Origin of the sequence: Duganella hordei (assembly GCF_040369125.1) — a bacterium.
GTDB classification, from domain to species: Bacteria; Pseudomonadota; Gammaproteobacteria; order Burkholderiales; family Burkholderiaceae_D; genus Rugamonas; species Rugamonas hordei.
Window position 1 is genome coordinate 396,456 of the sequence record NZ_BPWI01000004.1, and the last position, 55,050, is coordinate 451,505.

Annotated in this window: 54 protein-coding genes and 1 tRNA gene (2 of these 55 running past the window's edge); 28 read left to right on the forward strand and 27 right to left on the reverse strand. The window is 63.7% G+C overall.

Annotated features, from left to right (window positions below; all coding sequences use genetic code 11):
• Window positions 1-68 carry the final stretch of a DUF1428 domain-containing protein gene (locus tag ABWW33_RS12425; protein ID WP_353401863.1) on the forward strand. It extends 292 nt beyond the left edge of the window, so only the last 68 of its 360 coding nucleotides appear in the window; the start codon falls outside the window, past its left edge; the stop codon is at window positions 66-68.
• 9 nt (window positions 69-77) lie between these two features.
• Here the strand turns inward: ABWW33_RS12425 and pabB are convergent, their stop codons facing one another.
• The 3 genes from pabB to ABWW33_RS12440 are packed head-to-tail and all read right to left on the reverse strand — an operon-like array spanning window position 78 to window position 3,275.
• Entirely contained in the window at window positions 78-1,928 is a 1,851-nt protein-coding gene (pabB, locus tag ABWW33_RS12430) for an aminodeoxychorismate synthase component I (protein WP_353401865.1), read from the reverse strand.
• A gap of 7 nt (window positions 1,929-1,935) precedes the next feature.
• A complete protein-coding gene (gene slmA / locus ABWW33_RS12435) occupies window positions 1,936-2,511 on the reverse strand; it encodes a nucleoid occlusion factor SlmA (protein ID WP_176653181.1) in 576 nt (191 codons plus the stop codon).
• 29 nt (window positions 2,512-2,540) lie between these two features.
• Complete coding sequence (locus tag ABWW33_RS12440; RefSeq protein WP_353401867.1) at window positions 2,541-3,275, reverse strand: pyrimidine 5'-nucleotidase; 735 nt, start codon at window positions 3,273-3,275, stop codon at window positions 2,541-2,543.
• Between the two features lie 25 nt (window positions 3,276-3,300).
• Here ABWW33_RS12440 and ABWW33_RS12445 point away from each other — a divergent pair, with 25 nt between their 5' ends.
• On the forward strand, window positions 3,301-4,194 hold the full coding sequence (locus ABWW33_RS12445; protein ID WP_353401869.1) for a TraB/GumN family protein: 894 nt from the start codon (window positions 3,301-3,303) through the stop codon (window positions 4,192-4,194).
• Window positions 4,195-4,228: 34 nt separating this feature from the next.
• Here the strand turns inward: ABWW33_RS12445 and ABWW33_RS12450 are convergent.
• Window positions 4,229-4,303: transfer RNA gene (locus ABWW33_RS12450), tRNA-Thr, on the reverse strand.
• A 54-nt stretch (window positions 4,304-4,357) separates the two neighbouring features.
• A complete protein-coding gene (gene argB, locus ABWW33_RS12455) occupies window positions 4,358-5,251 on the reverse strand; it encodes an acetylglutamate kinase (RefSeq protein WP_176653178.1) in 894 nt (297 codons plus the stop codon).
• A gap of 144 nt (window positions 5,252-5,395) precedes the next feature.
• Between argB and ABWW33_RS12460 the strand changes: the two genes are divergently transcribed.
• From ABWW33_RS12460 to ABWW33_RS12490, 7 genes are all read left to right on the forward strand, one after another.
• Window positions 5,396-5,971: a sigma-70 family RNA polymerase sigma factor gene (locus ABWW33_RS12460; protein ID WP_176653177.1), complete on the forward strand. Its 576-nt coding sequence runs from the start codon at window positions 5,396-5,398 to the stop codon at window positions 5,969-5,971.
• 24 nt (window positions 5,972-5,995) lie between these two features.
• Window positions 5,996-6,250 (forward strand): zf-HC2 domain-containing protein, encoded by a 255-nt coding sequence (locus tag ABWW33_RS12465; protein WP_176653176.1) that lies wholly within the window; start codon window positions 5,996-5,998, stop codon window positions 6,248-6,250.
• A 6-nt stretch (window positions 6,251-6,256) separates the two neighbouring features.
• Entirely contained in the window at window positions 6,257-6,451 is a 195-nt protein-coding gene (locus ABWW33_RS12470; protein WP_353401871.1) for a cysteine-rich CWC family protein, read from the forward strand.
• A 16-nt stretch (window positions 6,452-6,467) separates the two neighbouring features.
• The gene (locus ABWW33_RS12475) at window positions 6,468-9,533 is read left to right on the forward strand and encodes a hybrid sensor histidine kinase/response regulator (protein WP_353401873.1); all 3,066 of its coding nucleotides are present in this window, start codon (window positions 6,468-6,470) and stop codon (window positions 9,531-9,533) included.
• A gap of 13 nt (window positions 9,534-9,546) precedes the next feature.
• Window positions 9,547-10,680, forward strand: a complete 1,134-nt coding sequence (locus ABWW33_RS12480) for a response regulator (protein WP_353401875.1) — start codon at window positions 9,547-9,549, stop codon at window positions 10,678-10,680.
• A gap of 119 nt (window positions 10,681-10,799) precedes the next feature.
• Window positions 10,800-10,982: a hypothetical protein gene (locus ABWW33_RS12485; RefSeq protein WP_176653172.1), complete on the forward strand. Its 183-nt coding sequence runs from the start codon at window positions 10,800-10,802 to the stop codon at window positions 10,980-10,982.
• 415 nt (window positions 10,983-11,397) lie between these two features.
• A complete protein-coding gene (locus tag ABWW33_RS12490) occupies window positions 11,398-11,682 on the forward strand; it encodes a hypothetical protein (protein WP_176653170.1) in 285 nt (94 codons plus the stop codon).
• Between the two features lie 79 nt (window positions 11,683-11,761).
• Here ABWW33_RS12490 and ABWW33_RS12495 read toward each other — a convergent pair whose 3' ends face one another.
• Together ABWW33_RS12495 and ABWW33_RS12500 are read right to left on the reverse strand one after the other, a co-directional pair.
• Window positions 11,762-12,976, reverse strand: a complete 1,215-nt coding sequence (locus tag ABWW33_RS12495) for an extracellular catalytic domain type 1 short-chain-length polyhydroxyalkanoate depolymerase (RefSeq protein ID WP_353401878.1) — start codon at window positions 12,974-12,976, stop codon at window positions 11,762-11,764.
• Window positions 12,977-12,987: 11 nt separating this feature from the next.
• Window positions 12,988-13,401: a ribbon-helix-helix domain-containing protein gene (locus ABWW33_RS12500; protein ID WP_176653169.1), complete on the reverse strand. Its 414-nt coding sequence runs from the start codon at window positions 13,399-13,401 to the stop codon at window positions 12,988-12,990.
• Window positions 13,402-13,486: 85 nt separating this feature from the next.
• On the opposite strand from ABWW33_RS12500, the gene ABWW33_RS12505 reads away from it, so the two are divergent.
• The 3 genes from ABWW33_RS12505 (at window position 13,487) to ABWW33_RS12515 (ending at window position 15,687) form a co-directional block, all read left to right on the forward strand.
• A complete protein-coding gene (locus ABWW33_RS12505; RefSeq protein ID WP_176653168.1) occupies window positions 13,487-13,729 on the forward strand; it encodes a DUF1289 domain-containing protein in 243 nt (80 codons plus the stop codon).
• The gene (locus ABWW33_RS12510; RefSeq protein ID WP_353401881.1) at window positions 13,726-14,634 is read left to right on the forward strand and encodes an MBL fold metallo-hydrolase; all 909 of its coding nucleotides are present in this window, start codon (window positions 13,726-13,728) and stop codon (window positions 14,632-14,634) included. The genes ABWW33_RS12505 and ABWW33_RS12510 overlap by 4 nt, the downstream gene beginning before the upstream one ends.
• 99 nt (window positions 14,635-14,733) lie before the next feature.
• The gene (locus ABWW33_RS12515; protein WP_176653166.1) at window positions 14,734-15,687 is read left to right on the forward strand and encodes an NAD(P)H-dependent flavin oxidoreductase; all 954 of its coding nucleotides are present in this window, start codon (window positions 14,734-14,736) and stop codon (window positions 15,685-15,687) included.
• On the opposite strand, the gene ABWW33_RS12520 is transcribed toward ABWW33_RS12515, so the two are convergent.
• Together ABWW33_RS12520 and ABWW33_RS12525 are read right to left on the reverse strand one after the other, a co-directional pair.
• A complete protein-coding gene (locus ABWW33_RS12520) occupies window positions 15,688-17,157 on the reverse strand; it encodes an amidohydrolase family protein (protein ID WP_353401883.1) in 1,470 nt (489 codons plus the stop codon).
• Between the two features lie 78 nt (window positions 17,158-17,235).
• Complete coding sequence (locus ABWW33_RS12525) at window positions 17,236-18,336, reverse strand: helix-turn-helix transcriptional regulator (RefSeq protein WP_353401885.1); 1,101 nt, start codon at window positions 18,334-18,336, stop codon at window positions 17,236-17,238.
• A 136-nt stretch (window positions 18,337-18,472) separates the two neighbouring features.
• On the opposite strand from ABWW33_RS12525, the gene ABWW33_RS12530 reads away from it, so the two are divergent.
• On the forward strand, window positions 18,473-20,230 hold the full coding sequence (locus tag ABWW33_RS12530; protein ID WP_353401887.1) for an SAM-dependent methyltransferase: 1,758 nt from the start codon (window positions 18,473-18,475) through the stop codon (window positions 20,228-20,230).
• Window positions 20,231-20,255: 25 nt separating this feature from the next.
• Complete coding sequence (locus ABWW33_RS12535; protein ID WP_353401889.1) at window positions 20,256-21,326, forward strand: hypothetical protein; 1,071 nt, start codon at window positions 20,256-20,258, stop codon at window positions 21,324-21,326.
• A gap of 17 nt (window positions 21,327-21,343) precedes the next feature.
• Here ABWW33_RS12535 and ABWW33_RS12540 read toward each other — a convergent pair whose 3' ends face one another.
• The 9 genes from ABWW33_RS12540 to ABWW33_RS12580 form a co-directional block, all read right to left on the reverse strand.
• A complete protein-coding gene (locus ABWW33_RS12540) occupies window positions 21,344-21,913 on the reverse strand; it encodes a hypoxanthine-guanine phosphoribosyltransferase (protein WP_353401891.1) in 570 nt (189 codons plus the stop codon).
• Window positions 21,914-22,021: 108 nt separating this feature from the next.
• The gene (locus tag ABWW33_RS12545) at window positions 22,022-23,275 is read right to left on the reverse strand and encodes a phenylacetate--CoA ligase family protein (RefSeq protein WP_353401893.1); all 1,254 of its coding nucleotides are present in this window, start codon (window positions 23,273-23,275) and stop codon (window positions 22,022-22,024) included.
• 4 nt (window positions 23,276-23,279) lie between these two features.
• The gene (locus ABWW33_RS12550) at window positions 23,280-23,627 is read right to left on the reverse strand and encodes an MmcQ/YjbR family DNA-binding protein (RefSeq protein WP_353401894.1); all 348 of its coding nucleotides are present in this window, start codon (window positions 23,625-23,627) and stop codon (window positions 23,280-23,282) included.
• Window positions 23,628-23,646: 19 nt separating this feature from the next.
• Window positions 23,647-24,453 carry an ABC transporter ATP-binding protein gene (locus tag ABWW33_RS12555; protein ID WP_176653159.1) on the reverse strand — a complete coding sequence of 269 codons (807 nt, stop codon included), beginning with the start codon at window positions 24,451-24,453 and terminating at the stop codon, window positions 23,647-23,649.
• Window positions 24,450-25,751, reverse strand: a complete 1,302-nt coding sequence (locus ABWW33_RS12560) for an ABC transporter substrate-binding protein (protein WP_353401896.1) — start codon at window positions 25,749-25,751, stop codon at window positions 24,450-24,452. The genes ABWW33_RS12555 and ABWW33_RS12560 overlap by 4 nt, the downstream gene beginning before the upstream one ends.
• Before the next feature lie 31 nt (window positions 25,752-25,782).
• Complete coding sequence (locus tag ABWW33_RS12565) at window positions 25,783-26,841, reverse strand: branched-chain amino acid ABC transporter permease (protein ID WP_176653157.1); 1,059 nt, start codon at window positions 26,839-26,841, stop codon at window positions 25,783-25,785.
• Between the two features lie 9 nt (window positions 26,842-26,850).
• A complete protein-coding gene (locus tag ABWW33_RS12570) occupies window positions 26,851-27,747 on the reverse strand; it encodes a branched-chain amino acid ABC transporter permease (RefSeq protein WP_353402019.1) in 897 nt (298 codons plus the stop codon).
• A gap of 45 nt (window positions 27,748-27,792) precedes the next feature.
• A complete protein-coding gene (locus tag ABWW33_RS12575; RefSeq protein ID WP_176653156.1) occupies window positions 27,793-28,662 on the reverse strand; it encodes an ABC transporter ATP-binding protein in 870 nt (289 codons plus the stop codon).
• Window positions 28,663-28,683: 21 nt separating this feature from the next.
• On the reverse strand, window positions 28,684-30,630 hold the full coding sequence (locus ABWW33_RS12580) for an AMP-dependent synthetase/ligase (RefSeq protein ID WP_444550993.1): 1,947 nt from the start codon (window positions 30,628-30,630) through the stop codon (window positions 28,684-28,686).
• Between the two features lie 124 nt (window positions 30,631-30,754).
• On the opposite strand from ABWW33_RS12580, the gene ABWW33_RS12585 reads away from it, so the two are divergent.
• On the forward strand, window positions 30,755-31,444 hold the full coding sequence (locus ABWW33_RS12585) for a Crp/Fnr family transcriptional regulator (protein ID WP_176653484.1): 690 nt from the start codon (window positions 30,755-30,757) through the stop codon (window positions 31,442-31,444).
• A 188-nt stretch (window positions 31,445-31,632) separates the two neighbouring features.
• On the opposite strand, the gene ABWW33_RS12590 is transcribed toward ABWW33_RS12585, so the two are convergent.
• Together ABWW33_RS12590 and ABWW33_RS12595 are read right to left on the reverse strand one after the other, a co-directional pair.
• Window positions 31,633-31,893 (reverse strand): HigA family addiction module antitoxin, encoded by a 261-nt coding sequence (locus tag ABWW33_RS12590; protein ID WP_353401900.1) that lies wholly within the window; start codon window positions 31,891-31,893, stop codon window positions 31,633-31,635.
• Window positions 31,893-32,171: a type II toxin-antitoxin system RelE/ParE family toxin gene (locus ABWW33_RS12595; protein ID WP_176653483.1), complete on the reverse strand. Its 279-nt coding sequence runs from the start codon at window positions 32,169-32,171 to the stop codon at window positions 31,893-31,895. The genes ABWW33_RS12590 and ABWW33_RS12595 overlap by 1 nt, the downstream gene beginning before the upstream one ends.
• Before the next feature lie 165 nt (window positions 32,172-32,336).
• Here ABWW33_RS12595 and ABWW33_RS12600 point away from each other — a divergent pair, with 165 nt between their 5' ends.
• The 6 genes from ABWW33_RS12600 to ABWW33_RS12625 all read left to right on the forward strand — a co-directional run bounded on the left by ABWW33_RS12600 (window position 32,337) and on the right by ABWW33_RS12625 (window position 37,162).
• Window positions 32,337-34,151: an aminopeptidase P family protein gene (locus ABWW33_RS12600; RefSeq protein WP_353401902.1), complete on the forward strand. Its 1,815-nt coding sequence runs from the start codon at window positions 32,337-32,339 to the stop codon at window positions 34,149-34,151.
• Window positions 34,148-34,405: a hypothetical protein gene (locus tag ABWW33_RS12605; protein ID WP_176653152.1), complete on the forward strand. Its 258-nt coding sequence runs from the start codon at window positions 34,148-34,150 to the stop codon at window positions 34,403-34,405. Before ABWW33_RS12600 ends, ABWW33_RS12605 begins: the two co-directional genes overlap by 4 nt.
• A 30-nt stretch (window positions 34,406-34,435) precedes the next feature.
• A complete protein-coding gene (locus ABWW33_RS12610) occupies window positions 34,436-35,182 on the forward strand; it encodes an MgtC/SapB family protein (protein ID WP_176653151.1) in 747 nt (248 codons plus the stop codon).
• 4 nt (window positions 35,183-35,186) lie between these two features.
• A complete protein-coding gene (locus ABWW33_RS12615) occupies window positions 35,187-35,768 on the forward strand; it encodes a DUF924 family protein (protein WP_353401903.1) in 582 nt (193 codons plus the stop codon).
• Window positions 35,768-36,586 carry a Rossmann-like and DUF2520 domain-containing protein gene (locus tag ABWW33_RS12620; RefSeq protein ID WP_353401904.1) on the forward strand — a complete coding sequence of 273 codons (819 nt, stop codon included), beginning with the start codon at window positions 35,768-35,770 and terminating at the stop codon, window positions 36,584-36,586. The genes ABWW33_RS12615 and ABWW33_RS12620 overlap by 1 nt, the downstream gene beginning before the upstream one ends.
• 213 nt (window positions 36,587-36,799) lie before the next feature.
• On the forward strand, window positions 36,800-37,162 hold the full coding sequence (locus ABWW33_RS12625; RefSeq protein ID WP_176653148.1) for a hypothetical protein: 363 nt from the start codon (window positions 36,800-36,802) through the stop codon (window positions 37,160-37,162).
• Here ABWW33_RS12625 and ABWW33_RS12630 read toward each other — a convergent pair.
• Window positions 37,159-37,737, reverse strand: coding sequence for a putative pterin-binding protein (locus tag ABWW33_RS12630; RefSeq protein WP_353401905.1), 579 nt, complete (start codon window positions 37,735-37,737; stop codon window positions 37,159-37,161). The two genes, ABWW33_RS12625 and ABWW33_RS12630, sit on opposite strands and share 4 nt — an antisense overlap.
• Window positions 37,738-37,780: 43 nt before the next feature.
• Between ABWW33_RS12630 and ABWW33_RS12635 the strand changes: the two genes are divergently transcribed.
• The 3 genes from ABWW33_RS12635 to ABWW33_RS12645 all read left to right on the forward strand — a co-directional run bounded on the left by ABWW33_RS12635 (window position 37,781) and on the right by ABWW33_RS12645 (window position 40,012).
• Window positions 37,781-38,380 carry an alpha-ketoglutarate-dependent dioxygenase AlkB family protein gene (locus ABWW33_RS12635; RefSeq protein ID WP_353401907.1) on the forward strand — a complete coding sequence of 200 codons (600 nt, stop codon included), beginning with the start codon at window positions 37,781-37,783 and terminating at the stop codon, window positions 38,378-38,380.
• Window positions 38,381-38,566: 186 nt separating this feature from the next.
• Window positions 38,567-39,157, forward strand: coding sequence for an outer membrane beta-barrel protein (locus ABWW33_RS12640; protein WP_176653145.1), 591 nt, complete (start codon window positions 38,567-38,569; stop codon window positions 39,155-39,157).
• Window positions 39,158-39,358: 201 nt separating this feature from the next.
• A complete protein-coding gene (locus tag ABWW33_RS12645; protein WP_176653144.1) occupies window positions 39,359-40,012 on the forward strand; it encodes a hydrolase in 654 nt (217 codons plus the stop codon).
• Window positions 40,013-40,072: 60 nt separating this feature from the next.
• On the opposite strand, the gene ettA is transcribed toward ABWW33_RS12645, so the two are convergent.
• Window positions 40,073-41,740 (reverse strand): energy-dependent translational throttle protein EttA, encoded by a 1,668-nt coding sequence (gene ettA / locus ABWW33_RS12650; protein ID WP_176653143.1) that lies wholly within the window; start codon window positions 41,738-41,740, stop codon window positions 40,073-40,075.
• Between the two features lie 81 nt (window positions 41,741-41,821).
• A complete protein-coding gene (rarD, locus tag ABWW33_RS12655) occupies window positions 41,822-42,697 on the reverse strand; it encodes an EamA family transporter RarD (RefSeq protein ID WP_176653142.1) in 876 nt (291 codons plus the stop codon).
• A gap of 223 nt (window positions 42,698-42,920) precedes the next feature.
• On the opposite strand from rarD, the gene ABWW33_RS12660 reads away from it, so the two are divergent.
• Together ABWW33_RS12660 and ABWW33_RS12665 are read left to right on the forward strand one after the other, a co-directional pair.
• A complete protein-coding gene (locus tag ABWW33_RS12660) occupies window positions 42,921-44,798 on the forward strand; it encodes a potassium transporter Kup (protein WP_353401908.1) in 1,878 nt (625 codons plus the stop codon).
• Window positions 44,799-44,937: 139 nt separating this feature from the next.
• On the forward strand, window positions 44,938-45,789 hold the full coding sequence (locus tag ABWW33_RS12665) for an FKBP-type peptidyl-prolyl cis-trans isomerase (protein WP_353401910.1): 852 nt from the start codon (window positions 44,938-44,940) through the stop codon (window positions 45,787-45,789).
• A 52-nt stretch (window positions 45,790-45,841) separates the two neighbouring features.
• Here ABWW33_RS12665 and ABWW33_RS12670 read toward each other — a convergent pair whose 3' ends face one another.
• Genes ABWW33_RS12670 through ABWW33_RS12685 form a run of 4 tightly spaced genes read right to left on the reverse strand, consistent with a single transcriptional unit; the run spans window position 45,842 to window position 52,698 of the window.
• Complete coding sequence (locus ABWW33_RS12670) at window positions 45,842-48,256, reverse strand: FtsX-like permease family protein (protein WP_353401912.1); 2,415 nt, start codon at window positions 48,254-48,256, stop codon at window positions 45,842-45,844.
• A gap of 13 nt (window positions 48,257-48,269) precedes the next feature.
• Entirely contained in the window at window positions 48,270-50,663 is a 2,394-nt protein-coding gene (locus tag ABWW33_RS12675) for an ABC transporter permease (protein WP_353401913.1), read from the reverse strand.
• 17 nt (window positions 50,664-50,680) lie between these two features.
• The gene (locus ABWW33_RS12680; protein WP_353401914.1) at window positions 50,681-51,361 is read right to left on the reverse strand and encodes an ABC transporter ATP-binding protein; all 681 of its coding nucleotides are present in this window, start codon (window positions 51,359-51,361) and stop codon (window positions 50,681-50,683) included.
• A 32-nt stretch (window positions 51,362-51,393) separates the two neighbouring features.
• Entirely contained in the window at window positions 51,394-52,698 is a 1,305-nt protein-coding gene (locus ABWW33_RS12685; protein ID WP_353401915.1) for an efflux RND transporter periplasmic adaptor subunit, read from the reverse strand.
• 181 nt (window positions 52,699-52,879) lie between these two features.
• On the opposite strand from ABWW33_RS12685, the gene ABWW33_RS12690 reads away from it, so the two are divergent.
• Window positions 52,880-54,223 (forward strand): sigma-54-dependent transcriptional regulator, encoded by a 1,344-nt coding sequence (locus ABWW33_RS12690; RefSeq protein ID WP_353401917.1) that lies wholly within the window; start codon window positions 52,880-52,882, stop codon window positions 54,221-54,223.
• Window positions 54,213-55,050 carry the 5' portion of a sensor histidine kinase gene (locus ABWW33_RS12695; RefSeq protein ID WP_353401918.1) on the forward strand. The gene runs 398 nt beyond the window's last position, so 838 of the gene's 1,236 nt are visible here — the first part of the coding sequence; the start codon lies at window positions 54,213-54,215; its stop codon lies beyond the right edge, outside the window. Before ABWW33_RS12690 ends, ABWW33_RS12695 begins: the two co-directional genes overlap by 11 nt.

Genomic DNA, 55,050 nt, shown 5'->3' on the forward strand with positions numbered 1-55,050 from the left:
CGAAGAACATGCCCTTCGACGGCAAGCGCATGATCTTTGGCGGCTTCGAGATGATGATCGACATGTGAGGCCGGGCCTCAGGCCAGCGTCGCCCTCATCGCACCGCGCAACGCGTTGCAGACGACGATCTCGTCGGCCGTTTCCAGCATCGCGCGGGTGATGACCGCCTCGCTGGCGTTCGATTGCGGATCGTCCAGCATCACGGCGCGCATCACGCCGGGCAGGATGCCGCTGCTTAAAGGCGGCGTGAGCCAGCGGCCGGCTACGCGCACGAACACATTGCTGCGGCCGCCCTCCGTCAATTCTCCGCGTTCGTTGAAGAACAGCGTATCGAACGCGCCCTTCGCTTCGGCCTCGCGCCAGGCGGCGTCGTAGCGGGTGCGGATGCTGGTCTTATGGCGCAGGAACAGGTCGCCCGAATGCGTCGTGTCCGGTGCCAGCAGCACGCGCACCGGTTCGGCCAACGGCGCCAGCGGCGCGTGCTGCACCGAGAATGCGCCCGATGGGCTCAGCGCCAGGCGCAAGCGGTAGTCGATGCCGGCGTCCAGCATCGCGCAGGCGGTGTCGAGGTAGGCATCGGCCGCCGCCGCATCCCAGGAAAAACCGAAGTACTTCGCCGATGCGGCCAGCCGCGCCAGATGACGTTGGCGATGGCGCGCGCCATCGCGGGTGGCGCGCATGGTTTCGAAAATCTCGAAGTCGTTTTTCAGGCCGGTGAGGAAGCGCGCCTTCAGCTGGCATTCGGCGTATTCCTCCAGCGGGTCGCTGTCGAAGACGATGCCGGCGCCGACGCCCATCTCGCCTTTGCGCAAGCCGTTCGGGCTGTCCGGCGCCCGCAGCGTCAGCGTGCGGATCGGCACCGACATGCAGAAGTCGCCGACCTTGCCGTCCGCGCGCGGATCGAACCAGCCGATGGCGCCGGTGTAGACGCCGCGCGGGTCCGGCTCCAGTTCGCGGATGATCTCCATCGTGCGCCGCTTCGGTGCGCCGGTGATCGAGCCGCACGGGTAGAGCGCGTTGAAGATATCGGCCAGCGTGGCATCCTCGCGCAGCCTGGCGGTGATGGTCGAGGTCATCTGCAGCACGCTGCTGTAGCGGTGCACTTCGAACAGTGCCGGCACTTCCACCGAGCCGGTTTGCGCGATGCGGGCGATGTCGTTGCGCAGCAGGTCGACGATCATCAGGTTCTCGGCGCGGTTCTTCGGATCGGCAGCCAGCACGGTGGCGCGCTGGATGTTGTCGGCGGCCTGCGCAGACGGCGCGGCGGGCGCCGTGCCTTTCATCGGCCGCGCGGTGATCACGCCGTTCTCGTGGCGCGCAAACAGCTCGGGCGACAGCGACAGGATGGCAGTGCCGTCGTCCAGCCGCACCAGAGCGCCGTAAGGAACCGGCTGGCGGCCGCGCAGGCGGGCGTACAGCGCGTGGATGCTGCCAAACGCGTCAAAACGCAGCCTGTAGGTGTAATTGACCTGGTAGGTGTCGCCGGCCTCGATGTAGTCGCGGATGCGCGCCAGCGCGCCGGTGAAGGCTTCCTGGTCGATGTTGGCGCGGATGTTGGCGATGCCGGCCGGTCGCTCGATCGGGAAGGAGCGCGCCGCCAGCCAATCGCCGACTTCGGATGCGGACAGCTGCGTGCAATCCTTGAACAGCAGGACTTGCGCCAGCGGCAATGGCAAGGCCGGATCGGCAGGCGCCGGCGCCGCGCCGAGTTCGAGCAGCTCGGCACCCAGTTCGTAGCTGCACACGGTGACCGCGTATTCGCCGCGCGTCAGCGCCGCTTGCATTTGCGTCAGCAGTTGCGGCCACTGGCCGATGTCGTCGCAGCGCAGCGTGGCGGTATGGCCGGTGTACAGGCGCGAGCGCGCGTCCGGGGCTTGTGTGCCTTCGGGGCTGGCGTCGTCGAGCAGTGCGAAAACTTCGTCGTTCATGTTCAACTTACGAAAGCAGCAGGGCGATTTGCAGCGGTGCGTCCTGCGACGGGTTGTTCTTGAAGCCGCTCTTGGCGTAGCGGTGCCAGCGGCCGATGACGAAGCTGGCCAGCATGCCGGCGCGCGCGTTCACGTCCGCTTCATGTCCATGGCCTTCGGTGACGGCCAGCCGCAAGGCCTGCTTCAGCGCCAGCTCGACGCGGTCGTAAAACTGGTTCATGCGCGCCTGCAGCCGCTCGTCCTCGTTGACCAGCGCATCGCCGATCAGCACCCGCGTCATGCCCGGGTTCTGGCTGGCGAAATGCAGCAGCATGCCGACGATATCACGCGCCTGGGCGGCGCCGTCGCTCTGGCGGTCGGCGATCTGGTTGATCAGGCCGAACACCGTCGACTCGATGAACTCGATCAGCCCCTCGAACATCTGCGCCTTGCTGGCGAAGTGCCGGTACAGCGCGGCTTCGGAAAACTCCAGCTTGCGCGCCAGCGCGGCGGTGGTGATCTTGTCGCCCTTGGGCTGTTCCAGCATCTCCGCCAGCGCCTGCAGGATTTGCATGCGGCGCTGGCCCGGCGGTGTGCTTGCCATGTGATCTCGCGAGTAAATGGATGGGTTGGTTAATGCAGGTGACGCAGGTAATGCAGGCGTGCCGGTAAATTCCTGACAGATTTTACTTTGACATCGACATAAGCGGGGCGATTTAGCCTTTTTTGCGGATGGGCCAGGCCGATGGCGTCGCCCACCTCCAGGTATTGCGTGACCCACGCCGTGCGCATGCCCAGCTCGTGCGCGCTGCGCAGGTTGGCCAGCGTGTCCTCGACCAGGATGCAGCGGCCGGGCGCCAGCCTGTGGCGGCGCATCAGTTTGCGCAGCAGCAGCTTCGACGGCTTGGGCCGCATCTGCCGGTGCACCGTCATCGCCTCCACCGATATGTGGTGGCTGAATTCGCGCTGCAGTCCCAGGTGGCGCAGCACCTGCGTCGAGTAGCGGTGCGGCGCGTTGGTCAGCAGGATCTTGCGGCCGGGCAGGCGGCGCAGCAGCTGGCGCAGGCCGCGCTCGGCGCGGATCATCGCCGTCAGGCCGGCGATCGCATGGGTTTCGTGCAGAAAGTGCTCGGCCCGCACGCCGTGGTGCTTGACCAGTCCCAGCATGGTGGCGCCGTAGCGCCGCCAGTACATGGTGCGCGCCGCGTTGACGGCGTCCTCGCCGGCCGGCGTCACGCCGTCGCCCAGCACATTGGCGATGTAGACGTTCATGTTGGCCATGATCGTCGGGAAGATCGCGTGCGAGGCGTTGTGCAGGGTGTTATCGAGATCGAACAGCCACACCGGGGAGTTGCGAGTAATATTCACTTCAGAGCCATCTTTAAAGGAAACCATGCTGCGCCAGATTATAGTGATGTTCTGCGGTTTGTTCTGGTTTGTCCTCAGTCCGGCCTGGGCGGTCGACAAGCACGGCGCGCTGTTCAAGGTGGAGCACGGCGGACACACGCTGTACCTGTTCGGCACCATCCACGTCGGCGCCGCGGATTTCTATCCGCTGGAGCCGCGCGTGGCGGACGTGATAGCCAGGGCGCCGGTGCTGGCGCTGGAGATCGATCCGCTGGGCGACCAGCAGCAGCTGACGCGCGCCGTGCAACGGCACGGCATGGTGATGCGCGGCGGGCCGGCGGGGCCGGCGCTGTCGGCGTCGTGGCGGCTGCGGCTGGAGCGCTTGCTGAAGCAGTACGGCATCGAGCCGGAGACGGTGGCGCCGATGAAGCCGTGGCTGCTGGCCAGCCTGCTGACGGTGAGCGAATTCTCGGCGCAGGGCTACGATGCGGCGCTGGCGGTGGACGGCTACCTGTCCAAACAGGCGCATGCGCGCGGCCAGAAAATCGTCGAGCTGGAATCGGCGGACAGCCAGATGGCGCTGTTCGACAAGATGAGCGCCGCCGACCAGCTGAAGTTCTTGGAGGAGGCCATCGCCGGCATCGAGGACAAGGAGCAGGCCAACCAGGCACGCGAGATCGCCGACGCCTGGCGCAGGGCCGATATCGCCGGGCTGGACGCGCTGGCGGCCAAGGCGGCGAGGGACGACAGCTTCTCCGGCCGCTTCGTGCAGAAGGTCCTGCTGGACGGGCGCAATCCGGCGCTGGCCGACGGCATGGTCAAGCTGATGGCGCGCGAAAACAACAGCCTGGCGGCGATCGGCATTTTGCACCTGATCGGAAACGGAAGCGTGCCGGAACTGCTGCGCAAGCGCGGGCTCAAGGTGGAGCGGATTTACTAGTCGGGGAGGGTACTGCAGAGGTGAAGCCGAAAGATGGTGCCCTTTACGTGGATTGAACACGTGGCCTCTCCCTTACCAAGGGAGTGCTCTACCACTGAGCTAAAAGGGCGTACTGGTATGGCGATGCACTTGAAATCGCGGCAAAATGTGCATCGCCGTTTTTTCAGTGAGACCGGATCATAGTGCCAAAAGCCTGTTCGGTCAACACCTCGAGCAATAAACTGTGTTCAATTCGCCCGTCGATGATGTGAACGGTGTTGACGCCGGACTTCGCCGCATCCAGTGCTGATGAAATTTTAGGCAGCATGCCGCCCGAAATCGTACCGTCGGCGAACATCTCGTCGATCTCGCGCGCCGACAGGTCGGTCACCAGATTGCCCTGCTTGTCCTGCACGCCGGCGATGTTGGTCATCATGATCAGCTTTTCAGCCTTCAGGATTTCCGCGATCTTGCCGGCGACGACGTCGGCGTTGATGTTGTAGGCCTGGCCATCCTGGCCGAAGCCGATCGGCGAAATGATCGGGATGAAGGCGTCGTCCTGCAGCGCCTTGACCACGGCCGGGTTGATCGCGTCGATCTCGCCGACGAAGCCGATGTCGAGGAACTGGCCCGGATTGTCCTTGTCCGGCATGGACATCTTCTTGGCGCGTATCAGGCCGCCGTCCTTGCCGGTCAGGCCCACCGCCTGGCCGCCGTAGTGATTGATCAGCATGACGATGTCCTGCTGGACTTCGCCGCCCAGCACCCACTCCACCACTTCCATGGTTTCTTCGTCGGTGATCCGCATGCCCTGCACGAAGGTGCCCTGCTTGCCGATTTTCTTCAGCGCGTTGTCGATCTGCGGACCGCCGCCGTGCACCACGACCGGGTTCATGCCCACCAGCTTGAGCAAAATGACATCGCGGGCGAAGCCGTGTTTCAGGCGCTCGTCGGTCATGGCATTGCCGCCGTATTTGATGACAATCGTCTTGCCGTGGAAGTTACGGATATAGGGCAGGGCCTCGGCCAGGATCTGCGCCTTGATCTGCGGTGCCACCGCGGTCAAGTCGTCAGTCATGCCTAAGTTAAGGTTAGCAAGTTGGGTCATGGCGAGTCCGGTTTGGAAAATTGGTGCAATTTTACAGCCTGATGCTGCAATCAACCATGCATTATAGGGCCATCCGGTTGTATTTTCCCGGAACCTCCGATACGCTGCCCGACTATGACCGCCACCGACACTCTCCACCGCCAGCTAGAAGTCATGCGTCCACTGCTTGTCCGTTTTGCACAATTGCAAATTCGGAATCAGGCATTGGCGGAGGACGCCGTGCAGGATGCGCTGATCGCGGTGCTGGAAAAGCCCGAGCGCTTTGCCGGCCAATCGTCGCTGCGCACCTATGTGACGGGCATCCTGAAGTACAAGATCATCGACTGCCTGCGCGCCAGCTCGCGCGAGCGCCAGATCGACACCCACGACGACCAGTCCGAGGACGACGCCATCGACGCCTTGTTCATCGCCGACGGCCACACGCGCGAGCAGCCGATGGCCTGGGGCGACCCCGACGCCACGCTGGAGCAGAAGGATTTCTTCAAGGTGCTGGAGATCTGCCTGGAGAAGCTGCCGGCCAAGACCGCCCGGATTTTCATGATGCGGGAGTGGCTGGAGCTGGAAACCGACGAAATTTGTAAGGAATTGGCGATTACCACGTCTAATGCATGGGTGCTCCTGTACCGGGCGCGCATGCGCTTGCGTGAATGCCTGGACTTGAACTGGTTTGGCAACCGCCAGGCCACGTGACCGCATCATTGATTGTCTGCGACTATGGAATCTCATAAAACCGGCTTGAAGCCGACCTGCCGGGAAGTCCACCGGCTGGTGTCGGAAGGGATGGACCGCGATTTGTCATTCGTCGAGCGCACCCGCATGCGGCTGCACTTGATGGTGTGCGACGCCTGCACCCGGTTCAACGGCCAGATGTCGATGCTGCGTTCGGCCATGCGCCGCTTTCCGCTTGATTTTGAGCCCGACAGCCCGCCGCCGCTGGACGACGACGAAGCGGAACATCGCCACACGTAGCCCGCCATGAGCACCTGCTCGCGCTGCGGCGCCGAATTCAGTTGCGCGATGGCGGACTCCGATCCGTCGGCCCCGCCGCAGCCCTGCTGGTGCACCTATTTGCCGGCCTCGCTGCCGGTACCGTCCACGCCGGGCGCCAGCTGCTGGTGCCCGGACTGTTTGAAGAAACACATCGCCGACCATCCGAAGCCGGCCGGCTAGCCACAAGGAAGCAAGCATGCGTCGTTTTAGCGACATGGGTATCCGCGCGCGTATCAGCAGCGGCTACATCATCCTGATCCTGCTGCTGATCGGCGTGATACTGGTCGGCGTCAGCCGCATCTACGCCATCCGCGCCGAGAGCGACCATATCCTGCACCAGGACTGGGCCGCCAGCGCCGCCATCAACACCATCGACACGCAGTCGCGCGAGGCCGCGACCCGCATCGTCACGCTGATCATCCAGAAGGAAAAGCACCGCCGCATCGACAGCTACAGCCGCATCGACAAGATCAAGATCGACATCGACGCGCAACTGGAGCTGCTGGCCAGGCTGGACGCGGCGCCGGAGGCGCGGGCGCAGATCGAAAAGGTCAAGCAGGCGCGCGCCGCCTACTACGACAGCTTCATCGCCGTGGCCGACATGGTCGAAGGCGAGGACCGCGAGGCCGCCGAGGAGAAGATGAACTCGATGGCCTTGCCGGCGCTGGAGCGCCTGCAGGAAGAGATCAAGAAACTGGGCCAGCTGCAGCAGGCGCAGGTGATGACCAGCGCCGAACAGGCGCGCGCCGACATCAATATGTCGCTGATGGAGATTTCCGCAATGGGCGCGCTGGCGGTGATCGTCGGCATAGGCTTCGGCTTCTCGGCGCGCTCGATCACGCGTCCGCTGGAGGAAGCGATCGCGATCGCCAAGCGGGTCGGGCAGGGCGACCTGAGCTCCGTCATCGAGGTGACGTCGCAGGACGAGACGGGCGAGCTGCTGCATGCGCTGAAGCTGATGACGGCCAGCCTGGCCGCCGAGCAGGAGTTGCGCAAGGCGGTGACGGTGGCCGAGGATGCGACCAAGATGAAGTCCGACTTCCTGGCCAATATGTCGCACGAAATCCGCACGCCGATGAACGGCATCATCGGCATGACGCACCTGGCGCTGCAAACAGACCTGACGCCTAAGCAGCGCAACTACCTGGAGAAGGTCGAAGGCGCGGCCAAGAACCTGCTGGGAATCATCAACGACATCCTGGACTTCTCGAAGATCGAGGCCGGCAAGCTGGCCTTCGAGCAGGTTGATTTTTATGTGGAAGACGTGATGGCGAATATCGCCGACCTCTCCATCATGCGCGCGCAGGACAAGGGGCTGGAGCTGCTGTTCGATATCGCGCCGGAGGTGCCGCAGGCGCTGGTCGGCGATCCGCTGCGCTTCGGCCAGGTGATGATCAACCTGACCAACAACGCCATCAAGTTCACCCAGCACGGCGAGATCGTCGTGACGATACGCGTGGCCGAGCGCCTGGCGGACCAGCGCGTGCGCCTGCGCGTCGATGTGCGCGATACCGGTCCGGGCATGACGCCGGAGCAGCAATCGCGCCTGTTCCAGGCCTTCTCGCAGGCGGACACCTCGACCACGCGCCATCACGGCGGCACCGGCCTGGGCCTGACCATCAGCAAACGCCTGGTCGAATTGATGAACGGCGAGATCGGCCTGGAAAGCCAGCCCGGCGTCGGCAGCACCTTCCACTTCACCGCCGAATTCGGCGTGGCCGCCATCGAGGCGCCGCAGCCTATGCCCGACATCTCCGGCCTGCGCGTGCTGGTGGTGGACGACAACGCCAGCGCCCGCGAAATCTTCATGGGCATGCTGTCGGCCATGCAGTTTGCCGCGGCCTCGGCCGACAGCGGCCGGCGCGCCGTCGACATGGTGGCACAGGCGCGCGGCGAAGGCCGTCCGTTCAACATCGTGCTGCTGGACTGGCAGATGCCCGGAATGAACGGCGTCGAAACGCTGCAGGCGATGCGCGAGCAGGCCGCCGCAGCCGGCGCCGAGGCGCCCGCCGTCATCATGGTCACCGCCTACAACCGCGACGTACTGCTCGACGAAACGCGCGGCATCGCCATCGACGCCATGCTGAACAAGCCGGTCAGCTCGTCGACGTTGCTCGATTCGATTTCCACGGTCTTCGGCAAGGACTTGAGCAGCTGCCGCCGCACGCGCCGGCGCGCCGACTACATGGCGGCCGAGGAATCGGTGCGCGGCGCGTATCTGCTGCTGGTGGAGGACAATGAAGTCAACCAGGAAGTGGCGCAGCAGATCCTCAGCGACGCCGGCATCCGCGTCGACATCGCCAGCAACGGCGCCATGGCGCTGGCCAAGATCGCCGTGGCCGATTACGACGGCGTGCTGATGGACTGCCAGATGCCGGTGATGGATGGCTACGACGCCACCCGCAAGCTGCGGGAGGATCCGCGCCACGCGAGCCTGCCGGTGATCGCCATGACCGCCAACGCCATGGTCGGTGACAAGGAAAAATGCCTCGCCGCCGGTATGAACGATTTCATTGCCAAGCCGATCGACGTGGCGCAGCTGTTCACGACGCTGTCGCGCTGGGTCAAGGTGAAGAACCCTGTGGCGCTCGACGCGGCAGAAGCCCATCCGGCCGGCGACAGCCGCGACGAAGCGCTGCCCATCATCGCCGGCCTGCGCATGGAGGCGGCGCTGCAGCGTGTCGGCGGCAACGTCAAGTTGATGCGCAAGCTGTTGTCGCGCTTTGTGGAAACCCAGATCGACGCCATGACGCGCATCGCCAACGCCATCGAAAACAACGACCTGGCCGGCGCCACGCGCGAGGCGCATACTGTGAAAGGCCTGGCCGGAAATATCGGCGCAACCGGCATGGCCGATGCCGCCGGCAAGGTCGAACAGATGCTGGCCATGGGCGCCACCAAAGGCCGCGACGAAGCCATCGCCGCCATGGCGCAGGAGCTGGGCGACCTGGTGGCCCGCATCGCCATGGCGATGAACGACAAGCCGGGCGCGGTTGCGGTCGCGGTGGCTGGCGCGCCGCAGCAGGTCGACATGGGCGAACTGGCGGCGATGGCGAAGGAACTCGCGTTGTTGCTGGCGCAGGACGACAGCGCCGCCGTCAAGCTGCTGGACCGTATCTGTCCGCTGTTGACCGCGGCAGGGCAGGCCGAGCATGGCCGCCAGCTGCGTCGCCTGCTGGGGCAGTATGATTTCGAAGGCGCGCTGGATGAATTGAAGTCCGCCGCCGCAGCATTGAATATCTCGCTGAATACCGATTTATAAGAAGGAAAAGCCGATGAACGCCAAGCCAACCATCCTCGTCGTCGACGACACGCCCGATAACATCGACCTGCTGTGCGCGGTGCTGGAAGAGGAGTACCGCACCAAGATCGCCGTCAACGGCGAGCGCGCGCTGAAAATCGCCAACGGCGACGCCAAGCCGGACCTGATCCTGCTGGACGTGATGATGCCGGGCATGAGCGGCTACGACGTCTGCAAGGCGCTCAAGGCCAATCCCGATACGCGCGACATTCCGGTCATCTTTGTCACCGCGATGAGCGAGACGGTGGACGAGCAGCTGGGCCTGGGCCTCGGCGCGGCGGACTACATCACCAAGCCGATCTCCGCGCCCATCGTCCTGGCACGCATCAAGACCCAGCTGTCGATGAAGCGCGTGCACGACTTCCTGCGCGACCAGAACAACTTCCTCGAAACGGAAATCGAGAAGCGCACGCGCGAGATCGTCGCGCTGCAGGACGTCACCATCCACACCATGGCCTCGCTGGCCGAAACGCGCGACAGCGAAACCGGCAACCATATCCGCCGCACCGCGCACTACGTCAAGACGCTGGCCGAAAAGCTGCGCGCCAATCCGCGCTTCAGCGAATTTTTGACCGACAAGACGATTGAACTGCTGTTCAAGTCCGCGCCGTTGCACGACATCGGCAAGGTCGGCATCCCCGACCGCATCCTGCTCAAGCCTGGCCGCTTCGAGGGCAACGAATTCGAGATCATGAAGACCCACACCACGCTGGGCCGCGACGCGATCCGCCAGGCCGAGCGCGAGCTGGGCCTGGAAGTGGAGTTCCTCAAGTACGCCAAGGAGATCGCCTACGGCCACCAGGAGAAGTGGGATGGCAGCGGCTATCCCGAGGGACTGGCCGGCGACGATATTCCGATCTCGGCACGGCTGATGGCGGTGGCCGACGTGTACGACGCACTGATCAGCCGCCGCGTCTACAAGGACGGCATGTTGCACGAGGCGGCGGTGGCGATCATGGTCGAGGGCCGCGGCTCGCATTTCGATCCCGACATGCTGGACGCCTTCCTCGAACTGCAGCCGGAGTTCATCGAGATCGCCAAACGCTACGCGGACTCCGATCACGACATGGAGCACACACGCGCGAAGATCGAGCGCTTTACCAGCTGATGCTTTGCCAGTGGATCCTTGAACTGACGTGAGTCGTCAGATGGATTAGAGTTCTCATGCGTCTGTTACCGACCAGTAGCAGATGGACACCGTACTTTCTATACACTATAGGAAATCAAATGGAAAACTTTCGAGGACTAGTCCCCATAATCTCCTGCGCTATCGTCCTCGGCATCCACTGGTACCGCGCTATTGATGTTGATACTAAGATTTATCAGGTTAAAAAGAAACATTGGTACGCAGGCTTCGAATCCATCATGCTGATGGCTGGCATAGCGGTGATACTCAAAGGAATTCAATGATTCCGAAAGTGGTGGCGAATTGCTCCATTTGAAGAATTCAGGTTAATTTCGGCTTACGGCCAGGAACGGACTGCTAAAGATAGTCGGAAAACATGAGTAAACGTTCATAATCGAAGCCTGGAGAGAGATATGGGACTAGCCTTCTTGCCATGGGAGCGGCTGCCAGCGTGGTTACTTGGGGCCACTATTGGTCGCCGCTGGCGTGTTTCTTCTGTTTAATGCCGAACAGTTTTCTTGGAGACAGTTCGAAGCCGGTGGCTTTATTGTCATTGGCATTGTTGTATTCGTTGCCGGAGTGATGAAATTGCGCGCAAAGTCTATGGCCAACCTTAGCATAGACGAAAAATAGAACACTGCCGCAGCTAGCAGCAGCCCGTCGGCATCGGTGTTTTTATATGAATTTGTTGGGAAAAAGATGAAGCAAGTTTTGCCCCATATTCAAATCGGACTCTACAATGAGGAGCATGTCATCGTCGTTGTGGGTGATTATGAGTTAGCTGACTTCATCGATGACTATCTTTGCGAGGACTGCGACTTGCCTTCCGATTACCGGACTATCGCCGAACGCCCAGGCGGTGAAATTATCACTTTACATTTCCCTGCATGTGCGCGATTACAGGAAGTAGACAGTTGCCTTACCAGATTGTCCTCGGATGAAATTGAGCGCATTTATCGCCTTAATAACGAGCTATCAACATGACTCCTACCGGTTGAATCCGCAGGCGGAAGCCGGCAGTCATCGGGCACTCTGAGTCAGCTCAAGTCCGAGCTAGTACACCTTAGCTGACCGTACGGAAGAAGCGCAGCATCTCGCGGCTGGCGTCCGGACCTTTGGCGTCGGTGTAGGTGCCGTTGGAGCTGCCGCCGAACCATGCGTGGCCGGCGCCGTGCACCACCCAGTGTTCGCCCACCGGCGTGCCGTCCGCCTTGGTGTGCGTGGTCTGCGTGTAGCGGTGGCCGTTCGGCACCGATCCCGATTGCGTCAGCGACGCACCCTTGTGGCTGTGCAGCCGCTGTTCGATCACCTGCTCGCCGTTGCGCGGATTGACTGTGGTGTCGCTGTCGCCATGGAAGACGATGATGGGCTGCGAACCGTCGCTGGTCTTGAGCGTGGCGGCGCCGCGCTTCATGGCCGTCAGCGCCGACGGCAGGTCCTGCGCCGAGGCGAACGGCAAGCCTGAATGCACGCCCACGGCGGCAAACATTTCCGGATACAGCGTGGCGACGATCGCCGCCATCGCACCGCCGGCCGACAGGCCCGCCACGAACACCTGGCGCTCGTTGACCGGATACTCGTCGATGATCTGTTGCGTGATGCCGGCGATGATCGACGGCTCGCCCTGGCCGCGCGTCTGGTCGACAGCGTTGAACCAGTTCCAGCACTTGGAGTGGTTGGCGCCGGCGTTCTGCTCCGGATAGGCGACCAGGCATTCCATCTCTTCGGCCACCTGGTTCATCTGCGTGCCGGCGGCGAAATCGTCGGGATCCTGCGTGCAGCCGTGCAGCATCACCAGCAGCGGCATCGCCTGGCCACGGTAGGTGGACGGGATGTACAGCTTGTAGTTGCGGGTGCCGGCGTGATTCGTATAGCTGCCCTTGATGAACTGCGCGCCTTCCGGCAGCGGGGCCGGCGGCGATGGATGCGTGAAGCTGCCGGCGTCGATGGCGCGGTCGATATTCGCCTGCAGGTCGATCTGGATGCCCATGCGGTTCAGCATGTCCTGCGCATACTCGGTCGGGTTGGTGGCCGGATTCGGCGTTGCGGCTGGCGCGGTCTCCGGCGCCGTGCCGGATGGCGCGGATTTTGGCTGTGCGTGGCCAGGCGGCGGATTCAGGTCGCGCATCGCCGGTTGTGCGGAAGCCGGCTGCGCCGGCTGGTGCGCGCGCATGGCTTCCTGAACGGTCGCCATCGCCTGTTGCATGGCGGCGGTGGAATTTCGGTTCAATAGTCTTTGCGCGGCTTCGCGCATCTGGGATAGCAGGGGTAGTTTCATGTTGGTGTCCTTTAGTGGATCCGTTTGGCCAGCGCGGTTTTCAGCACGGCGCTGGCGTGCAGGGAGCCTAATACGAAGATTGATTCGATTGTTGCCAGTGCCAGTTCGACCGACACGTCGCTGGCGATGCTGGCCAAGCCCAGTACCTGTATCTGCAGCCGCTGTCCCGCCGCCTGGATGGCTTCCAGGTCGGCGCGCGAGTAATGCTGCATACCGAGCACGAGGCTTTTGCGCGCCACCGTCTGCTTGACGACGTCGGCGTGCTGGTTCAACTGATTGCGGATCGCTGTGCGGATCAAGTCGGTACGGTTCGAGTAGAACCCTTCCTGTACCAGCAAGTCTATCTGTCCTAGGTCTATGGGACCGAGGTTGATGGTGATTTTTTCCGATTCAGCGGTCTTCAGTTTTAATTCTTGCTTTGCCATAGTCTCCATCCGGTTACCATCTACATGGATGGTATTATGGAGATGAAACTCCCTAAGTCAAGGGTGTTCGAGGCATAATGGGCATATGAGTGAGCCAACTAACTTAATTCCCGCCGAGGGATCTGAAAATTCGCCCGAATTGGCAACACCGGTGCCGTCGCCTTGCGTCAGCCTGTGCAAAATGGATGAGGATCGCATGTATTGTATGGGCTGCATGCGCACCATTCCGGAGATCATCGCGTGGTCGAAGGCGGATGACGATTACAAGCGCGGCGTGTGGGCGGAGATCCGCCGCCGTGAACAATTAATCAACTTTGACGATCAATGAACGGGTTGCCCGATTCGATCCAGGTATTTGAACGGGGCTGGCTGTCGTCCAACAACGTGATGCTGCTGGGCCGCCATGACACGGCGATCATCGATACCGGCTACGTGACGCACGCGCCGCAAACGCTGGCGCTGGTGCGTCATGCGCTGCACGGGCGCCATCTCGACCAGATCGTCAACACCCATCTGCATTCCGATCATTGCGGCGGCAACGCCACGCTGCAGGCGCACTACGGCGCGCGCACGTCTATCCCGGCGGCCGAGGCGGACAAGGTGCGGCATTGGGACGTGGAGGCGCTCAGCTTCAAGGCCACCGGCCAGCGCTGCGAGCGTTTCACCTTCGACGCCACCATCGCCCCCGGCGACGTGCTGCGGCTGGCCGATATGGAATGGCAGGCGCTCGGCGCGCCCGGCCACGATCCGCATTCGCTGATCTTTTACTGTCCGCAGGAGCGGGTGCTGATCTCGGCGGACGCGCTGTGGGAGAACGGCTTCGGCGTCATCTTCCCGGAGCTGGACGGCTTGTCCGGCTTTGCCGAGGAACGCGCTACGCTGGACGTGATCGAGGGGCTGGACGTGCGGCTGGTGATCCCCGGCCACGGCAAGCCGTTCGAGGACGTGGCCGGCGCGCTGGCGCGGGCCCGCTCGCGGCTCGATTACCTGCAAGCCGATCCGGTGCGCAATGCGCAGAACGCGCTGAAGGTGCTGCTGAAGTTCCTGCTGCTGGAGCGCCAGCGCATCCTGCTGGCCGAGGTGCCGCAGCTTTTGCTGGCGATGCCGGTGTTCGCGTCCGCCAATGCCAACTTCCTGAAGCAGACGCCGGAGCAGCTAGGTTCCTGGGCTACCAGCCAGCTGGTGCGCGCAGCTGCGGCACGTATTGAGGGTGAGTACTTACTTAATGAGTAAGGGCAGGGCGAATATAGAGGGACTTGCCTAGTTTCTGCACGATCGTACTTTTTTGGATCTATAATCGGTTTTCCGATAACTTCCGTCAGTGAGTTCGCCATGGCCCTGCCTGCAGCGTTGCAAAACCTCTCCCTTCCCGTCATCGCCTCCCCGATGTTCATCGCCAGCGGCCCGGCCCTGGTGGCGGCGCAGTGCAAGGCCGGCATCGTCGGCTCGTTCCCGGCTCTGAACGCGCGCCCGGCGGAAACGCTGGATGTGTGGCTGACCGACCTGCAAAAGGAACTGGCCGACTTCCAGATGGCCAATCCGGACAAGCGCGTCGGCCCGATCGCCGTCAACCAGATCGTGCACCAGTCGAACGACCGCCTGGCGCACGACGTCGAAGTCTGCGTCAAGCACCAGATCCCCATCATCATCTCGTCGCTGCGCGCGCCGCCGAAAGAGATGCTGGACGCGATCCACAGCTACGGCGGCATCGTCATGCACGACGTGATCTCGATCCGCCACGCCGAGAAGGCGCTGGAAGCCGGCGTCGATGGCCTGATCCTGGTGGCCAGCGGCGCCGGCGGCCATGCCGGCACCCTGTCGCCGTTCGCGCTGGTGGGCGAGATACGTAAGTTCTTCAAGGGCCCGATCGCGCTGTCCGGTTCCATCGCGACCGGCGATGCGATCCTGGCGGCGCAGGCGATGGGCGCGGACTTCGCGTACATCGGCTCGCGCTGGCTGGCGACGCAGGAGTCGAACGTCAGCGACGATTATCGCAATGCGATCGTGGAATCGACGGCGGCGGACATCGTGTATTCGAACCTGTTCACCGGCGTTCACGGCAACTACCTGAAGAAGTCCATCATGGCCGCCGGCCTGGATCCGGACGCGCTGCCGCAGGCCGACAAGAGCTCGATGAACTTCGGTTCCAGCAGCGCCAAGGCCTGGCGCGACATCTGGGGCGCCGGCCAGGGCGTGGGCCTGATGGACGACGTGCCGACCACCGCCGAGATGGTGGCACGCCTGAAGCGCGAGTACGACGCCGCCCGCGCGCGCCTGGCGCTGTAATTACTGCTTGACCGCCAGGCTGTCGCGCGCAGCCTGCTTGCCGCGCACCCAGACCGTGTCCACGCTGTCGTAGGCGCGGATGTCGGCCAGCGGCGACATCTTCATCAGCACCAGGTTCGCCACCTTGCCCGCCTCGATGGTGCCGACCTGCGCATCGATCTTGAAGGTACGGGCGTTGTTGATGGTGGCCGACTTGAACACCTGCGCCAGCGACATGCCGGCCTTGTGCATGTCCTGCATTTCCAGATAGCCGTTCAGGCCGGGGATGTTGCCGTAGGTCGGCGACGACGGCGTATCCGTGCCGAACACGAAGTTGGCGTCCTTGCTGGCCAGGTAGGCCACCACCTGCGCCTGGCGGCGCAGCGGCGCTTCCATTCCCCTCAGGATCACGGCGTCGGTTTCATCCTCGGCGATCTCCTGCTTGAACCATGCGCCCTCCGGCGTCTTCAGCCACGCCAGCATCGCAGGCGGCAGCAGCTTGGCCAGCGCCGGGTTGTTCAGGTAGGCCGGGTCGAAGTAGGCGCCCAGGCCGTACAGCACCTGCATCGTCGGCTGGAAGCCGATCTTGCGTTCGACGATCTTGTCGAGCAGCTGCTTGATCTCGGCCGGCAGTTCCTTTTCCTTGTCCAGCGCCCCCCAGTGCCACATGCCGTGCGCTAGCACGTCGACGCCGCCGTTGACGGCGAAGGTCTGCGCCTCGAACGAATTGCCGTGGGTGACCAGCACCACGCCTTCTTTGGTCGCGGCCGAGCGCACTTCGGCGTACACGGCGGGGCTCATCACCGGCAGGTTGTGCATGGCGCCGAAGCCGTGTTCGAAGTGGGTTTTGACGCAGATGGCATTGTCGGCCTTGACCCGCGCCACGCCCTTGGCCGGCGTGTAGTCCTCCGGCTTGAACCGGGCCGGGATCTTGTCGGCCTGCGCCGGATCGTAGATGAAGTTGGAGAAGGTATCGAAGCGCGTCTCAGGCGAGGCATACGCCGACGGGTAGCCGTTGGCGAACACCAGCGGCGCGCCGCAGTCGTAGATGTCCGGGTGCAGCGGCGAGGCCTTGACCCGGTCGATGAAGGTGCGGCTGCCGGCGGCCAGGTCGATCACCGTGGTGTAGCCATAGTAGAGGAAGGAGCGCGGCATCTGCGCGAAATAGTCGGCGGCCATGGTCTTCATTTTGTCGGCCTGCTCGAAGCTCATGCCGGGCACCGCATACAGGTGCACGTGCGAGTCGATCAGGCCGGGCGTCAGGTAGCCGCCTTTGCCGTCGATGGTACGGGCGCCTTTCGGGGCCTTGTGGCCGGCGCCACGTTCGACGCGCACGATGCGGTCGTCTTCAATCAGCACGCTGCCGGTGACGATGCTGTCCAGTTTTTCCGGCGACACCAGCTTGACGTTGGTGATCCAGGTCTGCGGCGCGGCGCAGGCCTGGGCGCAGATCAGGAGGGACAGGCTGGCGATCAGTTTGGTGGTTTTCATACTAGGCTCCGTGTTGTGACGAGCCCAGTTTGCAGCCCGGGACGGGGTTTTGCGTCCCAAATGATGATTTGGCACTCGCTACGCGGGCGTTTCGGCCTGGCTGCGGAACTCGCCGGGTGTCATGCCGGTGGACTTTTTAAATACGCGGTTCATCGCGCTTTTGCTATTAAATCCGGCCAACATCGCCAGGTCCAGGATGCTGGCACTGCTCTGTTGCGGGTCGAGCAGGGCGAATTTGAGCGCCTCGACGCGGTATCGGTTCAGGTAATCGGCGAAATTGGTGCCGCAGCTTTCGTTGATCAGCTGGGATAGTTCGTGCGGCGTCATCGCGAGCTGTCCGGCCAGTTCTTCCAGCTTCAATTCGCCGTTGCGGTAGGGTTGGTCCTGTTCCATGCAGGCGGTCAGCCGGGCCAGGAAGGCGCCGCTGTCGGCTGTGGATAACTTGTTGCTGGCGTAGCGAGGTTTCGGTGGCGGCAGCGTTTGAGGGCGATAGCCCAGCGGCAGCCGCATCGCCGTGAAGGCGGTGGCGAACACGAACAGCATCAGCGCGATGCCGTCCACGGCATCGGCGGACACCGGCAGCTCGACGTCCAGCAGCGCCATCGCCAGCGCGGCGATGCTCAGCGCGGCGCTGGCCAGCCAGACGCGCATCAGCCGCCGCAGGCCATGCACCAGGCCGGAAGCGGCCGGCACCCGCTGCACCAGCCGGTAGCTGGCGTAGATATAAGACAGCAGGATCGCCAGCTTGACCACTCCGCCCAGCGCCAGATACCACGGCAGGCCGTCCCAGTGCCGCATCCACGCCAGTTTTTCAGCGGCCGGGCGCAGGTAGAACGGCATCATCGCCAGCGTGGCGGCGGCGAACGGCACAAAATGCAGCAGCGCGCGGCGGCCCAGCGGCTGGTCGGACAGCATCGCATGCAGGTAGAGATACAACAGCGGCCCGACGGCCAATCCCAGAGTGACGATGGACAGCGCGCTGTGCGGATACTGCTGGTAGAGATGATTGATCCCCAGCCAGCCGTGGCCCATGATGGCCGCGAACATCAGCAGCAGCGCGGACAGCAGCCGGTTGGCGGTGCGCATTTCCGGCTGGCGGGTGCTCAGCAGCGTGGCGCTGAGGAAGAAGGCCTGGCCGATGGCCAGCAGGTATAAGCCTGAGAGTATCTGTATCAACATGATACAAATCCTGACAGTATTGCTGGATGAAAGCAATTGTAATAAACACACCACTATGTGCGGCGACAAAATTTCTGGTGCGAGGGATGTAAAAAACGTACTATGGGATAATTAACAAGAGTTGCCAGGTGAGCTTATGAATTTATTCATGCGTAGTGACCAGCGGTCCGGCGCGGATTCCTCGCGTTTTTTTACAGACGAACCGCCGCGACCACCTCTCGCTTGTCTCGCCGAAATCGCGCCCGACTATGCTCTGGTGCAGGAGTTTCGTCCGTTGTCGCTCAGTCTCGCTGCGCAGGTCGCCAGTGCGCACTGGTCGCGCCGCGGCACCGCCGCCTTTGCCGAGGAGCAGGTGCCGTATGCTGTCACGAGCGATGGCCACCTGTCCTCGTGCGCCGCCGGTGTGATGTTTGTCCACTGCGAGGAAATGCCGCCGGCCGCAGACATCACGGTACTTGAACTGGGCGCCGGCAGCGGCCTCTTCGCGCGCTTCTTCCTCGATGTGTTCCGCGACCTGTGCCGGCGCGAAGGGCGCGATTATTACGAGCGCCTCACCTATTTCGTCACGGATGGCTCGGAGGCCACCGTCCGCCAGTGGCATGCGCAAGCCGTCTTTTCTGATCACGCGGAGCATGTGCGGGCCGGCGTGTGCAACGCGGCAGGGGGAGCCATTGAAATCGACGGCGTGTGCGTCGAGCCGCTGCAGCTCAGGGCTGTATTTGCGAACTATGTGCTGGATATTTTACCGACCGCCATACTGCGCCGCAGCCCGTCAGGCGTGGTCGAGGAATTGTGCAGCCGCGTCTGGGTCAACCGCAAGTCGGCGGCGCTGCAGCGGCACGGGCTGGATGAGCAAGGGGTTTGCGCGCTCTTCTCGGATGCGTCGGAGGCAGCGCAGGAGCGTCTGGAGCGCCTGCTGCCGGAACTGACGGTCGAGACGGCATTTCTCGAATGCCTGCACCCGCCGGGGTACGCCGACCAGGCGCTCGCGCTCGTGCCGCCCCAAGCGCCTGGCTATTCGAGCCATGGCGCCCTTGACGCCCTCGCGTTTTGGCAAGGCCGGCTGCTGCCTGGTGGCTTCATTCTTCTTGCCGACTACGGCCCGTTGACGCCCGACGAGATCGAACCGACCGGACTGGACCGGTTTGGCCCGACGGTTGCCGCCGGGTTGAACTTCGCCCTGCTCGATAGCGTCACCCGGACCGCCGGCTGGCATCCGCACGCGCCTCCGGGCGATGCCGAGCTTCCGATTCACCCGCGTTTGATCGTCGACCGGGAGCTGCCGCAGACTGTGGCGTGCTTCAAAGAACTCTACGATGGACAGCGTTTTCGCGAGGTCGAGATGCTGCTGGCACAGGCGCGGTCGGCGGCACACAGCGGACGGTTGGATGAGGCTAGCCAATATTACAGACTGGTCGTCGAATCGCGTCAAACTGACTGGCGCCTGCTGGGGGAGGTGGCCGACTTCGCGCACTTTCAGCTGCGTAAGCCGCACATCGCGCTCGAACTGATCCGTTCGGCGCTTGCGCTGAACCCTTGCTACAGTGCGGCGCTCTGGAATACCTATGGCGACTCGCTGTTCGATTGCGGACGCCCGCAAGATGCCCACGAAGCCTTCCTCGTCGCGCAGCGCATTCATCCGTCCGACGTGCGCGCCAAGTACGGCCTGGTCTTCACCTACGCGCATCAGTGCCGCCACGCCGACGCCCTGGCGGCAGTGGCCGCAGCGCTCGCGATCGATAGGGATGGCGCGTATCGGGAGCGGCTGCTCGGGAAGCAACGCGAGATCCTCGACGCCGCCGCCGCTGATTGGGAGCGCACGGCGCGCACCGCGCCGCATAACCTTCCGTCGGCCGCCATGGCCGGCGCTGCCACGGATCGTCAAGCCGCCTAGCCCACCCGCCGAGGAGAATGCCATTATGCCGTTTGCAAAATATTATCAAGTCCGCACCAAGACCAGAGGGGTGACCGGCGCCGATGCGGTCGACCTGTTCAGCAGTTCCACGGTGACAGTCGGACCGTTTCCGCCGCACCCGCACGTTCACGTCCACAAGGAGGGTTTCATTCACGCTCCCCTGACCGCCAAGCAACTGGCGGACAAGCGATCGCTGGCCGGCGACAGGCGGCTGGGGCCGAAGGGCGTGGCGCGTCTGCAAACCTATAAACAGCGGGCGTACCTGAATAACGAAGGGCTGCATATCGACCCGGCCAAGCGTGCGATGATGGACGTCAACCGCCAGATTCATGATCCGGTAGGAAAAGCGCGCTACATCGACCGCAAAAAGCATTCACAGTTCGAGGATGCCGAGGTCGCGATCATGGCGCTGGTTCACAGCCTGAATACCGTGGCCGGCGAAAAGGCGATGGCCTGGCTCACGGCGGACGGCAAGCGCGTGACGATAGTGTCCAAGAGCGCGGCGGCCGGGCTGAATGCCGGCCCGCTGCCTTACAAGAATCCGCCCAAGGCGCCTTCGGCCCATCCCTTGACCGGCAAGACCCCCATGATCATCGAGCGCGGCGTCGGCGCCTCCGGAGCGGCGGTGCTGATACCGGCGAAGATCGGATCGGTCGTCAGTACCTTCCAGTGCGGGCCGAATGACGAGATCACGCTGGTGACGCACTACCCCCAGCAACTGGCCCCCTTGATCGACGACCTACAATTCAAGGATTACAAGAATATGGGGAAGAAGTACCCCAACGTCCCGTGCCCGCCGACCGCCCCTACAGCCCCGGTCAACATCACCTGGTCCCACCCCCAGCCAACCATCGGCACCAGTGGCTTGGCCGGCATACCTTGCGTGGTATGCGCCACCAAGCATGGACGCTGGACGAGTTCGCGCTTCAATCCGTGGTACCGGTGTAACCGGTGCGGCGACGTGTATTGTCCTGTGCATGGGCAGGCACTGGCCGCCGGACCAACGCCTGCGGACCCGCACGCCAGGAACTGCCGCCGCGCCGGATGCGGCGGCAAAACGTATTACGACTATTAGAACCGCCCCGGAAGCCGTCAGGTTTCCGTCTGGATGGCCCACAGGCCCGGCAGGTTGCGCCAGTAGCCATAGGCATCCATGCCGAAGCCGACGACGAAGCGGTTCGGAATGGTGATGCCGACGATGTCCGCCTTGACCGGCTTGGCCTTGCCGATCGCTTTGTCGGCGAAGACGGCCAGCACCACCTCGGCGGCGCCCATGTCCAGCAGGCGCTGTTTGACGTGGGCCAGCGTTTCGCCTTCGTCCAGGATATCGTCCAGCACGATGACCACGCGGCCGGCCACGTTCGAACGCGGCACCACTTTCCACACGACCTGGCCACCCTGGTCTTCGTCGCCGTAGCGGCTGACGTGGATGTAGTCGAATTCGAGCGGGAAGGTCAGCTGCGGCAGCAGGTTGCCGGTGAAGACCACCGCGCCGCCCATCACGCCCAGCACCAGCGGGAATTCCTCGCTGTCGGGCCGGTCGAAGCGGGCGTTAAGGGTATCGGCCATCGCGGTGACTGCGTTGTCGACGGTCTCTTTGCTGAACAGCTCTTCCGCGTTCTCCAGCAGGGCGCGGGCGCGGTTGTGGTGGAAGTCTTGCATGATCTTCTTCGGCTTCTAAAAACAGGTGGGAAGTTCGCTATTATCCGCCATATCCCGGCCCTACGCTTGGCGTTGGATTTATGCCACAACCGTTGTTTTACTCGCTGTTTACTTGTAGTCGCGCACGTCGTCGATCACCTTGCCGTCGTTGGGGAGGCTGCCGATGCCGGCAAATTGCACCTCGCCCCGCAGCTTGGTCAGGTCTCGTATCGATTCGACAATGGCGCCGGCGCTTGCGGAACCGGGATCGGCCACCTCGCAGTGCAGCGTCATCACATCCTGCGCCATCTGGCCGGAGACCACCAGCCGCGCCTTGACGATTTCCGGATGCCGCTGCGTGACGGCATGCACTTGCGACGGGTGGACGAACATCGCGCGCACCTTGGTGGTCTGGTCGGCGCGGCCCATCCAGCCTTTGATGCGGGTGTTGGTGCGGCCGCAAGGCGAGTCCGGCACGCCGGTCAGCACCGCCGACAGGTCGCCGGTGGCAAAGCGTATCAGCGGATAGTCGGGGTTGAAAACGGTGAGCACCACTTCGCCGATCTCGCCCGGCGGCACGGGATCGCCGCTGCCGGGGCGGACGATTTCCAGTATCACGTCCTCGTCGAGCACCATGCCGGGATGGCGCACGTCGCCGCTGCGGGTTTCGTAGGCGATGCTGCCGATATCGGCCGACGCGTACGCCTGCAGCACGTGCGGCACGCCGTTCTCGGCGAACCAGATGCGCAGCGATTCGGGCAGCGCCTCGGCGCTCATCAGCGCCTGCCTGATGCTGCTGACGTCCGCGCCCAACTCCCGCGCCTTCTCGATGATGATCTTCAGGAAGGATGGCGTGCCGATGTAGGTATCGGGCCGCAGCGCGCTGATGGCCTGCACCTGCATTTCGGTCTGGCCGGCGCCGGCCGGTATCACGGCGCAGCCGATGCGGGCGGCGCCGCCTTCCACCATGAAGGCGGCCGGCGTGAAGTGATAGGAGAAGCAGTTCTGCAGCAGGCCGCCGGGACGCACGCCGGCCGCATACATCGGCCGCGCGAAACGCCACCAGTCCTGGCTGCGGCCTTCGGGATCGAAGATCGGGCCGGGCGACATGTACACCCGCGCCAGCTGACCGGCCGGGGTTGTATTCAGGCCGCCGAACGGCGCCTGTTTTTTTTGCAGCGCGTGCAGGTCCGATTTGCGCGTGACCGGCAGCGTGGCCAGCGCGGCGCGGCTGTTGATGCCGGCGGCATCCACGTTTTCGAGTATGCGCGACCAGCCGGCGGCGGCCTTCGCGCGCGCCACCAACTGCGGCAGGCGCGCCATCAGTTCGCGCTCGCGTTGTTCCGGCGGGCGCACTTCCAGGCTATCGAGGGTATCGGCCATGTGCTTATCCTTGTATTTCGCGTTGCAGCTTCTTGGTCAGTTTGGCGAACACCAGCTCGTAGGAACGCTTCAGCAGTTCGGCGGCTTCGGCGTCGCTGACGGACTTCAGGTCCTCGATATAAACCCATTTGGCGCGCGCCAGGTACGGCGCCGGAATGATGCCGGGGCGGTCGGTCAGTTCGAGAAAGCGATCGTCGTCCACCTTGAAGCTGATGCCCTTGGCGTCGTCGTCAAGCGAGGTGACGGCGAACATTTTTTCGCCGACCGAGAAGACGAGGTCGGCGCCCCACTTGGTGTCTTCGGTGGCGCCGGCAAAGCTGCGGCACAAGGCTTTGGCCTTCTTGATATTCATGCGTTGTTGTCCTTGGTCCTTAAGCCAGCCAGCGTTTGCGGCGGCGGTAAAATTTCATGTCGCGGAAGCTCTTGCGGCCGGCGCCTGAAACGCCGAGGTAGAACTCCTTGACGTCTTCGTTGCTGGCCAGTTCGGAGGCCGCGCCTTCCATCACCACGCGGCCGTTTTCCAGGATGTAGCCGAAATCGGCGTAGCGCAGCGCGATGCTGGTGTTCTGCTCGGCCAGCAGGAAGGAGACGTTCTCCTTGCTGTTCAAGTCCTTCACGATGCCGAAGATTTCATCGACGATCTGCGGCGCGATGCCCATCGAGGGTTCGTCCAGCAGGATCATCGACGGCTTGGCCATCAGTGCGCGGCCGATGGCGCACATCTGCTGCTCGCCGCCCGAGGTGTAGCCGGCCTGGCTGCCGCGACGCTCCCGCAGGCGCGGGAAGTAGTGGTAGACCTTTTCCAGCGATTCCTTCAGCTCCGCGCGCGATGCGCTGCGCGTGTAGGCGCCGGTGAGCAGGTTCTCTTCTATGGTCAGGTGGCCGAAGCAATGGCGCCCTTCCATCACCTGCGACAGGCCGCGCTTGACCAGTTCATTCGGCGTCAGCTGGTCGATGCGCTCGCCCTTGAACTGGACTTCGCCCTTGGTGACGTCGCCCCGTTCGCCGCGCAGCAGCGTGGAGATGGTCTTCAGCGTGGTGGACTTGCCGGCGCCGTTGGCGCCCAGCAGGGCCACGATCTTCCCTTGCGGGACCTGCAGCGACACGCCTTTGAGCACCAGGATAACGTGGTCGTAGATGACCTCCACGTTATTCACCGAGAGATAAGGTGTCGTCATTTTGCGCAGGCCGGCGTGATTTTCTTCTCGGCGGCATAGGCTGCGGAGCTTTCCTCCAGCAGCTTGCGCGTCAAGGCCTTGTCGCCGACGATCCAGTTCGGCGTGATGGCGTTCCACTTCTTGCCGTCCCATTGCTGGACCTTGACCGCGCCTGAGCCTTCATGATCGTCGCAGCTGGTTTTAACCACCGGCAGCATGCCGAACGCGCCGATGGCTTTCTGGCGCGCCTCGTCGACGTTCAGGTGCTCCAGGCCCCAACGCATTTGCTCGCCGGTGACCGGTTTGCCCTTGCCGAATTTTTCCTGCGCGGTGCGCATCGCCTCGACCCACAGGATCGCCGCGCTGACGCCGCGCATGTGGTACACGGAGCCGATGCGGCTGCGGTCGGCCAGGTTGCCCTTGCCGGCGTCGTAGATTTTCTTGTGGATCTCATCCATCACGGGGTAGTTGCCCGGCGTGTTGAAGGTCATCGCGCTGTAGCCCTTGGCCGCATCGCCCGTAGGTACGGTATCTTCCTCCGAGCCGGCCCACCATACGCCGAGCATTTTCTCGCGAGGGAAGCCGTTGCGCTGAGCGGTCTTGATCGCGACCGCGTTCATCGAACCCCATCCCCACAGGATCACGTAGTCCGGATTGGCCTGGCGGATCTGCAGCCACTGCGACTGCTGTTCGCTGCCCGGCGGCGTGACGGGGATCTTGATCAGGTCGAAGCCGTACTGCTTGGACAAGGCCTCCAGCACCGGCAGGGGTTCCTTGCCGAACGCCGAGTCGTGGTACAGGTGGACGATCTTCTTGCCCTTCAGCTTGTCCATGCCGCCGCTTTTATCGCCAAGGTATTTGATCATCGCTGCCGCCTGGTTCCAGTAGCTGGTGATCAGCGGGAAGACGTAGGGGAAGACCTTGCCGTTGGCGGCGTCCGAGCGGCCGTAGCCGATCATCGTCATGGGAATCTTGTCGGTGGCCAGGCGATCGAGCACGCCGTAGGCGACGCCGGTCGACAGCGGCTCGACCAGCGTGGCGCCGCCGTTCTTGGTCTTCAGCCGTTCGTAGCATTCGACGCCGCGCGACGGGTTGTATTCGGTCTCGCATTCTTCCCACGAGATCTTCACGCCGTTGACGCCGCCCGACAGGTTGACCAGGTTGAAGTAGTCGATGATGCCGCCGTAGAAACCGGAACCACCGGCCGCGTAAGGACCGACGCGATAGGAGGGCAGGGCGACGTACTGGTCTTGCGCCCATGCGGTACCGGCGGATGCCAGTGTGAGTCCGAGTGCGATGATGGATGCGATGCGCTTCATAATCTTCTCCTCAAGTTATAGTTTTATGCGTTCAGTGCGGGAACGGCCACAGACGCAACTTCTCTTTACCGATTTGCCACAAACGCGCCAGGCCGTGAGGCTCGACTATCAGGAAAAATATGATCAGCGCGCCAAACACCATCAACTCCAGGTTCGACGCCACGCTGGTCGGCAGCGCCAGACTGTGCGCGAAAATATTCAGGAACACCGGCAGCAGCACGATGAACGCCGCGCCGAGGAAGGACCCCAGCACCGAACCGACGCCGCCGATGATGACCATGAACAGGATGCGGAACGACAGGTCGAGGTTGTAGGCTTCCGGCTCCACGGTGCCGAGGTAGGCGTACGCGTACAGCGCGCCGGCCACGCCGCAGTAGAACGAGCTGACGGCGAAGGCCAGCAGCTTGGTGCGCATCAGGCGGAAGCCGATCACCTCGGCCGCCACGTCCATGTCGCGCACCGCCATCCACGAGCGGCCGACGTTGGAGCGGATCATGTTCTTGGCCAGCAGCGCCATCACGGCCACCACGCCCAGCACCAGCAGGTATTTGCGGTCCGGCGTGTCGAACTGGTAACCGAGGATGACGATCTTCTGCGCGGTGATGACGCCGGAGCTGCTGTAGTTGGTCAGGTAGGGGATCTTGGTCAGGCACCAGACCACGAAGAACTGCGTGGCCAGCGTCGATGCGGCCAGGTAGAAGCCGCGTATCCGCAGCGACGGCAGGCCGAAGGCGATGCCGACCAGCGCTGCGCTCAAGCCACCCAGCACGAACGCCAGCAGCACCGGCAGGCCGGGCAGCCGGGCCAGGAAGTTGTACGAGGCGAAGGCGCCGACCGCCATGAAGGCGGCCGTGCCCAGCGACAGCTGGCCGGCGTAGCCGGTCAGGATGTTCAGGCCCAGCGCTGCCAGCGAGAAGATCAGGAAGGGGATCAGGATCGCCGACAGCGTGTACGGCGATGCGAACAGCGGCACGACCACAATCGCCACAGCCAGCAGCGCGAACAGCGCGATGCGATCCTGCAGGATGGGGAAGATCTGGCTGTCGGCCTGATAGCTGGTTTTAAATTGTCCTGCTTCGCGGTAGAGCATTCTGGCCTCTCAGATTCTGCGGATGATTTTTTCGCCGAACAGGCCTTCCGGCCGCACCAGCAGGAACAACAGGGCCAGCACATACGGGAACCAGCCCTCGATGCCGCCGCCGACCAGCGGGCCGATATACACCTCGGCCAGCTTTTCGGAGGCGCCGATAATCAGGCCGCCCACGATGGCACCGGGCATCGACGTAAAGCCGCCCAGTATCAGCACCGGCAGCGCCTTCAGCGCCACGAAGGTCAGCGCGAACTGCACGCCGTTGCGGGCGCCCCACAGCAGGCCGGCGACCAGCGCGACCAGCCCGGCCACCGCCCACAGCACCGCCCAGATGCGCTGCAGCGGAATGCCCACCGCCAGCGCCGCCTGATGGTCGTCCGCCACGGCGCGCAGCGCGCGGCCCACCTTGGTCTTGGAGAACAGCAGGGCCAGCATGGTCACCAGCAGGCCGCACACCGCCGCCGCCATGATGTCGAACTGCGAGACCAGGATGTTAAATTTGTTCATCAGGTATTCGGACGGCACGTCCTCGATCGGCAGTTCCAGCTTGTGCACCTGCGCGCCCCACATCAGCTGCGCCAGGCCTTCGATGAAGAAAGCCAGGCCGATGGTGGCCATGAACAGCGTGATCTCCGGCTGGTTGACCAACGGCCGCAGCACCACCCGCTCGATCGCGATGCCGAGCAGGATCATGACGACGATGGTCAGCGGTATCGCCACCCACAGCGATACGCCGAAGTTGTCGACGATGCCGACGCAGGTCAGCGCGGCGAAGAACACCATCGCGCCCTGGGCGAAGTTGAACACGCCGGAAGCCTTGTAGATCAGCACAAAGCCGATCGCCACCAGCGCATACATCACGCCCGACAGTAGGCCGCCGATCAGCACCTCAAAGAAGAAATTGATGTTCATTTTAAGACCCTGTCAGATTGCAGGCGGGAGACTGCCCATTCATGGGCAGTCCGTTCCGTAGGCAGGCAGCATGCTGCCTGAATTCCCTACTCCACCTCCAAGGTAAGCGTTGATCACGTCCTGGTTGCAGCGGACCTCGTCCGGCGTGCCGTCGCCGATTTTCTTGCCGTAGTCGAGCACCACCACGCGGTCCGAGATATCCATCACCACGCCCATGTCGTGCTCGATCAGCACGATGGTGGTGCCGAATTGGTCGTTGACGTCGAGGATGAAGCGGCACATGTCCTGTTTCTCTTCGACGTTCATGCCGGCCATCGGTTCGTCCAGCAGCAGGATCTCCGGCTCGGCGGCCAGCGCGCGGCCCAGCTCCACGCGCTTCTGCAGGCCATACGGCAGGCGGCCCACCGGCGTCTTGCGGATCGCCTGGATCTCCAGGAAGTCGATGATTTCTTCCGCCTTGACGCGGTGGGCGATTTCCTCGCGTCGGGCCGGGCCCCAGTACAGGGCCTGCATCAGGAAGTTCGATTTCATCTTCAGGTTACGGCCGGTCATGATGTTGTCGAGGACCGTCATGCCCTTGAACAGCGCGATGTTCTGGAAGGTGCGGGCGATGCCGGACTTGGCCGCCGCATGCACATCCATATTCTTGCGATGTTCGCCGCGATAGATGATCTCCCCCTGCTGCGGGCGGTACACGCCGTTGATCACGTTCAGCATCGAGCTTTTGCCGGCGCCGTTCGGGCCGATGATGGCGCGGATTTCATGCTGCTTCACGTCGAAGGAAATATCGGTCAGCGCTTTCACGCCGCCGAAAGACAGCGAGATATTTTTCAGGTCGAGAATCACCGGCCCGATCTTGCGGCGCGTTGGATCGGTGCCGAAATGGGCGTCTGGTTCGTTCATTTGCATGGTGTCGTCCTCCATTCCGACCTAGGCCGCTGCCTGGATGGCAGGGAAGGTCTTGCACGGTTCGATCTTCAGATCCGCCGCCACCAGCCCGGTGCGCCCATCCTCGAACTTGACCTGCGTTTCGATGTACTGCGAAGTCTTGCCGCTGTAGAGCGCATCGATCAGCACCGCGTATTTTTCGGCGATGAACTTGCGCCGCACCTTGCGCGTGCGTGTCAGCTCGTCGTCGTCGGGATCGAGCTCCTTGTGCAGCACCAGGTAGCGGTGGATCTGCGTGTCGCTCGTCATCGGCTCGGCGGCCAGGTCGGCGTTGACCTGCTCGATGCAGTCGCGCACCAGGCCATAGACCTGCGGATGCGCGGCCAGGTCGGTGTAGCCCGAATAGGCGATGCTGCGGCGCTCGGCCCAGTTGCCCACGGCCTCGATGTCGATGTTGATGAAGGCGCAGACCTCGTCGCGCTTATCGCCGAACACCACCGCCTCCTTGATGAAGGGGAAGAACTTGAGCTTGTTCTCGACGTAGTTGGGCGCGAAGATGGCGCCGCCGTTCATCCTGCCCACGTCCGCCGCGCGGTCGATGATCTTCAGGTGGCCTTCGTGGTCGAACAGGCCGGCGTCGCCGGTATGGAAGTAGCCCTGCGCGTCGATCGCCTCGGCGGTGGCGTCGGGACGCTTGTAATAGCAGTCCATCAAGGTTGGCGATTTGACCAGCACCTCGCCGTTGTCGGCCAGCTTGACCTCCACGCCCGGCGCCGGCAGGCCGACGCTGTCGAACTTGATCTGGCCGTCCGGCTGCAGACATATATATGCGCAGGTTTCGGTGGAGCCGTAGAACTGCTTCAGGTTGACGCCGATGGAGCGATAGAAGCGAAACAGGTCCGGGCCGATCGCCGCGCCTGCGGTGTAGGCGACCCGCACGCGCGAGAGGCCCAGCACGTTTTTCAGCGGGCCGTAGACCAGCATCTTGCCCAGCGCGTACGACAGCCGGTCGCCCGGCGCCACCGGTTTGCCGTCGAGGATGTCGGAACCGCAGCGGCGCGCCACCGCCATGAAGTAATGGAACATGCGGCGCTTGATCGCGCCCGCGTCTTCCATCCGTATCATCACCGTGGTCAGCATGTTTTCGAACACGCGCGGCGGAGCGAAGTAATAAGTAGGGCCGATTTCGCGCATATCGGTCATCACGGTGTCGCCGGATTCGGGACAGTTGACGGTGAAGCCGGCCGTCATCGCCTGGGCGAAGGAGAACAGGCAGTCGCCCACCCAGGCCATCGGCAGGTAGGACAGGATGTCTTCCTCGTCGGTGAGCTTTTCAAAGCCGACGCCGCCGGTGCCGGCCGCGATCAGCGCGGCGTGGGTCTGGCACACGCCTTTCGGCTTGCCGGTGGTGCCGGAGGTGTAGAGGATGATGGCGTTGTCGCCGCCCTTGCCGGCGTTGACGGCGGCGTCGAACTTGCCGGGATTGGCCTTGTCCCATTCGCGGCCCAGCTCCTGCAGCCGGGCGAAGGACAGCAGACCCGTCTGGCGGTAGTGGCGCATGCCGCGCTCGTCGTCGTAGGCGATGTGCTCGATGTGTGGATATAAAGATTGCAATTCAAGCAGCTTGTCGACCTGTTCCTGGTCTTCGACGACGGCGTAGCGGATCTCGGCGTTTTCCAGCACATAGGCCATGTCGGCGGCGGGGGCGTCCTGGTACAGGGGGACCGGCACGCCGCCCAGGCATTGCGCGGCCAGCATGGACCAGTACAGGCGCGGACGGTTGTCGCCGATGATGGCCAGGTTCATGCCGCGTTCGAAGCCCAGCGACGCCAGGCCGCAAGCAAGCGCCCGCACCTCGTCGCCCACCTGCGCCCAGGTCCAGCTTTGCCAGATGCCCAGGTATTTTTCGCGAAACGCGGGTTTCCCCGGGCGGACCTGGGCATGCGTCAGCAGCCAGCGTGGAAAGGTCTCGTTCTGTGTATGCACCAGTGTCTCCCTGTTGCCATCTATTTATGATGATGCCGCTTTTTTATGTGATGATATTAGCCTGCCGCAGAAAGGGAAGTTGTCTTTTCGGCGACATTTGATCGAACTTTCTATGGTGCGTCGCAATATGTCTGATCGGAATCAAATTACTCTAAAAGAAGCTTTGCGTTCGGCGATCTGGGCCCAGGGCCTGACGCCGGAACAAATGGCGCGCGTCGAGGCCGATACCTTTGAAACTTTCGTTCCCAAGGGCGGCTATGTTTGTCGCAAGGGCGAAATGGTGGAGCATTGGCTGGGTATTATGGAAGGCATGGTCAAGATGACCAATTTCTCCGCTGCCGGTAAAAGCGTTTCTTTTACCGGCGTGCCGCCGGGTGGCTGGTTTGGCGAAGGTTCGCTTTTAAAGAAAGAAATCCTTAAATATGATGCGATGACCTTGCGCGATAGCCGCATCGCGCGCATGCCTATGTCAACTTTTCATTGGCTGCTGGAATCAAGTTTGCCGTTCACCCGTTTCCTTTTAATGCAGTTGAACGAGCGCCTGGGCCAGTTTATCGGCATGGTGGAAAATGACCGTTTATTGAATCCGGATACCCGGGTGGCGCGCTGTCTCGTTTCCATGTTTAACTCCCACCTTTATCCGGGATTGGAGAAGCTGGTGCAGATATCGCAGGAGGAATTGGGATTGCTGTCCGGCGCGTCCCGGCAGCGCGCAAACCAGGCATTGCAGCTTTTGGAAAAACAAGGCTTGCTCAGCCTTGATTATGGCGGCATTCGCATTCTGGATCTTGAAGGTTTGCGCCGTTACGAAGCCTGAAACAGGTTTCTATAATCGTCGAAAAGCTCCCGTATGGGAGCTTTTTTTCGTTTGGGCCGCGCAACACCCTTGAATCATGCTGGTTTTTGGCACGTTCTAGCCAGATTTCGGCATGTGGAGCTTGCAGCAGAGCGATCAGGGAGCGAGGCTACCTGCTCGATGACTAATAAGATCCGAGGAGTTGATATTCAGGCGGCGCTACGCAGCTTTGCCTGCCAGCGGTCGTACATTTCTTGCATGGCGAGCCAGCTTTCAGGTGAACGTCCTAAACCTGCAGATAAGCGCTGGGCCATTGCGGCAGTTACCCTGCCACGGCCATTTAAAATGCGATTTAAGGTTGACGGTGCTACTCCCAACTTTTCCGCGCATTGGCGGCCACTTAATTTTTGTGGACGCAGATATACTTCTAAAATAAATTCACCAGGATGGAGAGGGTTGTGCATTTCCATTAGTGATAATCCTCATAATCAACTACATAAGCATTGCCTTGATTGAATTCAAACGTCATGCGCCAATTAGCACTTACTGTAACTGCCCAGCGGGGCAGCGTTAATCCCTTCAATCGATGAAAATAATATCCTGGTTGATTCATGTCATCAATTTTTTGAGCGGAGTGTAATGCAGTCAACAGCATTTGCAGCCGCTTTGAATGTTTAGGCTGAATACCGGCAAGATTCCCGGTTTCAAAAAACCGGCGCAAACCTTTGTGCTGGAATGAGACGATCATGATCACTATAGCTTTCGGCATGTCGCGTAACAAGCTGAGCGATTAAATCATTTCCACTTTCCATACGTCTGGCGACAGATCAAACTTCGGAACCAGCGCCCCGGGCAATCGCGGTATCATAGCGACAAGCTATGCCGCACCGGCGGCGCATTAGAAGTGAAATCCATGCAAACTCCAGACACCTCCCAAGTCGTCGAGCGCCTCGCGCTGTTGAGGACGGCGATGCATCAGCAACAGATCGATGCGCTGATGGTGCCGTCGGCCGACCCCCACCTTTCCGAATACCTGCCCGAACGCTGGCAGGGGCGCGAATGGCTGTCCGGCTTCACCGGTTCGGTCGGCACCTTCATCATCACGCCTGACTTTGCCGGCGTCTGGACCGACGCCCGCTACTGGACCCAGGCCGAGCAGCAACTGGCCGGCACCGGCATCCAGCTGATGAAACTGACCTCCGGCGCCAGCGTCCAATATGTCGACTGGCTCGCCGCCAACCTGAAAGCCGGCCAGACCGCCGCCGTCGACGGCGCCGTGCTGGGCCTGTCGATTGCCCGCCTGCTGGAGCAGGCCCTGGCCGCCGCCGGCGTCAAACTGCGCACCGATATTGATTTATTGCAACAAATTTGGGTCGACCGCCCGCCATTGCCGGCCGCGCCGGTGTACGAGCACCTGCCGCCGTACGCGTCGAAAACCCGGGTCGAAAAACTGGCCGAGCTGCGCGGCGCGATGCAGCAGTTGGGCGCCCAGCGCCATCTGATTTCCACGCTCGACGACATCGCCTACCTGTTCAACCTGCGCGGCGCAGACGTCAATTACAACCCGATCTTCCTGTCGCACGCGCTGATTGCCCCCAGCCGCGCCACGCTGTTTGTCGCCGGCGGCAAGATTCCGGCCGAACTCATCACCGCGCTGACGGAAGACGGCGTCGATGTTGCACCATACGAAACGATTTCCGTCGCGTTGGCCACGCTGCCGGCCGACAGCACGCTGCTGATCGACCCGCGCCGCATCACCTACGGCACCCGTCAATGGGTACCGGCCACGGTCAAAGTCATCGAGTCGATCAACCCGACCACCTTCGCCAAGTCCAAAAAGAGCGACGCGGACGCCGCCCACGTGCGCGCGGCGATGGAGCAGGACGGCGCCGCCCTGTGCGAATTCTTCACCTGGCTTGACAAAACGCTGGCCGACCCGCAGCGCGCGCCGTTGACCGAAGTGGCGATCGACCACCACATCACGGCGGCGCGCGCGCGGCGTCCGGGTTTCGTCAGCCCGAGCTTCTCGACCATCGCCGGCTTCCGCTCGAACGGCGCGATCATGCACTACCGCGCCACCGAGGCGCAGCACTCCATCATTGAAGGCGACGGCCTGCTGCTGATCGATTCCGGCGGCCAGTACCTGGGCGGCACCACCGACATCACCCGCGTGGTCGGCGTCGGCAGCATCACGGCGGAGCACAAGCGCGACTTCACGCTGGTGCTCAAGGGCGTGATCGCCTTGTCGTCGGCGCGCTTCCCGCGCGGGACCAGGTCACCGATGCTGGACGCCATCGCCCGCGCGCCGCTGTGGGCCGAAGGCCTGGACTTTGGCCACGGCACCGGCCACGGCGTCGGCTACTTCCTCAACGTGCACGAAGGTCCGCAGTCGATTTCGCAATCCGCGATGCCGGAGCCGCATACCGCCATGGAGCCCGGCATGATCACCTCGATCGAGCCAGGCCTGTACCGGCCCGGCAAATGGGGCATCCGCATCGAGAACCTGGTGCTGAACCGCCCGGCGGGCCAGACCGAATTCGGCGACTTCCTGCAGTTCGAAACGCTGACGCTGTGCCCGATCGACACCCGCTGCATGGCCGCCGATCTGCTGCGCGACGACGAAAAACAATGGCTGAACAACTACCACGCCACGGTGCGCGAGCGCCTGTCGCCGCTGTTGTCGGGCGACGCGCTGGCGTGGCTGAACCAACGAACGGAGGCACTATGAGCGGCCGCGCAACCCGGGCCACAACGGCCGTCGACCGCCTGAAAGTCCGCAGCGGCAATCCGAAATATTCGATGTCGCGCACCGGCAGCGGCCATTTCTTCCTGACCGAAGGCGCCGGCCAGCCGCCGCTGTGCGCGCCGCTGGAACTGGACGATTTCGTCGCCTTCGTCAACGGCATTTCGCCTGCGGCGCCCAAGCGGGTCAGCAAACTCGATGTGGCGTTCGAAAAACAGCTCGTAAAAAAAGCGCCGTAAAACGGCGCGACATAACTAGAAAGGGCGGGTATGCCGTCGATCGAATTCCTGTTTGCCTATTGGTCCGCCCACGAGATCGCCACCAACGGCGTCATCCTGCTCAATTTGGTCGGCGCACTGCTGCTTGGCCTGATGGTCGGCTATGAGCGTTCGTATCACGGCCGCGCGGCAGGCATGCGCACCTACGGCCTGGTATGCATGGCGTCCGCCGCGCTGACGGTGATCGGCGGCTATCCCGGCGACTGGTTCGGCGGCCATGCCGGCCACACCATACTGACTTCCGATCCAACCCGCATCGTGCAGGGGATTGTTACCGGCATTGGCTTCCTTGGCGCCGGCGTCATCATGCGCGAAGGTTTCAACATCAGCGGCTTGACGACGGCGGCGTCGATCTGGGCGTCGTCGGTGATCGGTGTCATGGTCGGCATCGGCTTCTACCTGGGCGCCATCGGGCTGTCGATATTGTGCGCCGGCGCGATGATATTCCTGTCAAAGTTGGAAGCCTGGCTGCCGTCGCGCCATGCGATCGCGATCACCATGCGCTTCAAGGAAGGCTATATGCCGCAAGAGCCGGCGCTGCGCGCGCTGGCGCTGCAGCGCGGTTATGAAATCGCCGGTGGCTCGCTGATGATCGGCAGCGATGCAGGCATGCAGGAGTGGCGCTTCGTCGCCATCGCGCTGAGCAAGCGCAGCGGCGCGCCGATGTCCGTGCTGTCGGCCGAGCTGGCGGTGTTTGACGGTATCCACAGCTTCCAGCTGTCGCACGCACGGAACTAAGGCCATGAACGCACACGCCCAGGCCGTATTCGATTTCTGGTTCCAGCCGTCGCCGGGCCAGCAGGCAGACGCGCCGCGCCGCGAGTGGTTCCAGAAGGACGACGCCTTCGACCGTGAAATCGCGCTACGCTTCGGCGAACAGATAGACCAGGCGCTGGCCGGCGGCCTGCATGGATGGGAAGCGGAAGGCCCGCAGTCGGCGCTGGCGCGCATCCTGGTGCTGGACCAATTCTGCCGCAACGTTTATCGCGGCACGCCGCTGGCGTTTGCCGGCGACCACCAGGCATTGCAGGCGGCGCTCGACATGGTCGATGCGGAGCAGGACCTGGAACTGCCGCCGTTGCAGCGCGCCTTTGTCTACCTGCCTTTCGAGCACGCGGAAGACATGGCGATGCAGGAGCAGGCGGTGGCTTTGTTCACGCGCATGGAAGGCAGCAACGGCATCGCCGGCATGCTCGATTACGCCAAACGACACCGCGAAGTGATACGCCGCTTCGGCCGCTTCCCGCACCGTAACGCGATCCTGGGCCGCACCTCGACGCCGGCGGAAGCCGAGTTCCTGAAGCAGCCGGGATCGGGCTTCTGATGGTGGCGACGCTCAACCTGATCGGCGCCGGCCATGTGGGCCGCGTGCTGGGCCGCCTGTTGGCGGCGCAGGGAGGCTACACTGTCCAGCAGGTGCTGACACGCTCGGCGTCGAGCGCGCGGCAGGCGGTGGCCTTCATCGGCGCGGGTGCGGCGGTGGAGCGCTACGACCAGCTGCAGCCTGCCGCCGTGCACGTGCTGGCCGTCGGCGACGACCAGATCGTTCCGGCCTGCGCGGCGCTGGCGGAGGCCGTGCCGCTGGCAGGCAGCATAGTGTTTCACTGCAGCGGGGCGCTGGCCTCCAGCCAGCTGCAAGCGGCGCGCGACGCCGGCGCATGGGTGGCCAGCGTGCATCCGATCCGCAGCTTTGCCGATCCGGCGGCGGTGGCCGCGCAATTTGCCGGGACCTTTTGCGGCATCGAAGGCGACGCCGCCGCGCTGGCCGTGCTGACGCCCGCGTTGCAGGCGATAGGCGCGCAGCCGGTGCCGATCGACGCGTCGGCCAAGACCGTGTATCACGCCGCCGCCGTCTTCGCCAGCAACTACCTGGTCACCGTGCTGGACGCAGCGTTGCGCGCCTACCAGGCGGCCGGCATTCCGGAACCGGTGGCGCGCCGGATGGCGCAGCCGTTGGCCACCGAGTCGATGGCCAATGTGTTCCGCCTGGGCGCTGCGGCCGCGCTCAGCGGGCCGGTCGCGCGCGGCGACATGGTCACCGTCGAACGCCAGCAGCGCGCCGTCACGCAATGGGATGCGGCGACCGGCGAGTTGTACCGGGCGCTGGTGGCGCCGACCGCCGATCTGGCGCGCCGCAAGTAGGCCGGCTGCGCTGCCCGGCCCGTTATCTTCTTGAAAATTACTACTTACTAACTATATTTCAGGTAGGCGTTGCAGTTTTATTGGTACGAATTCACAAATAAGTGGCGGGATTAGTCGACAAACAGCTCAATTAGCAATAAGCTTGTTTCTTAGAATGTTTTCTTTTGAGAATCTAGCAACAAGCCGGCGCGCGAAAAGGATAGGGGTAAGAACATGTTATTTCTGAAAAGTACGACCGTCACGAAAGCGCCTGGGATTTACGACGTAGATATCGCCGCCAAACCGCCGGGCAAGACCTTCGGCGTGTTCATGGCCACCGATCCGGACAATCCCCCGACCGAAATCCTGGCCGCGCTCGCCGCCATGGGCTTCAAGAATACCTACAGCGGTGGTTACACCCACAAAGACCGCGGCAAGGTGCTGGACCTGCACTTCCAGAAGGACGGCACCGACCTGTTCCAGGGCTGGAAGGCGGAGGAGATGGAAGCCAATATGGCCGCCATCACCGCGCTGTTCAGCGGCATCGGCATCACCATCGCGCCGCGCGTAATGACTTTAGCCGAAGCCTACGCTTAGACTTCGATGTGATACAGCGCCCACGGGCAGGAACCGAACCGCTCCGCGAGCGGTTTGACTGCCATCTCGGGCACCTTGTCGGCATCGTAGATCGCCCATAGCGGACCGAGTCCGCCCAGCGCCATCGGCGCGCCATCCAGATGGGTGGCGACGATCCAGCGCTGCGCGCGCGCCTGCGCCACCGTGATCGTGGCCGCATAGCCATCCACCGCGCGCAACACCAGCTTGCCGTTGTCGCTCAATGCCGCACCGGCCGCCTTCATCACGTCCAGCAGCAGAGGGCCGCGCAGCGTGTGCGGCTTGCTGTCGTATTCCAGCGTCGGATGGATGGTAATGCTGGGCAGCGCCGCCAGCGCGGCGAAATCGAAACCATGCGCCTTGTCGAAGGTCAGCTTTTGCTTGAACATCATCTGGTCCAGCACCGGGTCGAAGCGGCCGCGGTTGGGCTTGCCGATCGCGCCGGTGACGGTGAGCAGCGCCGGGCCGGCGCTCTTGGCGGCGGCGCGCGCAGGCAAGGCTGTTGCTGCGGCCATGCCGGCCAACGCGGCGGTGCCCAGGAACTGGCGTTTTTTCATGCGGTTCACTCCTCGATGACGTAGTGCCGGTATCATACCGCGCATGGATCTTTTTGCCGACGACACCAGCCTGACCGCCATCCCCATCGAGGACGGCGAACTGTGGTTTCAGCAGCGGCTGGCGCTGGACCTGGCGCCGGCCGAAGTCATGCAGCGCCTGCTCGACGAAACCGACTGGCGCGCCGAGGAAATCCAGGTGTGGGGCAAGCTGCACCTGCAGCCGCGCCTGTCGGCCTGGCATGGCGAGGCCAGCTACCGTTACTCCGGCAAGACCTTCCACCCGCTGCCGTTCACGCCGCTGCAGCTGCACATCAAGCAGGCGGTGGAAAAGGCCACCGGCCGCCAGTTCAACAGCGTGCTGCTGAACTACTATCGCAACGAGCGCGACAGCATGGGCTTCCATGCCGACGACGAGCGCGAGCTGGGGCCGGATCCGGCTGTCGCGTCGGTCAGTTTCGGCGATCCGCGCACCTTCATCCTCAAGCACCGGCGTCTGCCGAAGACCGTCAAGCTGGCGCTGGGCGACGGCTGCCTGCTGCTGATGGCGGGCGCGCTGCAGCGGCACTGGCTGCACGGCATCAACAAGGAACGCGCCGCGCGCGGTCCGCGCATCAATTTGACCTTCCGCCTGATAATGCCTTAAGCCTCTCTTAAGTTTGGCTTGGAAGGTTTTTTACCTGCAATCGTTCGGCTTACATCCTGTCACACTTCTTACTAATTCGGTGGTGACGGGTGTTGGTTGGAGTGCTATCTTGGTTCCATCGCAATTCAAAGAACTGCGATCCCAAGCAAGTCCTGCTTCAACCATTTTGCTGAAAGATCCAATACCATGAAAAAAATTCTGTTCGCATTAGTTGCTTCCGCAGCCGCCTTGGGCGGTACTTCCGCATACGCCGCCGATGATGCCGGCACCGCCTACATCGGCGCCGGCGTCGTGGGCAGCCACTACAAGTTCGACGTGCCGAATACGACCACGTCCAGCGACCGTAGCGGCGACAAGGCCACCGGCAAAATCTTCGCCGGCTACAACATCGACAAGACCTGGGCGGTTGAAGGCGGTTATACCGACTTCGGCAGCAAGGCGTTTAACTACACCGACGCCACCGGCGCCGCCGGCCGTATCGAGAGCGATGCCCACTCCTTCTATCTGGCGGGCAAGGGCAGCTGGCCGGTGAACGAGCAGGTCGCCCTGTTCGGCAAGCTGGGCGTGGCGCGCAACCACAACAGCGTGGACACCTCGGGCGTCGCCTCGGTCAGCGGCGGCAGCAACAAGAACGCGCTGTACGCATCGGTGGGCGCGGAATACGCGATCAACAAGAACGTCAAGGTCTCGCTGGAGTATGAAAACTACGGCAAGAACGACATCGATGTGGGCCGCAAAAACGGTGCCATCACCGCCGGACTGCGCTACAACTTCTAAGCCGCTCCAGCGTCGGGAAAGCCGCCTTCGAGGCGGCTTTTTTGCGCCTATATTTGATAATCGAAAATTTCGAATATGATTGGCAAAATTTTCCGTTTTTCTTTTGAGTCAGGATGGAAGATACTTCATTCCAGCAGAGAAAACACCGCAAACAACGCGGATCCGAAAATCGAAATTATTGAATATAGACTGGAGATTCACATGCCTACCGCTATCGCTAAACCAGGAAGCACCCTGCTCGATCCAAGCAACCACACGCTGATCATGATCGATCACCAATCGCAGATGTCCTTCGCCACCAAGTCCATCGACCCGGTACAGCTGCGCAACAACGTCGCGCTGGTCGCCAAGGCCGCCAAGGGCTTCAACGTGCCGACGATCCTGACCACGGTCGCGGAAAAATCGTTCTCCGGCCCCATCTTCGACGAAATCAAATCCGTGTTCCCGGACCAGGCGGCCATCGACCGCACCACCATGAACACCTGGGAAGATCCACGCATCGCCGAGCGCGTCAACGCCATCGGCAAAGGCAAGATCGTGCTGGCCGGCCTGTGGACTTCGGTATGTATCGTCGGCCCCGCGTTGTCGGCGCTGGACCAGGGCTTCGAGGTCTACGTGATCACCGACGCCAGCGGCGACGTGTCCGACGAAGCGCATGAGCGCGCTGTCGAGCGCATGGTGCAGTTGGGCGCCCGTCCGATGACCTCGCTGCAGTATCTGCTCGAACTGCAGCGCGACTGGGCGCGCGGCGAAACCTACAACGAGACCGTGGCGACCTCGATAGCCCATGGCGGCGGCTACGGCCTCGGCCTGATCTACGCCAAGACCATGTTCGGCGCGGCGGAAGGCCATTAATGCGAAAACCCCGAAAGCCGTCGCCGGCTTTCGGGGTTTGTCGTTGCCCGCGTCGTAGATTTAGACGGTCAGCGGTTTGTAGCGGATGCGTTTTGGCTTCGCGCCTTCCTCGCCCAGTCGTTTCTTCTTGTCGGCTTCGTATTCCTGATAGTTGCCGTCGAAGAAGGTGACCTGCGAGTTGCCTTCGAACGCCAGGATGTGCGTGGCGATACGGTCGAGGAACCAGCGATCGTGGGAAATCACCAGCACGGAGCCGGCGAATTCCAGCAGCGCATCTTCCAGCGCGCGCAGGGTTTCCACGTCCAGATCGTTCGACGGTTCATCCAGCAGCAGCACGTTGCCGCCCTTGAGCAGCGTCTTGGCCAGGTGCAGACGGCCGCGTTCGCCGCCGGACAGGTTGCCGACGATCTTCTGCTGGTCCGAACCCTTGAAGTTGAAGCGGCCCAGGTAGGCGCGCGACGGCATGTCGAAGCGGCCGACGCTGAGCATGTCGGCGCCACCGGACACGTCCTCGAACACGGTCTTGGCGTCGCCCAGCGTGTCGCGGCTCTGGTCGACCAGCGAGATGCGCGCGGTCTGGCCGATCACCACTTCGCCGCTGTCCGGCTTGTCGAGGCCGGCGATCATCTTGAACAAGGTCGATTTACCGGCGCCGTTCGGGCCGATGATGCCGACGATCGCGCCCGGCGGAATGGTGAACGACACATTGTCGATCAGCAGGCGGTCGCCAAACGCTTTCGAGACGTTCTTGAACTCGATCACTTCATTGCCCAGGCGCTCGGCCACAGGGATGAAGATCTCCTGGGTCTCGTTGCGTTTCTGGTATTCGTACTCGCTCAGCTCGTTGAAGCGGGCCAGGCGGGCCTTGGACTTGGCCTGGCGCGCCTTCGGATTCTGGCGCGACCATTCCAATTCCTTCTGCAGCGCCTTCTGGCGCGCCGATTCGGTGGCTTCTTCCTGCTTCAGGCGGTTGGACTTCTGGTCCAGCCACGACGAGTAGTTGCCTTTCCACGGGATGCCGTGGCCGCGGTCCAGTTCCAGAATCCATTCGGCGGCGTTGTCCAGGAAGTAGCGATCGTGGGTGATGCCGACCACGGTGCCCGGGAAGCGCAGCAGGAATTGTTCGAGCCATTCGACGGACTCGGCGTCCAGGTGGTTGGTCGGTTCGTCGAGCAGCAGCATGTCCGGCTTGGACAGCAGCAGCTTGCACAGCGCCACGCGGCGCTTTTCACCGCCGGACAGCACGCCGATCTTGGCTTCCCAAGGCGGCAGGCGCAGCGCGTCGGCGGCCATTTCCAGTTGCAGGTTCAGGTTGCCGCCGTCGGAGGTCGAGATGATCGCTTCCAGCCGCGCCTGTTCGGTGGCCAGCGCGTCGAAGTCCGCGTCTTCGTCGGCGTAGGCGGCGTACACGGCTTCCAGCTTGGCTTGCGCCTCGAACGCTTCGCCCAGGCCGGACTCGACTTCCTGGCGCACGGTTTTTTCCGGATCCAGCTGCGGTTCCTGCGGCAGGTAGCCGATGTTCAGGCCCGGCATCGGCACGGCTTCGCCCTGGATGTCGGTGTCGAGGCCTGCCATAATTTTCAGCAAGGTCGACTTACCGGAGCCGTTCAGGCCCAGCACGCCGATCTTGGCGCCCGGGAAGAAGGACAGCGAAATATCTTTCAGGATCTGGCGCTTGGGCGGGACGATTTTGCCCACGCGGTTCATGGTATAGACGTAATTTGCCATTGAGAATCTCGGTAATATTTTTTAAATGCATGGAAAAGCCAGGAAGGACGACAGGATACGATAAATCCCGCCGCCCGCCCACTATTTAGCGCGGCGGCTGACCCACAGCCCCTCGGCCACGTACAGCAGCAGCGCGCTCCAGATGATGACGAAGCCGATCAGCCGCGCCTGCGGGAAGGTTTCGTGGAACACCCACACGCCCAGCAGCGCCTGCATGCTGGGCGACAGGTATTGCAGCAGGCCCAGCACCGACATCGGGATCTTGCGCGCGCCGGCCGCGAACATCACCAGCGGAATCGCGGTGATCGGCCCGGCCGCCGCCAGCAGCCAGCGGGTGCTGTCGTTGGGGCTGTTGATGAAGGTGTTCTGGCCATGCAAGGTCAGCCACAGCACATACACCAGCGCCAGCGGGAACAGCAGCATGGTTTCCAGCGACAGGCCCTCCAGCGCCGCCAGCGCGGCGGTCTTGCGCAGCAGGCCGTAGCCGCCGAAGGTGATGCCTAAAATTAAGGCAATCCACGGCAGCTGGCCGGCCGACCAGGTCAGCCAGGCCACGCCGCAGGCGGCCACGCCGATGGCGATCCACTGGGCGCGGCGCAGCTTTTCCTTCAGCACCAGCAAGCCCAGCAGCACGTTGACCAGCGGATTGATGAAGTAGCCGAGGCTGGCGTCGATGACGTGACCGTTGTTGACCGACCAGATGTAGACGAACCAGTTGGCCGTCAGCAGCACGGCGCTGGCGATAAAGCTGCCCAGCACACGCGGCTGCCGCAGCACCCGCGGCAGCCACTTCCATTGCTGGCGGACGGTCAGCACCAGGCCCAGGAACAACAGCGACCACAGCATGCGGTGCGCCAGGATTTCCATCGCCGGCACTTCGCCGATGGCGTGGAAATACAACGGGAACAAGCCCCAGCAAAAGAACGCGAATGTGGCGTACAGGATACCTGTGTTCATGTGGGGCGGTGGCGGGGAGGGGGCAAGGTCTGCCATTATCGCTGAAATACCGCCTGGCCGCAGGCGGGGGAGCAGGTTCGGCTGCCAGACTCGCACTCCCGCCCGCACCAGCGTACACTGGCGATATTGAAATATTGGAATGCTATTCCATGCGAAAATATCCTTGCCTTTTGCAAATACTTATCCTATTGTGCAATGCACCAAAACAACAACAGGTGCAATCTTGACCGTGCAACACAAGAAAAGTAGCCTCGCCGCGCTGACGCTGGCGGCCGTGGGCATCGTCTACGGCGACATAGGTACCAGTCCCCTCTACACCCTCAAAACCATTTTCGATCCCGAGCACGGCCTGGTATTGAACGAGTTCAACCTGCTGGGCATTATTTCGCTCATTTTCTGGGGCCTGACGACGATCGTCTCGCTCAAGTACGTCAGCCTTGTGCTGCGCGCCGACAACCGCGGCGAGGGCGGCATCATGGCGCTGATGGCGCTGGCGCTCGGTTCGGTCGCCAAGAACTCGCGCTGGCACTACTGGCTGATGCTGTTGGGCGTGTTCGGCGCCACCATGTTCTACGGCGACAGCGTGATCACCCCGGCCATCTCGGTGCTGAGCGCGATCGAGGGCCTGGAAGTGGCCGCGCCGGGACTGGAACAATACGTCGTGCCGCTGACCATCGTCGTGCTGGTCACGCTGTACGCGGTGCAGCGTCACGGCACCGCCGGCATAGGCCGCTGGTTCGGACCGGTCATGGTGCTGTGGTTTGTCGCGCTGGCGGTCATGGGGCTGATCAACATCGCCGCCGCACCGCGGATCCTGTGGGCGCTCAATCCGCTGCACGCGCTACGCTTCATGCTGGAAAACCGCATGATCGCTTTCGTCGCGCTGGGCGCTGTGGTGCTGGCCTTCACCGGCGCCGAGGCGCTGTACGCGGACATGGGACACTTCGGCAAGAGGCCGATCCGCGTGGCTTGGTTCCTGATCGTGTTCCCTGCGCTGGCGGTGAACTACCTGGGCCAGGGCGCGCTGTTGCTGACCCATCCCGAGGCGATTTCCAACCCGTTCTTCCAGCAGCTGGGCGCGTGGAGCGTCTATCCGCTGGTGGTGCTGTCGACGCTGGCCACGGTGATCGCCTCGCAGGCGACCATTTCCGGCACCTTCTCGATGACCAAGCAAGCCATCGCGCTGGGCCTGCTGCCGCGCATGCGCGTGATGCATACGTCGGCCAGCGAGATCGGCCAGATCTACATCCCGGCCGTCAACTGGCTGCAGTTGTCGGTTGTGCTGCTGGCGGTGATCGGCTTCGGCTCGTCCGACAAGCTGGCCGGCGCCTACGGCATCGCGGTGACCGCCACCATGCTGGCGACCACCTTCCTGACCTTCTTCGTGATCCGCTTCCGCTGGCACTTGCCGCTGTGGCTGAGCTTTGCATCGACCGGCTTCTTCATCGTCATCGACATCCTGCTGTTCTCGGCCTGTACGCTCAAGCTGTTCCACGGCGGCTGGTTCCCGCTGCTACTGGCGATCATCCTGTTCACGGTCATGCTGACCTGGAAGCGCGGCCGCGAGCTGGTGTTCCAGAACCTGCAGAAGCACGCGATTCCGCTGGAGGACTTCCTGTCGTCGCTGTTCGTGGCGCCGCCGACGCGGGTCTACGGCACCGCTATCTTCCTGCGCGGAGAAAGCGACGGCGTGCCGCACGCGCTGCTGCACAACCTGTCGCACAACAAGGTGTTGCACGAGCGCGTAGTGTTCTTCACCGTACACGTGGTCGAGGAACCGTTTGTCGCCGAGGCCGAGCAGGTCAAGGTGACGGACCTGGGTCACCAGTGCTACCAGCTCAACGTCTACTACGGCTTCAAGGACGAACCGGACATTCCGCGGGTGCTGGCGCTGTGCGAGTGCATCGGCCTGCCGTTCGAAATGATGGAGACCTCGTTCTTCATCGCCCGCCAGACGGTGATCTCGACCCCGGGCGCCGGTATGGCGACCTGGCGCGAGCACCTGTTCGTGACGATGTCGCGCAACGCGCGCGGCGCCGCCGACTACTACCAGATTCCCACCAACCGTGTCATTGAATTAGGCACGCAAGTGGAAATTTAAGCACACAAACGGTGCTAAAAGATGTAACCGAATGTAGTGCCCGGAGCGGAAGCGGCGCGGTCTGCTAAACTTCTGCTCCGACATGCCCGCATCCGTGCGGCGCAAGCGTACGAATACGAACATTCCATCAAAGGTAATCATGAAATCGATGTTTCAAATTATTGCTGCCGTCGTCTGCGCAGCGGCCCTGGCGGCCTGCGGCGGCGGCGGCTCGAAGACCCCGGCCGTCGTGGTGGTGGCGCAGCCGACCTACAAAGTGACTGAAACCGTGGTCGGTACCGGCCTGACGGCGGAAACCGGCGACCTGGTGGTGATCAACTTCGTCGGCTACCTGTACGACTCGACCAAGGCCGACGGCAAGGGCGCCAAGGTGGAAAGCTCGGTCGATACCGGCAAGACCGCGGCCCCGTTCACCATCGGCGTCGGCGCCGTGGTCACCGGCTGGGACCAATCCATCCTGGGCATGAAAGTGGGCGGCAAGCGCACCGCGATCCTGCCGGCCAACCTGGCCTACGGCGCCGTCGCGCACACCGCGCTGCCTGCGATCGGCAATATCACCTACGCCGCGATTCCCGCGAACTCGCCGCTGGTCTACGACTTTGAACTGGTCGACGTGACCAAGGCGGTGATCCCGGTTGTCGTGCCGCCGCCGACCACGCTGAAAATCGTTGACACGCTGGTTGGCAGCGGCGCTGCCGCCGCCAACGGCAAAACGCTGAGCGTCAATTACTCGCTGTATGTCTACGACGGCACCCGTGCCGACTTCCGTGGTCCGGTGGTGCAAACCACCGTCGGCACCACGCCGTTCAGCTTCCAGCTGGGCGCCGGCAAGGTCATCGCCGGTTGGGAGCAGGGCGTGCCTGGCATGCTGGTTGGCGGCAAGCGCACGCTGACCGTTCCACCTAGCCTGGGCTACGGCACGACCGCGCAGTCCGGCATCCCGGCCAACTCGACGCTGATCTTCGATATCGAACTGCTGTCCGTGCAATAAGGCGCGGTTCGGCAAGCAAAAAGGCAGCCTGTGTGGCTGCCTTTTTTTTCGGCTAGTCGCGCAGCGCCTCTGCGGGCGCGATGCGCATCGCCGCCAGCGTGTGGCGGGCGGTGGCCGCCGCCACGATCAGCGCCGCAAACGCCAGCGCCGCCACCGGCGCCCAATCGCCCAGCGGCGTGTGCTCGGCAAACCCGGACAGATAGCGGGCAATGCCCAGCCAGGCCAGCGGCAATCCCATCGCCGCCGCCACCGCCGTCAGCAGCACGAACTCGCGGCCGACCAGCGCCGCGATCGCCCTGCGGCCGGCGCCGTGCAGCTTGCGCAGCACAATCTCCCGCGCGCGCCGCTGCACGCTGTGGGCGGCCAGCACGTAGATGCCGAACGCCGCCAGCGCGAATACCACGGCCGTGGCGCAAGCCAGCAGGCGGGCCAGGCGCACGTCGTCCGCATAGGCCCGCTTGTAGTAGCTGGCGGCGCCGCGCATCACCAGTTCGCGGTCCGGATAGTAGCGGCTCCACGCGGCGGCGATGTTCTGTTCCAGCGTGGCCGGCGCACCGGCGCGCATGCGCACGGTCAGCATCCGGCCGCCGCGCGCCAGGTCGTAGATGGTCGGCCGCACCGGGTCGCGCAGCGTCTCCCAGCGCAGGTCCGGCGCGATGCCTACGATGCGCTGCCGCGTGCCGTTGATGCGCTGGCCCAGCGCCTGCTGCGCCGACTGCCAGCCCAGCGCGCGTAGCGCAGCCATGTTGACCAGCACGTTCTGCTCGCCATCGTCCACCAGCCGGTCCATCGAGGGATCGAAGATGCGGCCGGCAACGGCCGGCAAGCCGTAGACGCGGAAGAAGTCCGGTCCGACCATCTGCACCGCCATTGCCACCTCGCTGCCGTCGAGACGCTTGACGTTCTCGCTGCCGCGCGTGCCGGTGCCGTTGTCGCGTCCTGGTACCTCCTGGCTGTCCGCCGTGCTCTCGACACCGGGCAGCTGCGCCACCGCATCGCGGAAGGCCGCTGCCGTCGGTGCGGTTGCGCTTTCGGGCAGTTCCACCACCAGCAGCGGCGCCGTATCGAAGCCCGGCGGGGCCGACGCGGCGAACTGCGTCTGCCACAGGATCGCCAGCGCCATGCCCCCCATGCCCATGGCGGCGCCGAACTGCACGGCCGTCAGCACCCGCCGCATCCACGCACCGCCGGCGGTTTCGCCGCTGCGCTGGGCCAGTGTCTCGTTCATGTCGATGCCGCGCGCCAGCCAGCCGGGGTAGGCGCCAGCTGCCGCGCCGACCAGCACGCCGAACAGCAGGCAGGCACCGATGGCCGGCGGCGTGAACATGCCGCCCAGCCGCCGCTCCAGCAGGTCGGACGCCAGCGGCAGCAGCAGCCACGCCAGCAGCACCCCCAGCAAGGCGGCGAGCAGAGACAGCAGCGTCGATTCGGTCATGAACTGCGTCAGCAGCTGGCGCGTGGTGGCGCCGAGCACGCGGCGCACGGCGATCTCGCGCCGGCGCTGCAAGGTGCGCACCGTCGCCAGGTTGACGTAGTTGACCACCGCGAGGAACAGGATCAGCAACCCGACCGCGCCGAGCGCCAGCACCATGCGCTTGTCGCCGCGCGGACCGGTGCCCATGGTGTTGGCGACGGTGCGGTCGAAGTAGGCCTCCGCCAGCGGACCGAGTCCGATATCGACCATCTTGCGCCCGCCCAGGGCCGTCTTCATTTCCGGCGTCGCCATGTTGTCCCATGGCGCGCGGTCGACGGCGTCCTGCAGCACGGCCTGCAGCGCCTGTGCGCTGACGCCGGCGCCGGTCTTGACGTAGATGCGGCCGCCGATACCCATCCAGTTGGCCAGCGCCTCGCGGCGTTCCTGCTCCGGCCACAGCGCGCTGCCGACGCCGACCAGCGCGCGGAACTGTATGGTGCTGTTGGCCGGCCGGTCCGCCAGCACGGCGCGTACCTGCAGCAGCTGGCTATTGATGGTGATGCTCCGTCCCAGCGGCAGGGCGCTGCCGAACAGGCGCAGCGCCTCATGCTGCGTGACGGCCAGTCCATCGGGTTGCGTCAGTGCCTGCTGCAGATCGCCGGCCAGGGCCTGCAATCCGGCGATGCGCTGGAATGCGGGATCCACGGCCGTCACTTGCAGCAGCTGTGGGCGGCCTTGCAGCTGCAGCGTCGCCTCGCGCGGCCACCATGCGCTGGTTTCCAGCTGCAGGCCGCTGCGCATCGCCACCTCGCGCAGGGCGAACGGCGTGTATTCCATCCACTGCGGCTGCGGGATGAAATTCAGCCGGTGCTTGATGACGAAGACGCGTTCGCGCTCCGGCACGTCGCTGTCGTAGCTGAACGAATAGTGGACGAATCCCAGCAGCAGGAAACAGATGGCGAAACCGGTCGCCAGCCCCAGTATCTCCACGGCGGAGTGCCAGGGCTGGCGCAGCAGCAGGCGCCAGCCGATGCGAAAATCTCGTAGTGTCATGGTCGTTCTCCTGTTAGTCGCGCAGCGCCAGGGCCGGCGACATGCGCAAAGCGGTCAACGTGTGGCGAGTGGTCGCCAGCAGCGCCACCAGCGCGGCCAGCAGCAGCGCCGCCGCCAGCGTCCAGCCGCCGACAGGCGCGCGATCCGTATAGCTGGCCAGGTAGCGCTGTATCGCCACCGCCGCCAGGGGCAGGCCGACCAGCGCACCGGCGGCGACCAGCGTCGAGAATTCGCGGCCCATCATCAGCGCGATGTCGATGCGGCCCGCGCCGTGCAGCTTGCGCATGACGATCTCGCGCCGGCTGCGCTGCACGCTGTAGGCCGACAGCACGTAGATGCCGAAGGCCGCCAGCGCGATCGCCGTCAGGCTGGTCACCGCGAGGATGCGCGTCAGCCGTGCATCGGTAACATAGCGTTCGGCCAGCACCGATTGCTGCGTCTTCATTTCCATGATCGCATTGGGGAACTGCCGGCGCCACAGCGGTTCGATTTCGCTGAAGGCGGTATCCAGGCTGTCGCTGGTGCGGATCGCCAGCACCGAGGCTGGACGGCTGCGGTACAAAATGGCCTTGGACGGATTGCGCAAGCCATGGAAGCGGATGTCCGGCGCGATACCGACGATCTGCGCGCCGCCCGGCAGCACCTGGCCGACCGCGGCTTGCGGCGTCGCATAGCCCAGCGCCAGGGCGGCCGCCGCGTTGACGACCACGCCGTCGAGATCCTTGTCGTCGTTCGGATCGTGGGCGGGATTGAACAGCCTTCCGTATTCGGCGTGCAGGCGGTTGACGTCGAACCAGTTGGGGCTGACGAATTTGGCTTCCAGCGGAATCTCGTTGCCGTCCTTGGTGGCGATGGTGTTGATGAGCTTCATGCCGTCGCGGCCGACCGCCTCCGAGATGGCGGACACACCTTCCACGCGCGGCATGCGCTTCAACTGCTCGATGAACGCGGCTGCCGCAGGCCTGCCCACTTCGTCTCCCGGCAGGTCCAGCACCAGCAGGTTGGCGGGATCGAAGCCGGGCGATGCGTGGCTGGCGAAATAGGTCTGCCAACTGACCGCCAATGCGGTGGCGCTGAGCGCCATCGCACTGGAGAACTGCAGCACGGTCAGCACGCGCCGCACCCACAGGCCGGCGGCGGTTTCGCTGTTGCCGCGTCCCGCCAGCGCGGGGCCGGGCAGCGCGAGTTGCGCCAGCCAGGCGGGATAGGCCCCGGCCAGCACGCCGATCAGCAGACCGAAGGCCAGCGCCATCGCGCAGCGCAGCGGCGTGAACATGCCGGTCAACGGACGATTGACCAGGTCGGAGAACACCGGCAGCAGCAGCCACGCCAGCATCAGGCCGGCGACCGCCGACAGCAGCGTGGTGAGCGCGGCCTCGCTGAGGAATTGCCGCGCCAGCCGCGGTGCGCTTGCACCCAGCAGCTTGCGGATGCCGATCTCGCGCTGGCGGCGCAAGGTGCGCACCGTCGCCAGGTTGATGTAGTTGATCGCAGCCAGCAGCAGGATCAACAGGCCGCCGGCCGCCAGTCCGAACACGCTGCTGCGCTGGCCGTGCTGCTCGGCGGCGCGGCTGTTGAGCAGGTCCTCGTCGAAATAAGCATCGCGCAGCGGCAGCAGCGCGACGTCGGCGACGTTGCGACCGTTCAGGCCTTTGCCCATCGGACCGTTCTTCACGCGCTGGTTCAGCGGCGACTTCTCGCTGGCTTCCTGCAGCAGCGCCGCCAGCGTCGACATCGAGGCGCCGGGCTTCAGCTTCATGTAGACCACGCCGCGCCCCCATTTGCTGATCGCGGTCTCGCGTTCCTGCCATGCGCTGCTGCCGGTGCCGATCAACGCTTCATACAGCTGGCTGCTGTTGGCCGGCGGGTCGGCCAGCAGTGCCCGTACTTGCAGCACGGTGCCGTCGATCTTGACGGTCTGGCCCAGGACCGGGCCGTTGCCGAACAGCTTCTGCGCACCGGCCCTGGTCAGTGCGATACCGTCCGGCTGCGTCAGCGCCGCGTTCAAGTCGCCGTCCAGCGTGGCGACACCGAACATGGTGCGGAACGCCGGGTCGACCACCTGCAGGTTCACCGCAAGCAGCGCGTTGCCGGCGCGCAGGGGAGTGTCGATCGGCTTGGCGATGCTGGCCTCCGCCACCATGCCGCTGGCCAGCGCGACGTCGCGCAGCGGCAGGAAGGCCCAAGCCTGCCATTCGGGACGCGGAAATACGTTGATGCGCTGCTTGACCACGACCACGCGGTCGTTGTCAGGCACGCTGCTGTCGTAGTTCAGACAGAACTCGACAAAGCCGAACAGCAGGAAGCAGGCGGCAAAGCCGACGGAGAGGCCACCGATCACCACGGCCGAGTAGGCCGGCTGCTGCAACAGCAAGCGCCAGCCGATGCGAAAATCGCGCAGGTTCATCTGGGTGATCCTGTCGCTTAAGCAGCTTGCAGGGCGTCGACCATGATGCGGCCGTCGAGCAAATTCAATGTGCGCGAGGCTTGCGCCGCGTGGTCCGGCGAGTGCGTGACCATGACCACGGTGGTGCCTTCCGCGTTGATCTCGCGCAGCAGGCGCATGACTTCGTCGCCGTGCGCGGAATCGAGGTTACCGGTCGGTTCATCGGCCAGCAGCACGGCGGGGCCGGCCACCAGAGCGCGCGCGATCGCGACGCGCTGCTGCTGGCCGCCGGACAGCTGCGAGGGGCGGTGCGCCGCGCGGTGGCCGACACCCAGCTTGTTGAGCATCGCGGTGACGCGCTCGCGCCGTTCGCGCGCCGGCGTGCCGTTGTATTCCAGCGCCAGTTCGACGTTCTCGAATACCGTCAGCTCTTCGATCAGATTGAAACTCTGGAAGATGAAGCCGATGCGGCCGCGCCGCAGCTGGTTCAGCTTCGATTCGCTCCAGCCGGCCACGTTCTGCCCCTCGAACCAGTACTCGCCGTGGTTGGGCACGTCCAGCAGGCCCAGTATGCCCAGCATGGTCGACTTGCCGCAGCCGGACGGCCCGGTGATGGCGACGTATTCGCCCGCTTCGATTTCGAGGTCGATGCGGTCCAGGGCGGTGGTCTGGATTTCTCCGGCCTGGTGGATCTTGCTGATGCAGACGAGTTTGAGCATATGCGTTTGCCTTTGATGGTGGTGATGAGAATTTACTGCGTAATTTGCAGTCTGGGTGAATTTCCGTATGCGGCGTAGCTGGACAGGATCACCCTGTCGCCGGCGGCCAGGCCTTCCAGCACTTCGATCTGACTGTTGTTGCGGCGGCCGATGCGCACCGGACGGCGCTGCGCCAGACGGCCTGCCGCATCCAGCACGTAGACCCAGGCGCCGCCGCTGTCGTTGATGAAGGCGCCGTTCGGCAGCAGCAGCGCCTTGGCCGGCTCGCCCAGCGTGATACGCGCGTCCAGGCTCTGGCCGGGGTTCAGCACCGGCGGCTGGCCGGCCGTGAACACCAGTTCGACCATGAAACGGCCTTCCTTGATTTGCGGGTAGATGGCGCTGATGTCGGCCGCGTAGCTGCGCTGATCCTGCTGCACACTGCCGTGGCGGCCGACGGCCATGCGGTTCAGGTAGTACTCGTCGACGCTGGCCGAGAGCTTGAAGCGGGTGGGATCGTCGATACGGCCGATGTTTTTGCCGGTGGCGATCGACTCGCCGACCTGCAGGCGGAAGTTGGTCAGCCGTCCCTCGACCGGCGCGCGCACGGCCAGCGCCTCGACGGTGGCGGAGACCAGCTTGAGCCCGTTGTTCAGGCCATCGATCGAGGTTTCCAGCTGCTGCGCCGCGCTGCGGCGCACGTTGGCTTCGGTGCCGGAGGCGCGCTCCTCCTGCGCCAGCAGGCGTTGCTGCTGTTCGACCTTGTCGGCCGATTCCTCCAGCGCGACGGCGGAGATGAAGCCTTGCGCGGCCAGCCGTTTGTTGCGCTCATGCTGCTTGCGTGCCTGGTCCAGCGCGTACTGCAAATCTTCGTGGCGGCGGAGATGGTCGCTGGCGCTGGCCTCCTGCGACACCCGCAGGTTGGACAGGTTGAAGATGCTGATCGCGTGCTCCGACTGGCGCGCCAGCAGTTCCAGGTTGCGTTGCGGGTTGGAGATGCGGAACAGCAGCTGGCCTTTCTTCACCAGCGTGCCGTCGGTGGCGAAGACTTCCTCGACCCGGCCCGACTCGACCGAATCGAGTATCACCGAGTTGAGCGGCTCGGCGCTGGCCCGCACGACGATTTCGTCGACGAAGATGCCCGGTGCCGCCTGGCCCACGCGCAGCTCGGCGCCTTCCACCTGCAGGCCGCGCGGCATCAACGACCACAAGGCATAGCCGCCGGCCGCGATGGCCAGCGTTGCGGCGATTGCGATGGCGGCTGTCTTGCCGCGCCGGCGGGGCACGACGATATCCATCGCAGCGCCGCTGGATGGCAGGTTGGGAACCGGACCGCTGATATTTTTTTTGATGTGCATGCGGGCCATACTGCAAAGCCCGTGCCATGGCTGAAACGCGCTATGCGATGCGGTTTTGGCGCGTTATGTCTGCGTAGTGTTCATTTCCGAACACCGGCCGCTGTCCGGAAGTGGACAGCGCCGCGCCGTGAGCGCGGATGGGTCGTTTACAGCGGGCCGGCGGCTGATAGAATGACTTCCCATGTCCGCCTACATCCTGATACTTGACGATGACCCCGATGTCGCCACCGCCGCGCAATTGCTGCTGCGCCGGCGCTACGGCAAAGTCGCGACCTTGTGCGATCCGGCCGGCTTGCCGGCCTTGCTGGCCCAGGGGGTGCCGGATGTGGTGCTGCTGGACCTGAACTTCACGCCCGGCTTCATCGACGGCGCCGAAGGACTGGCGCTGCTGGACGTATTGCGCGCGCAATCGCAGCCGCCTTCGGTGATCGCCATGACCGCCTATGCCGACGTGCCGCTGGCGGTGGAAGCGCTGAAGCGCGGCGCCGGCGACTTCATCACCAAGCCCTGGGACAATGCGCGGCTGGTGGCGGCGATCGACCAGGCGCTGGCGCGGCGGGCGGCATTGCGCGGGCCGTCTGCATCGGCGCCGGATTTGATGGGCGAGTCGACCGCGATGCGCGAGTTGAAGGCCTTGATCGCCAGCGTGGCGCCGACCGAGGCGAACGTGATGGTGCTGGGCGAGAACGGCGTCGGCAAGGAATTGGTGGCGCGCGCGATTCATGCGATGTCGCGGCGCTCGGCGGGCACCTTGCTGGCGGTCGACATGGGCGCGTTGCCGGAATCGACGTTCGAGAGCGAGTTGTTCGGGCATCGCAAAGGATCGTTCACCGATGCCAAGGCCGACAGGGCGGGGCGCTTCCAGGCCGCGCGCGGCGGTTCGTTGTTTTTGGATGAAATCGGCAATATGCCGCTGGCTGCGCAGGCCAAGCTGCTGACGGCGCTGGAGCGGCGCGAGGTGACGCCGATCGGCGCCGACAAGCCGGAAGCGATCGATGTGCGCATCGTCAGCGCGACAAACCTGGACGAGGCGCGCTTGTTCGATCCTGCGGTGTTCCGGCCGGACTTGTTGTTCCGCTTGAATACCATCGTGATCCGTGTGCCGCCCTTGCGCGCGCGGCGGGAGGACATTCCGCTGCTGCTGGAGCATTACCTGAAACAGTACGAACTACAGTACCAGCGGCCGGCGCGCAATGTCAACGCGGTTGCGCTGGAAGGACTGGTGGCACATGAATGGCCGGGCAATGTGCGCGCGCTGCGGCATGCCTGCGAACGCGCCGTCATCCTCGGGCAGGGCGCGGAATATGGTTTGGCCGATTTCGGCATGGCCGCCGCTGCCCCCGTCGCCGCCTCGATCCCTGTGGCCCCGGACGCCATCTCCAATGACATGACACTCGACGCACTGGAGCGCGACGCCATCGCGGCCACGCTGGCGCAATTCAACGGCAACATCAGCCACGCCGCCAAGACGCTGGGCATCAGCCGCGCCGCGCTGTACCGCAAGCTTGGCAAGCATGGCATCTGAGCGCACCCTCAAGTTCGGCGCGGCCGCCAGTGTCGCCGCATTGATGGCGTTGACGGCCGCCGCCGACATGCTGGCCGCCGCGCCCGAGCCGCGCCGCATCGTATTGTGCTGCCTGCTGGCCTTCATTCCTGCGGCCACGCTCTGGCAATGCCTGCGCCGCTTGGCTCCGCGCATGCCGCGTATGGAGCGGAGCGATAGCGCCTTCGAAGTCCGCAGCTCCGCCGAAGCCGACACCATCCTCAATCTGGAAGCCCGCCTTGAACACGCGCCCATCGCGCTGTTCCGCATCCAGAACGCCTCCGGCCCCGGCGCCGTCGCTCCGCTGAACGCCAGTGCGCGCAGATTGCTCGCCCCCGGCCGCGCCAGTGCACCGCAGGATCTGCAACTGCTGCTGGCGGCACAAGCGGCCGGTCAACGCCAACTGGTCAGCTTCGACACCGAGCGCGGCGTGGAGCGCGCACTGGTCGCCGTCGCCGCATTGACGATGCAAGGCTCGGCCCAGCGCCTTGCCGCGATGATGCCGGTGGAAAGCGAACTCGAAGCCGAAGCCCTGAACGCCTGGCGCGAACTGGTGCAGGTGCTGACGCACGAAATCATGAATTCCCTGACGCCGGTCGCCTCGCTGTCGCGCACCGCCTGCGGGCTGCTGGAAGAAGTCGGCGCCGGCCTGCCGGCCGACATCCATGCCGACCTGGGTACCGCGCTGGACGCGATCTCGCGCCGCGCCGCCAGCCTGGTCGACTTTGTCGGCAGCTACCGCAGCCTGTCGACCGTGCCGCAGGCGCAGCCGCAGCGCGTGCTGCTGGAGGAATTGTTCGAGCGCTTGA

What these genes read in the sequence shown, in the direction of transcription:
- pabB (WP_353401865.1), bottom strand. Translation starts at nt 1,928, where the DNA reads ATGAACGACGAAGTTTTCGCACTGCTCGACGACGCCAGCCCCGAAGGC.
- slmA (WP_176653181.1), bottom strand. Translation starts at nt 2,511, where the DNA reads ATGGCAAGCACACCGCCGGGCCAGCGCCGCATGCAAATCCTGCAGGCG.
- ABWW33_RS12445 (WP_353401869.1), top strand. Translation starts at nt 3,301, where the DNA reads ATGCTGCGCCAGATTATAGTGATGTTCTGCGGTTTGTTCTGGTTTGTC.
- argB (WP_176653178.1), bottom strand. Translation starts at nt 5,251, where the DNA reads ATGACTGACGACTTGACCGCGGTGGCACCGCAGATCAAGGCGCAGATC.
- ABWW33_RS12460 (WP_176653177.1), top strand. Translation starts at nt 5,396, where the DNA reads ATGACCGCCACCGACACTCTCCACCGCCAGCTAGAAGTCATGCGTCCA.
- ABWW33_RS12465 (WP_176653176.1), top strand. Translation starts at nt 5,996, where the DNA reads ATGGAATCTCATAAAACCGGCTTGAAGCCGACCTGCCGGGAAGTCCAC.
- ABWW33_RS12470 (WP_353401871.1), top strand. Translation starts at nt 6,257, where the DNA reads ATGAGCACCTGCTCGCGCTGCGGCGCCGAATTCAGTTGCGCGATGGCG.
- ABWW33_RS12475 (WP_353401873.1), top strand. Translation starts at nt 6,468, where the DNA reads ATGCGTCGTTTTAGCGACATGGGTATCCGCGCGCGTATCAGCAGCGGC.
- ABWW33_RS12480 (WP_353401875.1), top strand. Translation starts at nt 9,547, where the DNA reads ATGAACGCCAAGCCAACCATCCTCGTCGTCGACGACACGCCCGATAAC.
- ABWW33_RS12485 (WP_176653172.1), top strand. Translation starts at nt 10,800, where the DNA reads ATGGAAAACTTTCGAGGACTAGTCCCCATAATCTCCTGCGCTATCGTC.
- ABWW33_RS12490 (WP_176653170.1), top strand. Translation starts at nt 11,398, where the DNA reads ATGAAGCAAGTTTTGCCCCATATTCAAATCGGACTCTACAATGAGGAG.
- ABWW33_RS12495 (WP_353401878.1), bottom strand. Translation starts at nt 12,976, where the DNA reads ATGAAACTACCCCTGCTATCCCAGATGCGCGAAGCCGCGCAAAGACTA.
- ABWW33_RS12500 (WP_176653169.1), bottom strand. Translation starts at nt 13,401, where the DNA reads ATGGCAAAGCAAGAATTAAAACTGAAGACCGCTGAATCGGAAAAAATC.
- ABWW33_RS12505 (WP_176653168.1), top strand. Translation starts at nt 13,487, where the DNA reads ATGAGTGAGCCAACTAACTTAATTCCCGCCGAGGGATCTGAAAATTCG.
- ABWW33_RS12510 (WP_353401881.1), top strand. Translation starts at nt 13,726, where the DNA reads ATGAACGGGTTGCCCGATTCGATCCAGGTATTTGAACGGGGCTGGCTG.
- ABWW33_RS12515 (WP_176653166.1), top strand. Translation starts at nt 14,734, where the DNA reads ATGGCCCTGCCTGCAGCGTTGCAAAACCTCTCCCTTCCCGTCATCGCC.
- ABWW33_RS12520 (WP_353401883.1), bottom strand. Translation starts at nt 17,157, where the DNA reads ATGAAAACCACCAAACTGATCGCCAGCCTGTCCCTCCTGATCTGCGCC.
- ABWW33_RS12525 (WP_353401885.1), bottom strand. Translation starts at nt 18,336, where the DNA reads ATGTTGATACAGATACTCTCAGGCTTATACCTGCTGGCCATCGGCCAG.
- ABWW33_RS12530 (WP_353401887.1), top strand. Translation starts at nt 18,473, where the DNA reads ATGAATTTATTCATGCGTAGTGACCAGCGGTCCGGCGCGGATTCCTCG.
- ABWW33_RS12535 (WP_353401889.1), top strand. Translation starts at nt 20,256, where the DNA reads ATGCCGTTTGCAAAATATTATCAAGTCCGCACCAAGACCAGAGGGGTG.
- ABWW33_RS12540 (WP_353401891.1), bottom strand. Translation starts at nt 21,913, where the DNA reads ATGCAAGACTTCCACCACAACCGCGCCCGCGCCCTGCTGGAGAACGCG.
- ABWW33_RS12545 (WP_353401893.1), bottom strand. Translation starts at nt 23,275, where the DNA reads ATGGCCGATACCCTCGATAGCCTGGAAGTGCGCCCGCCGGAACAACGC.
- ABWW33_RS12550 (WP_353401894.1), bottom strand. Translation starts at nt 23,627, where the DNA reads ATGAATATCAAGAAGGCCAAAGCCTTGTGCCGCAGCTTTGCCGGCGCC.
- ABWW33_RS12555 (WP_176653159.1), bottom strand. Translation starts at nt 24,453, where the DNA reads ATGACGACACCTTATCTCTCGGTGAATAACGTGGAGGTCATCTACGAC.
- ABWW33_RS12560 (WP_353401896.1), bottom strand. Translation starts at nt 25,751, where the DNA reads ATGAAGCGCATCGCATCCATCATCGCACTCGGACTCACACTGGCATCC.
- ABWW33_RS12565 (WP_176653157.1), bottom strand. Translation starts at nt 26,841, where the DNA reads ATGCTCTACCGCGAAGCAGGACAATTTAAAACCAGCTATCAGGCCGAC.
- ABWW33_RS12575 (WP_176653156.1), bottom strand. Translation starts at nt 28,662, where the DNA reads ATGCAAATGAACGAACCAGACGCCCATTTCGGCACCGATCCAACGCGC.
- ABWW33_RS12585 (WP_176653484.1), top strand. Translation starts at nt 30,755, where the DNA reads ATGTCTGATCGGAATCAAATTACTCTAAAAGAAGCTTTGCGTTCGGCG.
- ABWW33_RS12590 (WP_353401900.1), bottom strand. Translation starts at nt 31,893, where the DNA reads ATGGAAATGCACAACCCTCTCCATCCTGGTGAATTTATTTTAGAAGTA.
- ABWW33_RS12595 (WP_176653483.1), bottom strand. Translation starts at nt 32,171, where the DNA reads ATGATCGTCTCATTCCAGCACAAAGGTTTGCGCCGGTTTTTTGAAACC.
- ABWW33_RS12600 (WP_353401902.1), top strand. Translation starts at nt 32,337, where the DNA reads ATGCAAACTCCAGACACCTCCCAAGTCGTCGAGCGCCTCGCGCTGTTG.
- ABWW33_RS12605 (WP_176653152.1), top strand. Translation starts at nt 34,148, where the DNA reads ATGAGCGGCCGCGCAACCCGGGCCACAACGGCCGTCGACCGCCTGAAA.
- ABWW33_RS12610 (WP_176653151.1), top strand. Translation starts at nt 34,436, where the DNA reads ATGCCGTCGATCGAATTCCTGTTTGCCTATTGGTCCGCCCACGAGATC.
- ABWW33_RS12615 (WP_353401903.1), top strand. Translation starts at nt 35,187, where the DNA reads ATGAACGCACACGCCCAGGCCGTATTCGATTTCTGGTTCCAGCCGTCG.
- ABWW33_RS12620 (WP_353401904.1), top strand. Translation starts at nt 35,768, where the DNA reads ATGGTGGCGACGCTCAACCTGATCGGCGCCGGCCATGTGGGCCGCGTG.
- ABWW33_RS12625 (WP_176653148.1), top strand. Translation starts at nt 36,800, where the DNA reads ATGTTATTTCTGAAAAGTACGACCGTCACGAAAGCGCCTGGGATTTAC.
- ABWW33_RS12630 (WP_353401905.1), bottom strand. Translation starts at nt 37,737, where the DNA reads ATGAAAAAACGCCAGTTCCTGGGCACCGCCGCGTTGGCCGGCATGGCC.
- ABWW33_RS12635 (WP_353401907.1), top strand. Translation starts at nt 37,781, where the DNA reads ATGGATCTTTTTGCCGACGACACCAGCCTGACCGCCATCCCCATCGAG.
- ABWW33_RS12640 (WP_176653145.1), top strand. Translation starts at nt 38,567, where the DNA reads ATGAAAAAAATTCTGTTCGCATTAGTTGCTTCCGCAGCCGCCTTGGGC.
- ABWW33_RS12645 (WP_176653144.1), top strand. Translation starts at nt 39,359, where the DNA reads ATGCCTACCGCTATCGCTAAACCAGGAAGCACCCTGCTCGATCCAAGC.
- ettA (WP_176653143.1), bottom strand. Translation starts at nt 41,740, where the DNA reads ATGGCAAATTACGTCTATACCATGAACCGCGTGGGCAAAATCGTCCCG.
- rarD (WP_176653142.1), bottom strand. Translation starts at nt 42,697, where the DNA reads ATGAACACAGGTATCCTGTACGCCACATTCGCGTTCTTTTGCTGGGGC.
- ABWW33_RS12665 (WP_353401910.1), top strand. Translation starts at nt 44,938, where the DNA reads ATGAAATCGATGTTTCAAATTATTGCTGCCGTCGTCTGCGCAGCGGCC.
- ABWW33_RS12670 (WP_353401912.1), bottom strand. Translation starts at nt 48,256, where the DNA reads ATGACACTACGAGATTTTCGCATCGGCTGGCGCCTGCTGCTGCGCCAG.
- ABWW33_RS12675 (WP_353401913.1), bottom strand. Translation starts at nt 50,663, where the DNA reads ATGAACCTGCGCGATTTTCGCATCGGCTGGCGCTTGCTGTTGCAGCAG.
- ABWW33_RS12680 (WP_353401914.1), bottom strand. Translation starts at nt 51,361, where the DNA reads ATGCTCAAACTCGTCTGCATCAGCAAGATCCACCAGGCCGGAGAAATC.
- ABWW33_RS12685 (WP_353401915.1), bottom strand. Translation starts at nt 52,698, where the DNA reads ATGCACATCAAAAAAAATATCAGCGGTCCGGTTCCCAACCTGCCATCC.
- ABWW33_RS12690 (WP_353401917.1), top strand. Translation starts at nt 52,880, where the DNA reads ATGTCCGCCTACATCCTGATACTTGACGATGACCCCGATGTCGCCACC.